A 49,075-nucleotide genomic window follows, 5' to 3' on the forward strand; every position below is an offset into this window, starting at 1 on the left:
CGTTCACATGCGGCTTCTTACGCTCGAACTTTTCCTTGGACATGCGTGCTAAACCCCGACAGGCTCAGGTGGTGGGTGGATGACTGCAGCGTTCCGGCGACCTCGTGGGAGGTGGTGCTCATGACTGGAATCGAACCAGCGACCTCTTCCTTACCAAGGAAGTGCTCTACCGACTGAGCTACATGAGCACGGTTCCGCGCCGCCGGGACTTCAATGGAGCGGGAGACGGGAATCGAACCCGCACCATCAGCTTGGAAGGCTGAGGTTCTACCATTGAACTACTCCCGCCCGACGCGGAGATGCAGCTGGTGGAGGGAGGTGGATTCGAACCACCGAAGGCGTAAGCCAGCAGATTTACAGTCTGCCCCCGTTGGCCGCTTGGGTATCCCTCCAACAAAGAAGCGGTATTCTCGCGGCACCGTTCATGCATGTCAACAGCGCGCCATGCGCCCGAGGGCGGCGCGCAACCTGCCGCTCCGCGCCCGGATGTGACACTGGACGGCGCGCACCCTCGCCCGCATTCCCCCGGTGCCGCGTGGCGCCGCCCGTCCCGGCAACCCGGCCCGCCCCCTTCGCGAACGTGATCGACGCCACAAAGCCTTGTAGGCCGGGCCGGACTGTAAACAAATTTGTGATAAATTTCCCAGTTTGTGTCGCCGGACACGTGCTGGCACGCCCCTCGCTCGTTCGTCAGCGGCACCGCGGTTTCCGTGCCGCACCCGGCCTTCGGCGACTTCCGGGGGAGTCTCGGGGTGGAATCGCAGTAGGGGACCGAAGGCAAGCATCAACCGCGCACCGCGTTTTTTCGGCTTCACATAACCAGACCAGAGGGTTCGACACCGCTATGAAGATCAAGACCGCTCTCATCGCCGCCGGCCTGGCGCTGGCGGGCATCGGCGTCCAGGCCCAGGCCGGCACCGACTCCGCCACCTTCAACGTCACCGCCACGGTGATCAACTCGTGCAAGGTGGTCGCGGCCAACAACATCGGGTTCGGCAACTACGACCCCGCCGGCGCCAACAACACCACGCCCCTGGACGCCTCCGGCTCCGTGCAGGTGCGCTGCACCAAGAACACCAATGCCGCGGTGACCCTGAACCAGGGCGCCAATCCCGCCACCGGCTCCACCTGCGCGTCGCCGTCGCGGCAGATGACCGACGGCGGCAGCAACCGCCTCGGCTATGCCATCTACAAGGACGCCGCCCGCAGCCAGCCGTGGGGCTGCGACGCCACCAACCAGGCCTCGTTCACCTCGACGGGCATCGCCTCGCCGATCACGCTGACCACCTATGGCCGCGTCGCGGCCGGCCAGGACGTGCCGGCTGGCAGCTACACCGACACCGTGTCCGTCACGGTCACGTTCTGACCGTCCGCACGCAGCGCGGCGGCCGCCGGCCGCCGCGCTCCCCTGGAGTCCAGCCATGTTTTCGCGCCTCGCCCGCAAGCTGATGGGACCTGCGGCCGCCGCGGCGCTCGGCCTCGGCGCGGCGGGCGCCGGCACGGCGACGGCGGCCAATTTCTCGATCAATCCGCTGCGGGTGGAACTGGACGGCAGGCATCCGGCGGAGATCCTGGCGTTGCACAACGACGGCGCCGCGCCGCTGCGCCTGCAGGTGGACACCACCCGCTGGACGATGGACGCCGCCGGCGCCTGGCAGACCGAGCCCACCGACGAACTGATCGCCACGCCGCTGCTGCTCGAGATCCCCGTCAACGGCAGCGCGCAGTTGCGCGTGGGCACGCTGACGCCGGTCACCGACGTCGAACGGGCCTACCGGTTGCTGATCAACGAACTGCCCGGGGAGGACGATGCCGGCGAAGGCCAGGTGCGCTTGCGCGTGCTGACCCGGGTCAGCCTGCCGGTGTTCGTCGAACCCGCGGGCGCCAAAGCCGCGCCGCGTCTCGCCGAGGCGCGCCTGGAACAGGGCCGGCTGCATCTCGCCCTGGCCAATGCGGGCAACCGCCGCCTCGACCCGCAGACCGCCGGCGTGTCCCTGCTGGACGCGCACGGCCGCACGCTGTTCAGCAAGGACATCGAGGCCGGCTACGTCCTGGCCGACCGCACCCTGCCCCTGCAGCTTGCGGTGCCCGCCGAGGCCTGTCGGCAGGCGCGGCGGGTCCGGCTGCGCCTCGCCGAGAGCGACGCGGCTGTCGAACATCCCGTCGCGGACGAACGCACGTGCGCCGCCGGCACGCCCTCGCCCTGAGCGCGCTGGCCCTGGCCGCCGCCCTCCGCGCGCACGCCCAGGACCAGCGGCTGCTGCTCGATCTGTGCATCAACGGGCGCTGCCTCGGCAGCAGCTTCGTCGTGCTGCGCGACGGCCACTACCTGATCGACGCCGACGCGCTGGCGCGCGCCGACATCCCCACCGGCAACGTCCCGGCAACGACGATCGCCGGCCACCGCTTCGTCGACATCGCCGCGCTGGTGCACGGCGCCCGCGCCAGCATGGACGCCGCGGGCACGCGGCTCGACCTGACCCTGCCGGCGGAGGCGTGGAGCGCCAAGCAGGTGGCGGTGAACCCGGCCGCGCGCCGCCTGCCGCCGGCTTCGGTGCCGAGCGTCTACGCGAACTACGCCGCCGACATCGGCAGCGCCGGTCGCAGCTCCCTGTTCCTCGACGGCGGCTGGAGCCGCGGCGTCGCCGTGCTGCGCAGCACGGCCACCTGGCTGCAGCACGGCGGCTGGAGCCGCGGCCTGACCCGTTACGAGTACGACGATCTCGACCACATGCGCCGCTGGACCGCGGGCGACCAATTCGCCTTCTCCGGCGACGGCCTCGGCGGCACCGCCCTGATCGGCGGCATCGGCGTCAGCCGCGCGTTCGATCTCGATCCCTACCTGATCACCTTCCCGCAGCCGACCATTTCCGGCGTGCTGCAGGCCCCCGGCACCATCGACGTCTACCAGAACGGCGTGCTGGTCGCCCAGCGGGCGGTCGGCGCCGGACCGTTCAGCCTGGCGAACCTCGGCCTCGGCCCGGGCAGCAACGACGTGCGCGTGGTGGTGCACGATCCGTTCGGCGGCACGCGCGAGCTGCAGCAGAGCTTCTACGGCGCCACCGCCGCGCTGGCGCCCGGCCTCAGCGAATACGCCTTCCAGCTCGGCGTCGAACGGCCCTCGCAGGACAGCGGCCGCTACGACAGCGGGCGCCCCGCCCTGCTGGCGCGCCAGCGCTGGGGCCTCAGCGACTGGCTGACCGCGGGCTACCGCATCGAGGCCGGCAGGCAACTCGTCAACGCCGGCCCCTCGGCCGACATCCGCCTGCCGGTCGGCTATCTGCACCTGGCGCTCGCCGCCAGCCGCGCCGACGGCGCGGAGGGTGCCGGCCAGGCGTACGCCTACGACTACGTCGGCCGCCGTTTCGGCTTCGCCGCCGGCGTGCAGCTCTACAGCCGCGACTACCGCCGGCTCGGCGACGACTTCGCCCTCGCGCGCGTGCGCAGCCAGCGCTATTTCAACGCCAGCTGGTCGCCGCTGGAACGCTTCACGCTGCAGGCCAGCATCGGCGACGTCGCCTTCGCCGACGGCACGCGCCAGCGCAGCGAGGGCCTCAGCGGTTCGCTGCGTCTCGGCTACGGCGCGACGCTGCTGCTGGCGCTGACCCGCTCGCGCACCGATCGCGATCCGGCCGACACGCAGGCCTTCGCCAACCTGGTGATCCCGCTCGGCCGCGGCAGCATCGGCGTCAACGCCGCGCACGACGATGCCGGCACCAGCTACGGCGTCTCCGCGCAACGCTCGCTGCCCAGCGACACCGGCTACGGCTACGCGCTCGACGCCAGCCACGGTCCGGACGGTCTCACCGGCCGCGCCGAACTGGACTACCAGAACGCCTACGCGCGCGTCGCCGCCATCGGCACCCGCTTCGCCGGTCGCAGCGACGGCGACCTGCTGGTGTCCGGCAGCCTGCTGGCGCTGGACGGACGCGTGTTCGCCGGGCGCCCGCTGGACGGCAGCTACGCGCTGGTCGAGGTGCCGGGCATGGCCGGCGTCGACATCACCCGCGAGAACCAGACGGTCGGCAGCACCGACCAGCGCGGCGACGTGCTGGTGCCGGGCCTGCTGCCCTACCAGGCCAACCGCATCGGCCTCGACCAGGCCGACGTGCCGGCGCAGTATGCGGTCGGCAGCACTGCCGCAACCGTCAGCGTGCCGCGCTTCGGCGGCACGGTGGTGCGCTTCGACGTGCATCCGCTGCAGGCGGTGCGCGGGCGGCTGCGGCTGCAGGACCAGGCGGTGCGCTACGGTACCCTGGAGATGGAAGTCGACGGCACCGTACTGCGCTCGCCGGTCGGCGCCGACGGCAGCTTCTACTTCGGCGACCTCGCCGCGGGCCGCTACGAGGCGCGGCTGCACCACGAAGGCGCCTACGCGCGCTGCGCGCTCGACGTACCGGCGTCGACGGCGCCGATCCGCAACCTGGGGGAGGTGACATGCACGCCCGAACCCGCTCCCTGAATCGCCCCTTGCGCTACGCCATCCTGGCGATGCTCGCGTTCGGCGCGCTGTTCGCCAGTCCGCTGCTGCGCGCCGCGCAGTGCAGCATCTCCACCAGCGGGCTGAGTTTCGGCGTCTACGACCCGCTGGCAGGCTACCCGAGCACCGCGCCGGTCACCGCCAACGGCGCCTTGCAGTTGGCATGCAGCTACACCAGCATCGGCGACCTGCTCGTCGGCATCCAGGCGCAGATAAGCCTGTCCACGGGCAGTTCGGGCAGTTATGCCGCGCGCACCCTGCGCCAGGGCGCCGAGTCGCTGCGCTACAACCTCTACGTCGATCCGGCTCTCACCACCGTGTTCGGCGACGGCAGCGGCGGCACGCAGCGCGTGGCCAAATGCTTCACCGGTTTCTTCAACAACTGCGGCGGCGACCCGGCGAACTCGCCGGTGAGCATTCCGGTCTACGGCGCCCTGCCCGGCAGCCAGGACGTCAGTCCAGGCGGCTACGCCGACAACATCGTGGTCACGGTGACGTTCTGAGGCGGGAACGGCCATGCCTGCCCGGCGCGAACGCAACGACATGTCCGCCCGCTCCGGCCGCGCCATGGCGCGATGCGGTACGCGCCTCGCCGGCGCGGCGGTCATCGCCTGCGCACTGCTGGCGATGCCGGCGCGCGGCGCGCAATGCAGTTTCTCCACCGCCGGCCTCGGCTTCGGCGTCTACGACCCGCTGGCGGCCGGCGCCGACACCGCCAACGGCACGTTGACGGTCACCTGCAGCGCGCGCACCGGCGGCGAGCGCCGCAACGGCTTCACCGCGACGCTGAGCCTCTCGATCGGCAGCAGCGGCAGCTATGCCGCGCGCACCCTGCGCGGCGGTGGCGACGTGCTGCGCTACAACCTTTACCTCGACGCCGCCTACACCACCGTGTTCGGCGACGGCAGCGCGGGCACGCTGCCGATGACGCTGTGCTACCGCGGCAGCCGTCGCGACCCCTGTGGAGGCGGCGGCCTGACCGCGGGCGTTGCCCACAGCATCACCGTGTACGGCAATCTGCCGCCGGCCCAGGACGTCGCGCCGGGCAGTTATGCCGACAATCTGGTCGCCACCCTGACGTTCTGAGCTTCCCTCGATCACGCCGTGACGGCCGGCTGACGGTATCCGGCGACCTCCGCCTCCATCGCCTTGCTGAGCCGGATCAGCCGCTGCGCGTAATCGGCCAGCCGGCGGTCATCGGCGTCGCGCGGCTCCCACCTCGGCACCGGCGTCGGCTTGCCGTCGGGGGCGTCCAGCGCGACGAACACGATCACGCAACTGGTGGCGAGGCGCTCGTCCTGCGCCTTGAGGTCGCGCGCCAGCACGTCCACCGCGAAGTGCATGCTGGAGGTGCCGGTGTGGATCAGTTTGCTGCGCACCGTCACCAGGTCGCCGATCAGGATCGGCTGCACGAACTGGATGCCGCCGACCGCCACCGTCACGCAGTAAGCGCCGCTCCAGGCCACCGCGCCTGCGTAGCCGGCCTGGTCGATCCACTTCATCACCATGCCGCCGTGCACCTTGCCGCCGAAATTGACGTCGGTGGGCTGGGCAAGGAAGCGGAAGGTGACCTCGCGCTGATGTCCGGGCATCGGTATCTCCCTGGTGATGGCGCGTCAGGCGCCGAGAAACGCCGCCAGGCGGGCGAACTGCGATTGCCAGTAGGCCTTCGCCGCGGCCATCGCTTCCGCGTCGGTCAGCTTGACGGTGTCGACGACCACCTGGCAGCGCGCCGGCCCCTTGTCGGTGAAACGGATGTCGAGCAGCGCGCCGTCCGGCCAGCGCGCGCGGATGTTCTTGCCGGGATTGACCTTGGTCACCTCGAGACCGGGCGCATCCAGCCAGCGGCGGCGCAGCGCATCGTCCGCCCAGGCCGCGAACGCGGCGAACGCCGGCGCGGCGAAGGTCTTCGCCGCCGTGGCCTGGAACTCGCCGCGGCTGTTCTGGTGCATCGCGCGCAGGCCGCGCGCGCGCTCGTAACCCACCGCCACCGTCTGCGTCCACCAGTCGTCCAGCGCGGGCATCAGCCGCTGCACGGCGGCGCGGATCTCGCCGTGCGCGGGCCGCCCGGCGGCGAGCGCAAGCCCGTCCATTTCGAGCAGGCGCAGCCATTCCTGCCAGCCATGGCCGGTGGCGGCGCGCACGGCGGCGTCGCCGCAGGGGAACTGCGCGGAAGTCTCGGCGAGTTCGAACGGCGGCGGCGGAACGGGCGGCGGCGCTCCGGCCGCCGCGCGCGGCGCGGTCGCGCGACGGGACGGTGACGCGGGTTTCGCGGCGGATCCGCGCGCGCGAGAGACGGCGCCCGCGCGCCGGACCGCCGCGGCGGGTTTCCTTGCCGTGCGTGCGGTCTTCGCCGGCACGCGCTTCGGCTTCGCCGCCGTTCGCGCCTCCGGCTTCTTGCCGGGCGAACGGCCGCGCGCGCCGGGCCGGGTCGCCGGCTTCCCGGCGGCGGTGCGTGCGGCCTTGCGCGCAGCGCGTGCCGGCGGCGCCAAGCGGCGCGCGCGTTTCGCCGCGCCGCCGGCCTTGCGTTCGGCCGCGGACCGGGAGGCCCGCGGCGTGCGCTGGGATGTCCGGGTCGCCATCGTCCGCCTCGCTGTCGCGCCGGGCGCAGTCTCCCGCCGCTCGCGAAGGCGGGTCAAGCCGCGCGCGTTCAGACGTTGAAGCGGAAGTGCAGGACGTCGCCTTCCTGCACCACGTAGTCCTTGCCTTCCAGGCGCAGGCGGCCCGCTTCCCTGGCGCCGGCCTCGCCCTTGTACTTGATGAAGTCGTCGTAGCCGATGGTTTCGGCGCGGATGAAGCCGCGCTCGAAGTCGGTGTGGATCACGCCCGCGGCCTGCGGCGCGGTCGCGCCCTTCTTCACCGTCCACGCGCGCACTTCCTTCTCGCCGGCGGTGAAGTAGGTCTGCAGGCCGAGCAGCTTGTAGGCGGCGCGGATCACGCGGTTCAGGCCCGGCTCCGAAAGGCCCATGTCGTGCAGGAAGGCGTCGCGGTCGGCGTCGTCGAGCTGCGCGAGTTCCTCCTCGATCGCCGCGCACACAGGCACCACCTCGGCGCCTTCCGCCGCGGCGCGCGCGCACACCCTGTCGAGGTGAGGATTGTCCGCGAAGCCGTCCTCGCGCACGTTGGCGATGTACATCAGCGGCTTCAGCGTCAGCAGGAACAGGTCGCGCACCAGCGCCTTCTCCTCGGCGTCGAGGCCGACGGCACGCGCCGGCTTGCCCGCATCGAGCGCGGCGGCGAGCTTCTGCAGCACCGGCCGCTTGGCCAGCGCCTCCTTGTCGTTGGCCTTGGCCGCGCGCTCGACGCGGTTCAGCGCCTTCTCCACCGACTCGAGGTCGGCCAGCGCCAGCTCGGTGTCGATGGTCTCGATGTCGGCGATCGGGTCGATCCTGCCGGCGACGTGCACGATGTCGGGATGCTCGAAGCAGCGCACTACGTGCGCGATCGCGTCCACCTCGCGGATGTGCGCCAGGAACTTGTTGCCGAGGCCCTCGCCCTTGGACGCGCCGGCGACCAGGCCGGCGATGTCGACGAACTCGACCGCGGTCGGCACCACCTTCGCAGGTTTGACGATCGCGGCCAGCGCGCCCAGACGCGGATCCGGCACCGGCACCACGCCGACATTCGGATCGATCGTGCAGAACGGAAAGTTGGCCGCGGCGATGCCCGCCTTGGTCAGCGCGTTGAACAGGGTCGACTTGCCGACGTTCGGCAGGCCGACGATGCCGCATTTGATGCCCATGGATGAACCTGGAAGTGGGAAATAGGAAGTAGGAAGCGGGGTCGGGACGGAAAGTCGGAGTTCCGGGAACAGGGCCGAGAGAACCGAAACCGGGATCCCCCATTCCCCACTCTCTACTCTCTACTCCCTACTGCCCACTCCCCGTATTCGCCGTATGCAACCGCTTCATCGCCTCGTTGAAGTCGCCCGCCACCGTAAGCGGCAGCACGTGCAGGCTGCGCGCGACCGCGTCGAGCATCGCCTCCTCGTCGGCGGCCGACGGCCGGCCCAGCACCCACGGCGTGACGCGGTCCTTGTGGCCGGGATGGCCGATGCCGAGGCGCAGGCGGTGAAACCTGCCGTGGCCGAGGTGGGCCATGATGTCGCGCAGGCCGTTCTGCCCGCCGTGGCCGCCGTCGAACTTGAGGCACGCAGTGCCCGGCGGCAGGTCGAGGTCGTCGTGCGCGACCAGGCACGCCTCGGGCTCGATCTTGTAGTAGCGCAGCGCGGACGCCACCGCGATGCCGCTCTTGTTCATGTAGGTGGCGGGCTTCAGCAGCCACACCGGCTCGCCGCCGACGCGCACCTTGCAGGTATCGGCGTGCAGCTTCGACTCGTGTCCCCAGCGCGCGTCCTCGCCGCTCGCCAGCGCGTCGACGAACCAGAAGCCGGCATTGTGCCGGGTGCGCAGGTGTTCGGCGCCGGGGTTGCCGAGGCCGACGATCAGCCGTATGCCCGCCATAGCGCTCCGCAAACGCGAAGCCGGTGACGCGCGCCGCGAGCGCGGCGCACGCCACCGGCCCGCGCAGGATTACTTCTTCTCTTCCTTGGCCGGGGCGGCGGCCGGAGCCGCGGCAGCCGCGGCGGCGGCCTCGCCCTCGGCGGCGGCCGGCGCTTCCTCGACTTCTTCCTTCATCGCGTGCGCGGTGACCACCGGATGATCGTGCTCCTTGCCGAGCTTCAGTTCCGGAATCTCCACGCCCTTCGGCAGCTTCAGCTCGGACAGGTGGATGATGTCGTCCTGCTTCAGGTCGGCCAGGTCGACCTCGATGTACTCCGGCAGGTCCTTCGGCAGGCAGGACACCTCGACTTCGGTCATGTTGTGCGAGATCACCACGCCCGAGGTCTTGTGCGCCGGCGACTTCTCCTGGTTCAGGAAGTGCAGCGGCACACGCAGGCGGATCGCCTCGTTCTCGTTGATGCGCTGGAAGTCGATGTGCAGCACCTGCAGCTTGTACGGATGCTTCTGCAGGTCGCGCACCAGCACCTTCTGCTTCTTGCCGTCGACCGCGAGGTCGAGGATCGAGGAGAAGAACCACTCGTTCTTGGCGGCCAGCAGCACGCTGTTGTGCTCGAGCTGGATGCTCTGCGGCGCGGCGCCGCCGCCGTACACCACCGCCGGCACCATGCCCGCGCGACGCAGGCGGCGGCTCGCACCTTTCCCCTCGTCCTTGCGGCCCTGGGCCGTGATTTCGTGAGTCGTAGCCATTTCAGTACAGCCTCTGTTGCATGATCCGCCTCGCGGCGGCCGGGTGACTCCCCCGCGACCAGGGGAGCCTGTGGGGGCGCGAACGCCCGTATCTCAATCCACGTACAGCGAACTCACCGATTCGCCGAAGGCGATGCGGCGGATCGTCTCCGCCAGCAGCTCGGCCACCGAGAGCTGGCGGATCTTGGCGCAGCCCTGCGCCTCGGCGCGCAGCGGGATGGTGTCGGTGACCACCAGTTCGTCCAGCTGCGAGCCGTTGATGTTCTGGATCGCCGGCCCCGACAGCACCGGATGGGTGCAGTAGGCGACCACCTTGCGCGCGCCGTTCTTCTTCAGCGCCGCGGCCGCCGCGCACAGCGTGCCGGCGGTGTCGACGATGTCGTCGACCAGCACGCAGGTCTTGCCCGCGACCTCGCCGATGATGTTCATCACCGTCGCCTCGTTCGGGCGCGGACGGCGCTTGTCGATGATGGCGAGGTCGGCATCGTCCAGGCGCTTGGCGATCGCGCGCGCGCGCACCACGCCGCCCACGTCGGGGCTGACCACGATCAGGTTGTCCATGCCCTGCGTGCGCCAGATGTCGGCCAGCAGCACCGGCGAGGCGTAGACGTTGTCGACCGGCAGGTCGAAGAAACCCTGGATCTGGTCGGCGTGGATGTCCACCGTCAGCACGCGGTCGGTGCCGGCGGCGCCGATCATGTTGGCCGCCACCTTGGCGGTGATCGGCACGCGCGCCGAGCGCGGACGGCGGTCCTGGCGCGCGTAGCCGAAGTACGGCAGCACCGCGGTCACCGTGGCGGCCGAGGCGCGCTTGAGCGCGTCCACCAGCACCAGCAGCTCCATCAGGTTGTCGGCGGTCGGCGCGCAGGTCGGCTGGATCACGAACACTTCCTGCCGGCGCACGTTCTCCTCGATCTCGACCTGCACCTCGCCGTCGGAGAAGCGCCCGACCAGGGCCTTGCCCAGCGGTATGCCGAGGCGGTGCGCGACGTTCTCCGCCAGTTTGCGGTGCGCATTGCCGGTGAACAGCATCAGACCCGCCGTATTCACACGCGTCCCCTCGTCGTGACGACCGCCAAAACCGCCCTGCCCAGAATCGCTCTTGCCCGCTCCATCAGCCCCCTCGCGTCGAGGGGCCGCCGCGGCCTCGCCGGGCCATGGCGGGACGCGGAGGCATGCGGCGGTAGCTCGAAGCCGCAAACGCTCATCGCTTCACCGCGAACCACAACCGATGGCTGGGGCGGCAGGACTCGAACCTGCGAATGCGGGAATCAAAATCCCGTGCCTTACCAGCTTGGCGACGCCCCAGCGCGAAACGTTGCGACCGCGGCGATCAGCGGCGAGACGTCCACGCCGCCGGCCACCCAGGCCGCGAATTCCGCGGGGCAGCGCCGCGCCACGGCCTCGGCTTCGGCGCGCGTGCCGGTCTCGAGAAAGACGCAGCCGCCGCTGCCGGAAAGCCGTGCCGGACCGAACCCGCCGAGCCAGTCCAGCGCCGCGGCCACCCGGGGGTAGCGCGCGCGCACGACCGGCTCGAAGGCGTTCTCCGTCGCCGCCCCGGAGAGAAAGCGCGAAATTGTCGCCGGCGCGGCATTGCGTGTCAATTCAGGCGCTTGGAACAGCGGCCCGGTGGGCACCTGCACGCCGGGGTCGAGCACGACGTAGGCGCGCGGCGGCAGTTCGAGCGGGGTCAGCCGCTCGCCGACGCCCTCGGCCCAGGCCGAGCGGCCGCGCACGAACACCGGCACGTCGGCGCCGAGGCGCAGACCCAGCGCGGCCAGCGCGTCCTCGCCGAGGCCGGTGCCCCACAGTTCGTTCAGCGCCACCAGCACCGTCGCCGCGTCCGAGCTGCCGCCGCCGAGGCCGCCGCCCATCGGGATGCGCTTGTCCAGCGCGATGTCGGCGCCGCGCGCGCTGCCGGCGACCTCTTTCAGCAGATGCGCGGCGCGCAGGCAGAGATCGGCCTCGGCGGGCACGCCGGGCAGCGCGTCGTGGCGCTCGATGCGGCCGTCCGCGCGCACGCGCAGGCGCAGCGTGTCGCCCCAGTCGAGCAGGCGGAACACGGTCTGCAGTTCGTGATAGCCGTCGGCGCGCCGGCCGACGATGCGCAGGAACAGATTGAGCTTGGCCGGCGCCGGCCAGGCGCTCCAGCCGTTCACGGCAACTGCCAGCGTTCGATCGCCACGCGCACGCGGTACGGCGCGCGCTCGGCGAACACCTTCTGCGGCAGCGGCGGCTGGCGGTCGGTGTACCAGTCGCGGTACTCCACCCTCCAGCCGTCCTGCTCGAGCGTGCTGGGCAGGCCGTCGGCGCCGAAGGCGAGTTCCGCCGGGCCTTGCGCGCGCAGGCCGCGCACCCACGCCGCCAGCTCGGCCAGCGGCACGTGCCAGCCGAGCTCGCGCGCCAGCAGGCGCTCGGCGTCGGCGTCGCGCAGCGGCTGCGTGTCCAGGCCTTCCAGCACGGCGCCGTCCGGACCGCCCTGCAGGCGGAAGCTCTTGCCGGTGACCGGCGCGCGCACGACGAAGGTGTACTCCGCGCCGTCCTGCATCCATTCGAGCGTGCCGCTGCCGCCGTCCTTGCCGTTGGAGACGACGATGCGCGCGGTCAGCGACCAGCGATCCAGCGGCGCCAGCGCGCGCTCGCGCGCGGCCTGCGCGGCGAGCAGTTCGGCGTCGCCGCCGCGGCGCACCGCCACCGGCGCGCAGGCGGCCAGCGCCAGCAGGATCAGCGCCGCCGGCAGGCGCCTCGCGCGAAGCGATGCGCGCATCACGGACGCAGCCGCTGCAGAGTGGCGTTCAGCGCGCGGTTCTTCGGGTCGAGCCTGTGCGCCTCGTCGAACACCTTGCGCGCCGCGCCCTTCTCGCCGCGCATCCACAGCACCTCGCCGTAGTGCGCGCCGACCTCGGGATCCTTGCGCGCCCCCCACGCCCTGGCGAGGTACTGCGCGGCCTGGTCGAGATGGCCCAGGCGGTATTGCAGCCAGCCCCAGGAGTCGATCAGCGCGGGCTCGTCCGGCTTCTTCGCCAGCGCCTGCTTCAGCAGGGCCTCGGCCTCGTCGAGCCGCTGGTTGCTGTCGGCCAGGGTGTAGCCGAGCGCGTTCATCGCGTCGACGTCGCCGGGCTTGAGCTCCAGCACGCGGCGCAGGTCGCGCACGGCCGCGGCGGTGCGTCCGCCCTCGGCGTAGGCCAGCGCGCGGCCGTACAGCAGGTCGGTGTCGTCGGGGAACAGCGCCAGCGCGCGGGTGTACACCTCCGCGGCCTGGTCGTTGGCGTCGGCGCGCGCGTACAGCTCGGCGTCCAGCGCATAGGCCTGGCGCTGGCGGGCCGGATCGCCGGCGTAGTCCTGTTGCAGCTCGCGGGCCAGCGCGTGGGCGTCGTCGCTGCGTCCGGCCTTGTCCAGCAGCACGGCGCTGCGCTGGGCGGCGTCGAAGGCGTGCTCGTCGTCGGGCGGCACCTGCTCGTACCACTTCAGCGCCTCGGCGTCGCGGCCGATCAGCTCGGCGATCTGGCCGAGCAGGTAGCGGCTGCTGTCGCGGACATCCGGCGGCGCTTTCTTCAGCTCGCCGTACAGGCGCGTCAGCGCGGGCTTGTCGTCGGCGCGCGCGGCGAAGGCGGCGCGTGCGGCGTAGGTGGTGGCGTCCTGCGGACCGGCCGCCAGCACGCGCGCGGCTTCCGCGTTCTCGCCCAGTTCGCCGAGCAGGCTGGCGTAGCCGAGGCGCAGCCGCGCGTCCTTGGGCGACTTCGCCAGCGCCTTGCCCCACAACGCCCTGGCGCCGGCCTTGTCGCCGGCCTGCAGCTTGAGTTGCGCGGCCCAGGCGTAGCTGGCGGCGCCGCCGAAGCGCTGCAGCGCGGCGTCGGCGATGCGCTGCGCGTAGGCGTGCCGGCCCAGCTTCTCGCCGAGTTCGCTCATCGCCACCCACAGGTTCTCGTCCTTGGGCGACAGGCGCTCGGGCGTGGCCACGGCCTCGAGCAGCGCGCCGGCCATGGCAGTGTCGCGCGCGCCGTTCAGCACGCGACCGAAGGCGCGCCAGCCGTCCTGGCCGGTGGCGGTCAGCGCGCGCAACTGGCGCTCGGCCTCCTCGCGGTTGCCCTGGTTGATCGCCAGTTGCGCGCGCGCCTGGGCGAGGCCCGCCGCGTCGGCGCCCAGCGCGGTCCAGCGCGCGAGGCCGCGGTTTGCGAGGTCGGCGTCGTTGACGGCGATCGCCAGGCCGACCGCGCGCTCGGCCACGCGCGGATCCCTGGACAGCGCCGCCGCGCGCGCGTAGGCCTGCGCCGCCTCCTTCAGATGGTTGCCGGCCAGCGCGAACTCGCCCGCCATCAATTGCGCGGCGAGATCGCGGTCGGCGGGCGTGGCCGGCACCTGCAGCGTCGCCAGCGGCTGCGCGGCGGCCGGGGCCTGCGCGGAGGACGGCCGCCGCGGCAATTGCGCGCAGCCGGCCAGCACCGCGAGCGTCAGTGCCGCGCCTGCTGCAAACTGCCGCAGTTGCTTGATATTGCGACGCCTGCTCCGCACAATTCGCCTCCGTCATCCCATGCCGGCGCGCCTTTCGCCGCGCGCCACGCCGCTGGCCTGCCGCGCACCGAGCGCAGGCCAAGCTTAGCCGATTGTCGCATCCACACCGCGCGCCATGCCGCTGATCGCCCTAGGGCTCAACCACCTCACCGCGCCGCTCGACCTGCGCGAACAGGTGGCGTTCGCGCCCGAGGACACGCCGGCGGCGCTGACCGATCTGGCCGGACTGCCGGGCGTGGAGGAAGCGCTGATCCTCTCCACCTGCAACCGCACCGAGCTGTACTGCTCGGTGGCGCCCGGCGCGGAACAGGCGCCGCTGGAATGGCTGCGCCGCCACCATCGCTTGACCGCGGCCCGGCTCGACGAGTTCCTCTATCGCCACGAGGAGGACGCGGCGGTGCGGCACATGTTCCGCGTCGCCACCGGGCTGGAGTCGATGGTGCTGGGCGAGCCGCAGATCCTCGGCCAGGTCAAGGACGCCTACCAGTCCGCGCGCGCCGCGCACACCCTGCGCGCGCCGATGGAGCGCCTGCTGCAACACACCTTCGCCGTCGCCAAGCGCGTGCGCACCGACACGCGCATCGGCGCGCACACCGTGTCGGTGGCGTTCACGGCGGTGCGTCTGGCCGAGCAGATGTTCACCGACCTCGGCGAAGCCTGCGTGCTGCTGATCGGCGCCGGCGAGACGATCGAACTGGCCGCGCGCCACCTGGTCGACCGCCACGTGCGCCGCCTGATCGTCGCCAACCGCACGCTGGAGAACGCGCAGGCGCTGGCCGCGCGCGTCGGCGGTTACGCCGTCGCGCTGGCCGACCTGGCGCAGCACCTCGCCGAGGCCGACATCGTGATCGCCTCCACCGCCAGCCGCGAGCCGGTGCTGAACCGCGCCACCGTCGAGCAGGCGATCCGCCAGCGCCGCCACCGGCCGATGTTCCTGGTCGACATCGCCGTGCCGCGCGACATCGAAGCCGGCGTCGCCGAACTGGACGACGTGTTCCTGTACACCATCGACGACCTGCGCCACGTGATCGACGAGAACCGCCGCTCGCGCGAGGCGGCCGCGCGCGAGGCGGAAACGATCATCGACCTGCAGGTCGAGCGCTACATGGCCTGGCGCCGCGCGCTGACGGTGAAGAATCCGCTGCTGGCGCTGCGCGGCAACGCCGAGGCGCAGCGCGACGAAGTGCTGGCGCGCGCCCGCGCCATGCTGGCCCACGGCCGCGCGCCGGACGAGGCGCTGGCCTTCCTTGCCAACACGCTGACCAACAAGCTGCTGCACGCGCCCAGCGCGCGCTTGCGCGAAGCCGCGCAAGCCGGCGACGTCGACCTGCTGCACGCGGCCGAGCGCCTGTACGGGCTGGACGAAGGCGGCGGCGACGGCACGTCCACGCCCTGACGCCCGCCGCATGACGCCCTCGATCCGTCGCAAGCTCGAACAGCTCGCCGAACGCCACCGGGAACTCGGCCTGCTGCTCGCCCAGCCGGACGTGCACGCCGACGGCGCGCGCTTCCGCGCGCTGTCGCGCGAGTACGCGCAGCTCGGCCCGCTCGCCGCCGCGCTGGCCGAACACGACGCCGCCGCGCGCAATCTCGCCGACAGCCGCGAGATGCTGAAAGATCCGGATTTCCGCGAGCTGGCGCAGGAAGACATCGCCCGCCTGGAGGCGCGCCTCGCCGAACTCGAACGCGAACTGCAACTGCTGCTGATCCCGAAGGATCCGCGCGACGAGGCCAACCTCTACCTCGAAGTGCGCGCCGGCACCGGCGGCGACGAGGCGGCGCTGTTCGCCGGCGACCTGTTCCGCATGTACGCGCGCTACGCCGAGCGCAAGCGCTGGTGCGTCGAGATCCTTTCCGCGCACGAGGGCGAGCACGGCGGCTACAAGGAAGTGATCGCGCGCGTCGAGGGCAAGGGCGCCTACTCGCGCCTGAAGTTCGAATCCGGCACGCACCGCGTGCAGCGCGTGCCGGCGACCGAATCGCAGGGCCGCATCCACACCTCGGCGGCGACGGTGGCGATCCTGCCGGAACTCGACGAGATCGAGGACGTCGAAGTGAAGGAGTCGGAGCTGAAGATCGACACCTTCCGCGCCTCCGGCGCCGGCGGCCAGCACGTCAACAAGACCGAATCGGCGATCCGCATCACCCACCTGCCGACCGGCATCGTCGTCGAGTGCCAGGACGAGCGCAGCCAGCACAAGAACCGCGCGCGGGCGATGGCGCTGCTGAAGGCGCGCCTGCTCGACGAGCAGCGCTCGAAGCAGGTCGCCGCGCAAACCGAGTCGCGCCGCCTGCAGGTCGGCTCCGGCGACCGCAGCCAGCGCATCCGCACCTACAACTTCCCGCAAGGGCGCGTCACCGACCACCGCATCAACCTGACGCTGTACCGCCTGCCGGAGATCGTCGACGGCGATCTCGACGAACTGATCGACGCGCTCGCGCGCGAACACCAGGCCGACCAGCTGCAAGCACTGACGGAGACCGCATGAGCCTCGTCATCGCCCGCGCCACCCTCGCCGACCTCGACGATCTCGCCGCGCTGTTCGACGGCTATCGCCAGTTCTATGGGCAGCCCGCCGACCCGGCGCGGGCGGCGGCGTTCCTGCGCGCGCGCATGCAGGCCGACGAATCGGCGATCTTCCTCGCCCGCGACGGCGGCAGCGCCGTCGGCTTCACCCAGCTCTACCCGGTGTGGAGTTCCGTGCGCACCGGCCGCGCCTGGCTGCTGAACGACCTCTACGTCGCCCCGCCGGCGCGCGGCCGCGGCGTCGCCCGCGCCCTGCTGGACGCCGCGCGCGAGCACGGCCGCGCCACCGGCGCGCGCTACCTGCAGCTCGAAACGGCGCGCGACAACCTGGTCGCGCAGCGCCTGTACGAAGCGCACGGCTGGCAGCGCGACGAGGCGATGTACACCTACCACCTCGCACTGTGACCCCGCTGGCGCGCGCGCGCCGCCTGCGCTAGCGTCGGGCCTCCGCCGCCACCGCCCCGAGGCGCATGGACCTCGCCGCCAGCCTGGACCGCATCGTCGCCCTGCTCGAACAGGGGCGCGCCGCCGATGCCGAGCACGCCGCGCGCATCGCGCGCATGCAGTTCCCCGCCGCCGCCGAAGCCGCGCGCCTGCACGGCGCGGCGCTGCTGCGCCTGGAACGGCCGGCGGAAGCGCGCGGCGCGTTCGAGTCGGCGATCGCGCTGGCGCCGCACGCGTTCGAGGCGCACGTCAACCTCGGCAGCGCCCTGCTCGCCTGCGGCGACGCCGAAGGCGCCGAGCGCGCGCTGCTGCACGCGCTGGCGCTGGCGCCCGGTCATCCGGCGGTGCTGAACGGGCTCGGCAACGCGCGCCGCGCGCGCGGCGACCTCGCCGGCGCGCGCGAAGCCTACGCCGCGGTGACGCGCGTCGCGCCGCACTACGCGCCGGCCTGGCTGAACCTGGCCGGCGTGGAACTCGACGAAGGCGCCGCCGCCGCGGCCGAAGCGCACGCGCGCCAGGCGCAGATGCTGGCGCCCGGCGCCGACGCCGCGCTGCTGCTCGGCCACGCGCTGGCCGCACAGGGCCGCATCGAGGAAGCCGAGGCCGTCTATGCCGCCGGCTGCGCGCGCGCGCCGCAGGATGCGCGGCTCGCCTACCAGGTCGGGCTGATGGCGGAAGAGCGCCGCGACCTCGCGCGCGCGGCCGCCGCGTACGAGCAAGTGCTGCGCATCGATCCCGATCACGGCCAGGCGCTCGGCCAGCTCGCCTTCGTCAAGCGCTCGCGCTGCGACTGGCAAGGACTGGACGCGCTGTCGCGGCGCCTGCGCGACCACGTCGCCGCCGGACGCCCCGGCGTCTCGCCGTTCGCCTTCCTCGCCGAAGACAGCACGCCCGCCGAGCAGCTCGCCTGCGCGCGCCTGCTGTCGCAGGGCGTCGAACGCGCGGCGGCCCCGCAGCGCGCGCGGCTGGGTTTCGCGCACGCGCGCCGCGCGCCCGGCGCGCCGCCGCGCGTCGGCTTCCTCGCCAACGGCTTCGGCGAGCACGCCACCGCCCTGCTGACCGCGGCGTTCTTCGAGCACCTGCGCGACACCGGCGTCGAGTTCCATCTGTTCGCCACCAGCCGCGACGACGGCGGCGCGCTGCGCCGGCGCCTGCGCGCCGCCGCGCATGCGCTGCACGAGGTCGCCGCGCTACCCGCCTTCGAGGTGGCGCGGCGCGTGCACGCCGCCGGCATCGAGATCCTGCTCGACCTCGACGGCTACTGCGGCGGCGGCATGCCCGGCGTGTTCGCGCTGCGTCCCGCGCCGCTGCAGGTGAACTGGCTGGCCTATCCGGGCACGATGGGCGCGGGCTTCATCGACTACGCGATCGCCGACCGCTGCGTGTTGCCGGACGCGTTGCGTCCGCACTTCTCCGAGGCGGTCGCGTACCTGCCACGCTGCTACCAGCCGTCCGATCCGACGCGCGCGGTGCCCGCGCCGCCGCCGCGCGCGCAGCTCGGCCTGCCGGACACCGGCATGGTGTACGTCTGCTTCAACAACGCCTTCAAGCTCAACCCGCGCAGCTTCGCGCGCATGTGCGCGGTGCTGCGCGCGGTGCCGGACGCGGCGCTGTGGCTGCTGTCCGGCGCCGACGGCGCCGACGACCGCCTGCGCGCGGCGGCGCGCGCGCAGGGCGTCGACCCGGCGCGGCTGGTGTTCGCCGCCAAGCGGCCGCACCTCGAGTATCTCGCGCTGTACCGCCACGCCGACCTGTTCCTCGACACCGAAACCTACAACGCGCACACCACCGCCTCCGACGCGATCTGGGCCGGCTGCCCGGTGCTGACGCGGCCGGGGGGGACGTTCGCCGCGCGCGTCGCCGCCAGCCTCAATCATCACCTCGGCCTGGATCGCCTGAACGCCGCCGGCGACGAGGCCTTCGTCGACACCGCCGTGCGCCTCGGCCGCGACGCCGCCGCGCGCGCCGCGCTGCGCGCCGAACTGGCCGAGCGCCGCGCGGCCAGCGGCCTGTTCAACATGGCCGCCTACGCGCGCGACTTCGCCACCCTGCTGCGCGCCATGGCCGAGCGCCGCCGCGCCGGCCTGCCGCCCGCCGACCTCGGCTGAGCCGCGCCCGCCGCACCCTCCGCGCGGCAAACCGCCCGCTTCCGCGCCCGTCCGCGACGCGCTAGGCTGCCGCGCATGAGCGCCCAAGCCGACTTCGTGCCGCTGAACCTGTGCGTGCTGACCGTCTCCGACACGCGCACGCCCGACACCGACGCCTCCGGCGACTTCCTCGTGCTCGCGCTGGGCGAAGCCGGCCACGCGCTGCACGACCGCGAGATCGTCAGGGACGACATCTACGCGATCCGCGCCATCGTCTCGCGCTGGATCGCCGATCCGAAGGCGCACGGCATCCTCGTCACCGGCGGCACCGGCTTCACCGGGCGCGATGCCACGCCCGAGGCGATCCGCCCGTTGCTGGACAAGGAAATGCCGGGCTTCGGCGAGATGTTCCGCGCGCTGTCGTTCGAGGAGATCGGCACCTCGACGATGCAGTCGCGCGCGTTCGCCGGCCTCGCCAACGGCACCTTCGTGTTCTGCCTGCCCGGCTCGACCTCGGCCTGCCGCACCGCCTGGGACAAGCTGCTGAAGGCGCAGCTCGACGCGCGCACCAAGCCGTGCAACCTCGCCGGCCTGATGCCGCGGCTCGGCGAGCGCTGAGGCCGGCGGGACGGCGCGCGCCGCCGCAACCGCATCCGGCGGAAGCCGCAGCGCGGCTCCCGCCCTACGCCGAGGCCGCCATGAAACGCGACGATTACCAGGATGTGCTGAAGGGGCTGCAGCGCGAGCTGGTGGCGATGCAGAACGCGCTGGTGCGCGACGGCCGCCGCCTGGTGGTCGTGTTCGAGGGCCGCGACGCCGCCGGCAAGGGCGGCGCGATCAAGGCGATCACCGAGAAGCTCAACACGCGCGGCTACCGCATCGCCGCGCTGCCGAAACCCGATGAGCGCGAACGCACGCAGTGGTATTTCCAGCGCTACGTCGCGCACCTGCCCGCCGCCGGCGAGCTCGTGCTGTTCGACCGCAGCTGGTACAACCGCGCCGGCGTCGAGCGCGTGATGGGCTACTGCAGCGACGCCGAATACCGGCGCTTCCTGCGCGAATGCCCGAAGTTCGAGCGCATGCTGGTCGACGATGGCATCCAGCTGCTGAAGTACTGGCTGGCGGTCGACCAGGCCGAGCAGGAGCAGCGCTTCGCCGAGCGCGCCGCCGATCCCGCCAAGCGCTGGAAGCTGTCGCCGATCGACCTGGTCGCGCGCGAGAAATACGCCGACTACGGCCGCGCCCGCGACCGCATGTTCGAAGCCACCCACACCGCCTGGGCGCCGTGGCACGTCGTCGACTTCAACGACCAGAAGCGCGGCCGCCTGAACCTGATCCGCCACCTGCTCGAGCAGGTGCCTCACGACGGCGCGGCGCAGCCTGCGGTGAAGCTGCCGCCGCTGAAGGGCAAGCCGAAGCGCGAGAAGCTCGAGGATGCGTCGCTGTGGGTGCGCGAGGCGTACTGAACGAACGTGGAAGGCCGAGCGATATGGGAACGCCGGGAATCAAGACCTGAACGGGCTTCTCCCGCGGATCGACGGACCAAGCCCTCCATCGCTCATGCGGATGCCGGATCGCGGTCGCCGCTCACGACCTACCACGTCCGCGACACGCTTAGCGTCCACGCATCGTCCACGGCGACGGCGCGTGCGGGGTAGCCGAAGCGGTAGTAGGCGCCGCCGCGGTTGGCGATGCGGCGGAGTTGCAGGTCGTAGGCGCCGAGCGTCAGACCGGCGCCCGCGCTGGCGTCGTAGCGATAGCGGCTGGGCGCCTCGCCGCCGTAGCGGCCGTTGCCGCCATTGCGGCGCAGCACGCCGAGGTGGCCGAGCAGGCGCAGCCGCGGCGACAGCGGCAAGCTGCCGTTGCCTTCGACATAGAGCACCGGCGGCCCCTCGCCGAAATAGCGATGCGCGTAGTGCAGGCGCAATCCGAGGCGCTCGCCGGCGAGTCCGGCGTAGGCTTCGGCGTAGTCGTAGCCGCGGTCGCCGGTGAAGGCCGCGTAGTCCGCGCCGACGTCCCAGCTCAGCCCGGGACGCAGGCGACGCGCGTAGCCGAGATAAGGCAGCAGCTGCAGTTGCGCCCGCATGCCGGCGTCTCCGGCCAGGCGGACGCCGGAGGCGAGCGTGCCGGCGTACACGCCGCCGGGGCCGGCCCAGTTCAGCGCGAGCTGCGCGGCCGGATCGCCGTCACTCAGCGAGACGCCGCGGTAGCGGTAATCGGACAGCAGCGCGAAGCTGCCCGACACCTGGGCAGAGGCAGCGCCGGCGCAGAACAGCGCGCAGAGTACGACCGCATTTCGCAACACCGGGGAATCTCATCGGCGCGGCATCCCGACCCCGGTTGCCGGCGCGCCGCAATCGCACGCGCAACGTCCGGCCGCCTGCACGACGGCCGCGCAGGCATCGATCGGCTTGGGCCGCTCGGAGCCCAAGCCTAGCGCAGTCCGCGCCGCCAGCGCATCGCGCAACTGGGTCGCGCTCATGCGCGGCCCGAGCTGGCGCAGCAGCGCGACCAGGCCGCTGACCTCGGCCGCGGCGAACGAGGAGCCGCTGACCAGGCCGAAGCCGCCGCCCGGCGTGGTCGTCGGGATGTCGCGCGACGGCGCCAGCCAGACGCGCGAACGGCCGCCGACCGGATCGCCGGCCACCGCCAGCACGCCGTCGAGCGAGGCCGGGAAACCGCCGCCGGGCGCGTGCGCGTCGGCCGCGCCGACGACGGTGACGCCGCGCGCCATGGCGGCGTCCAGCAGCCGCTCGAGCAGCACGTCCGGCGGCCCGGTCAGGCTGAGGTTGAGGACCTGCGCATGCTGCAGCAATGCGAACTGCAGCGCCTTCGCCAGGGTGAAGCTGCTGCAGGCGGCGGCGCCGTCCGCGCCGGGCAACTGCCAGCAGGCGCGCAGCGCCAGCAGCCGCGCGTCCGGCGCGATGCCGGCGATGCCGATGCCGTTGCCGGCGCGCGCGGCGATGATGCCGGCGACCTCGGTGCCGTGCGCCTCGGCGGGCACCGCGCCGTCGTCGACGAAGTTGCGCGCCTCGGCGATCTGGCCGCGCAGGTCGGGATGGGCGAGGTCCACGCCCGTGTCCAGTTGCGCGACGACGACGTCGCGGCCGGTGGCGACCGCGTGCAGCTCCGACAGCCGCCAGCGCGACGCCGCCGGCTGCAGCGGGTACAGCGGGTCGTCGTCGCCCAGCGTGCGGTAGACGTGCAGCGGCTGCGCCCAGGCGACGCGCGGGTCGGCCGACACTTGCCTGAGCAGCAGCGTGGCCGATGCGCCGGAAGGCAGCTCCATCAGCAGGCAGTCCACGCCCAGCGCCGGCATCGGCCATGCGTCGAGCAGGCGCAGCCCGTACTGGCGGGCGACGCGCTCGCCGAGGCGGCGCCGCGCCGTGTCGCCGCGCGCCATGTCGTAGCCGGCGGTGTAGCCGGCGTCGGGGCGGAAGTGCAGCGGCGGCGCATGCAGCATCACCAGGATCTGCTGCTGCGCCGCCTGCACCGGCGATGGCGCCGGCATGCCGCGCGGCTGCATCGTGGCGCAGCCGGCGACGGCCAGGCACAGCCACGGCAGCAGCGCGAAACGGCGCAGGTTCACTTGCCGCCGTCCGCGTTCAGGCGTTCGACCAGCACCACGCCGCGCGCGGCGCGCAACGCCTCGAGCGCGCCCGTCTCGTGGCCGTCGGGCACGTCCAGCACATAGGCGCCGGTCTCGGTCGGGCCGTCGACGATGCGCGCGCCGCTGGCGCGCAGCAGGCGCCGCATCGCGGCCTCGTCGAGGCCCGGATCGAACACCACCACCAGGTCGCCGGCCGCGCGCGGCGGCTTGTCGGCCGCGCCGAGGGTGCGGTAGAGCGCCGGCCGGCCCTGGAACGCCAGCGCGCCGGCCAGCGCGGCGACCGCGGCGAATTGCGCGGCGACCGCCCAACGCAGCCACGGCCGGCTGCCCTTCCAGCCGCGGCGCAGCTCGCCGAACAGCGGGCGGCGGCCGCCGCCGGGTTCGGCATCGAGGCGCTCGCGCAGGCGCTGCAACGCCGGGCCGGCGTCGGCCGCCGCCTCGGCGCCGGCGCAGGCGGCCTGCAGTTCGCGCTGCCATGTCAGCTCGCGCTGGCAGCGCGCGCACTCCGTCAGATGCTGCTCGATCCGCGCCAGCTCCTCGCCTTCCAGCGTGCCGTTGACGTACCACGGCAGCAGGCGTTCCGCCTCGAGGTGCGCGGCGCCCTCGAACCTGAGCACGCGTCCGCTCATATCGCGTCCTCCGCGTTGAGCGCGAGCAGCGTTTTCAGCTTGCGTCGCGCGTAGAACATGCGCGTCTTCACCGTGTCGACCGGGCAACCCATGATTTCCGCCACTTCGCGGCAGGCGTAGCCGTTGTAATAGGTCAGTTCGATCACCGCGCGCTGCTCCGCGGACAGCGCGCCCAGCGCCTGGCCGAGATGCGCGCGCCATTGCTCGCGCTGCAGCACGCTTTCCGGCTGCGCGTGCGCCGGCACCGCCTCGTCGCCGTCCGCCGGCGGCACCGCATCGTCGACGCGGCTGAGCGCCTTCAGCGCCTGCCGGTAGGCGATGGCGAAGATCCACGTCGACACCTTGGACACGCGGTCGTAGGTGTGCGCCCGCCGCCACACCACCATCATGGTGTCGTTCAGCACTTCCTCGACCAGCGGCAGCCGCCGCGTCATGCGCTCCAGGAAGCGCCGCAGCCGCGGGTAGTAGGCGCGGTAGAGCGCTTCGAAGGCGGCGCGGTCGGCGGCGGCGACGCGGGCGACCAGCGCCGCCTCGTCCGGCGGCGCCGGCCGGCGTCCGGCATCGGGCCTTGCGTCTCGGCTATCCGCTCGCGGCATGGGTCATGAGCCTTTCCCGACGTGGATACGCCGCCATGCGGGTCCGGTTCAATGCTCCGCCGCTCTTCCGTACGCGGCGGTATCGCGGGCGGGTGAACCGAATCCGCTTCCGCCTGGATGCACCCATGAGGAGTCGCGGCCGCTCGCAGCCGCGGCCCCGCGGCCGCCGTTCCGGCGCCCTTCCCTCTCTTTCGAGGATCCCTGTCATGAAAGTCCGTCCAGGCATCGCACGCAGCGTCTGCGCTTCCCTGACGATGGCGCTCGTACTCCTCGCCGCGCCCGCGGCACAGGCCGCCGGTGGCTTCTACCGGCAGCACAACCTGGTGTCCGACGGCTTCGTCGCCGCCGACCATGCCGACGGCAACCTGGTCAACGCCTGGGGGCTGGCGTTCAACCCCTTCGGCTTCGCCTGGGTTGCCGACAATGAGACCGGTCTGGCGACTTTGTATGACGGCGCCGGCAACCCGCAGTCGCTGGTGGTGCACATCCCCACCCCGACCGACGCCGGCGGCGGCAACCCCACCGGCATCGTCTTCAACGGCTCCAGCGGCTTCGTCGTCGGCAACGGCGCGGCATCCGGCCCCAGCCGCTTCCTCTTCGCCACCGAGGACGGCGTGATCGCCGGCTGGGCGCCGAACGTGGATGCGACCCACGCCATCCGCGCCGGCGGCGACTTCGCCCATGGCGCGGTCTACAAGGGCCTCGCGCTCAGCAGCGGCGGCAACGGCCAGTTGCTGTACGCCACCGACTTCTTCAACGCCAAGGTGGACGTGTTCGACAGCGCGTTCCATCGGGTCGCGCTGGCGCCGGGCGCGTTCACCGATCCCGGCATCCCGCACGGCTTCGCGCCGTTCGGCATTCAAGCGATCAACGGCGACATCTACGTGTCCTACGCCAAACAGGGGCCGGGCAAGGTCGACGAGGAGGACGGCCCCGGCCTCGGCTTCGTCGACGCCTACGACCCCAACGGCAAGCTGCTGCGCCGCGTGGCCACGCGCGGCCTGCTCGACGCGCCCTGGGGCATGACGGTGGCGCCGGCGGGTTTCGGCCCCTTCGGCGGACGCCTGCTGATCGGCAACTTCGGCGACGGCCTCATCCACGCCTACGACCTCGCCACCGACTTCCCGGTGGGCACGCTGCGCGGCGCCGACGGCCGGCCGATCCGCATCGACGGTCTGTGGGGCCTCGCTTTCGGCAGCGGCTTCAACGGCCAGCCGGTCGACACGCTGTTCTTCGCCGCCGGTCCCGACGACGAAGCGCACGGCCTGTACGGACGGCTGGACTTCGTGCCGGTCCGCCACGGTTCCGACCACGACTGATCGGCTTCGTCGCGGCGCCGGGCGGGCGCCCCATCCCATCCCCGGCCCGCCCGGCGTCGCGCCTTCAGCGCGTGTGGAAGCCGCGCAGCGCCTGCTCCGGCATCGGCTCGCGGCGCACCTCGGCGACGCGCGCCGCCGGCGGGCCTGCGTGCAGCCAGCGCTCCAGCGCTTCCAGCGCTTCCGCGCTGCCGCTGGCCAGCACTTCGACGCGGCCGTCCGCCAGATTGCGCGCGTGGCCGTTGACGCCGAGCTTCAGCGCCTGCTCGCGCGTGGAGGCGCGGAAGAACACGCCCTGCACGTGGCCGCTGACGAGAAAGCGCGCGCAGGGCATCTCAGCCCCCGCGCGCCTTCGCCGCGGCGATCGCCTTGTCGAGGTCGAGCGCGGTCACCGGGCCGACGAAGTGGTGGGCGATCGTGCCGTCCGGCGCGATCAGGTAGGTGGTCGGCAGGCCGCGCGGCGTCTCGAACGCCTTCGGCGGGTCGTACACGTCGACCTTGGCGATCGGGTAGTCGACCGGATGCTTCTTCAGGAACGCGGCGAGCTCCTTGGCGTCGATCTCGTCGTAGGCGAGGCCGATGGCGGCGACGTCCTTGCGGCCGGCGACGAACGCCGAGATGTCCGGCATCTCCTTCAGGCACGGCGAGCACCAGGTCGCCCAGAAATTGACGATCACCCACTTGCCGCGCTGCGCGGCGAGGTCGAAGGTCTTGCCGTCGGTGGTGGTGATGCTGAATTCGGGCCGCGCCGGCGCGCCGGCCGCGAACAGGGCCGAGGGCAGCAGGACCAGGGCGAACAGGATGGCGATGCGTTTCATGCGGACTCCTCGGGAAGTTCGTCGGCGGCCGGCGCGGGCATCGGGAACACGTCGCTCAGCCGCGTATGCAGATTGTCGCGCACGTCGGCGGCCAGTTCCTCGACCAGGTCGCGCAGCGGCGCCGGCAGGCCGGTGCCGAAGCGCGCCACCGCCTCGCGGTCCAGCGGCAGGCGGTAGCCGCCGCTCTCGTACAGTTCGGCCAGGGTGACGGTGTCGAGGCTGCGCGCCAGCACCCACTCGCCCAGCTCGGTGCGCTGGATCAGGCCGGCGCGCTGCAGGTCGCCGAGATAGCGCTGCAGCAGGTCGTCGGAGACGAATCGCTCGCTGTCGTGCAGCGCGCGGCTGTGCAGGCCGCGGCCGGCGCGCTGCGCGGCGACGAAATGTTTCAACACGTGCAGCAGGCCGAGGAATTCGCTGCCCGGCGGCATGCGGTCGGCGAGCGGGCGGTACTCGAACGCCGACAGCGACGCGGCCAGCGAGGCGCCCAGCAGCACGATCGCCCAACTGAGGTATACCCACACGAGGAAGATCGGCACCACCGCCAGCGCGCCGTAGATCTGCTGGTAGGACGGCACGCTGCGCACGTACAGCGCGAAGCCGGCCTTGGCGAATTCGAACAGCAGCGCGGCCACCAGCGCGCCGACGGCGGCGTGGCGCCAGCGCACGCTGCGGTTGGGGATCACCACGAACATGCCGAGCAGCGCCATCCAGGTGATCGCCGGCGGCAGCAGCTCGAGCGCATGCTGCCTCACCTGCGCGCCGCCTGCCGCCTGCTGCAACAGCGGCAACGCGAACAGGTAGGAAGTGACCGCGAGGCCCGTCACCAGCAGGATCGGCGTCAGCGTCAGCACGGCCCAGTAGACCAGGAAACGCGCCACGCCCTTGCGCCCGGCCGGCACGCGCCAGATGCGATTGAAACGGTCCTCGATGCTGCGCATCATCATCAGCGCACTGACCAGCAGGCCGACCACGCCGACCGCGGTGAGCTTGCTGGCCTTGCCGGCGAAGTCGAGCAGGTAGCGCTGCACCACGTCGCCGGCGGCCGGCACGAAATTGCGGAACACGAATGCCGACACGCTGTCGCGCCACTCGGCGAACACCGGGAACGCGGCGAGGATGCCGAACACCGCGGCGGTCAGCGGCACCAGCGCGAACAGCGTGGTGTAGGACAGCGCGCCGGCGGTCTCGAAGCACTTGTCGTCGACGAAACGCTGCCACAGGAAGTGCGCGAAGTGCAGCATGCGGTCGCGGTCGAAGCGCGCGCGCAGGTCGAGCTTGGGCTGCGGACGAGTCATGGGCGGACGCCGGCGGCCAGCGTGGCGGATGTCGCGAATGATACGCTGCGCGCCTCCGTGGCGGGCCGACCCGCCCCGCAACACGAAGGATCGACGATGGCCGACATCCTGGTGCTCTACTACAGCCGCGGCGGCCACACCGCGCAGCTCGCGCGCCTGGTGGCGCGCGGCGTCGAGGAAGTCGAGGGCATGCACGCGCGCCTGCGCCAGGTGCCGCCGGTGGCGCCGGTGACCGAGAGCGCGCAGCCGCCGGTGCCGGACGAAGGCGCGCCCTACGCGGCGCACGCCGACCTCGCCGAGTGCGCCGGCCTGATCCTCGGCAGCCCGACGCGCTTCGGCAACATGGCCGCGCCGCTGAAGCACTTCCTCGATTCCACCGGCGCCGAGTGGGCGTCAGGCACGCTGGCCGGCAAGCCGGCCGCGGCGTTCACCTCGACCAGCACCATGCACGGCGGCCAGGAGACCACCGTGCTGTCGATGCTGCTGCCGCTGCTGCACCACGGCATGCTGATCGTCGGCATCCCCTACACCGAGCCCGCGTTGAACGCGACGACGGGCGGCGGCTCGCCCTACGGCGCCGGCCACGTCGCCGGCACCGGCGGCGAGCGCCGCATCGGCGAGCACGAGCGCGAACTGGCGCGCGTGCTGGGCCGGCGCGTGGCGGAGGTCGCGCGGCGACTGGGGGCGCCGCGATGAACGCGCGCCGCCTCGGCTACGCCGCCTGGGCCGCGCTCGGCCTGCTGCAGATCCTGTGGCACGCGCTGCTGGCGCCGCCCGCGCGCACGTCGGTCGCGGCCGCGCTGCTGCTGGGCCTGCTGCCGCTGGCGCTGCCGCTGCTGGCGCTGCGGCGGCCGGCGCGCGCGCTGCTGTGGGCCGGCATCGTCAGCCTGTTCTATTTCAGCCACGGCGTCGCCGAGGCCTGGTCGGCGCCGGACGCCACGGTGCGCGCGCTGGCCGTCGCCGAGGCGGCGCTGGCCGCGCTGCTGGTCCTCAGCCTCGGCGCGGGCGCGCGCAAGCGGCGCAAACCCGCCGCCGTATAATCGCGGCTTCGCCGGCGATGGCGCGCTCTCGCCGGCGCTGCGCAGGCGCCGCCGCCATGAGCTTCGTCCAGTCCGCCCCGGAACTCGGCAACCAGTACCGCGACGACCGCGTGCTGCGCAGCTATCTGGCGCGGACGCTGCCGGCGGCGCTGCGCGAGACGATCGAACCGGATCTCGAGCTGCTGGGCCAGCACGCCGCGGACGCGTGGAACGAACGCACGCACAGGCCGCGCAGCGAACCCGTGTTCACGCCGTGGGACGCCTGGGGCAACCGCGTCGACCGCATCGCCCTGACGCCGGCATGGCAGGAGGGACCGGGCATCGCCACCCGCCACGGCCTGATCGCCGCCGGCCACGACGAGGCGACGGGCGAGCACGCGCGCGTGCACCAGTTCGCGCTGGTCTACCTCTATCACGTCGCCAGCGAGTTCTACACCTGTCCGCTGGCGATGACCGACGGCGCCGCCACCGCGCTGAAGGCCTCGGGCAACGCCGCGCTGATCGCGCGCGCCGTGCCGCGCTTCCTCAGCCGCGATGCGGCGACGTTCTGGCTGTCCGGGCAGTGGATGACCGAGACCGCCGGCGGCTCCGACGTCGGCCGCAGCGAGACCGAGGCGCGCCGCGGCGCCGACGGCCAGTGGCGGCTGTACGGCCGCAAGTGGTTCACCTCGGCGGTGGTCGGCGAGGCCGCGCTGACGCTGGCGCGGCCCGAGGGCGTCGGCAGTGGCGGCTCCGCGCTGGCGATGTTCTATCTGGAGACGCACGACGCCGAGGGCCGCTGGCAGGGCGTGCGCATCGACCGCCTGAAGGACAAGCTCGGCACGCGCGAGCTGCCCACCGCGGAGATCCACCTCGACGGCGCGCTGGCCACGCCGGTCGGCGAGCTGCGCAACGGCGTGCGCATGATCGCGCCGGTGCTGAACATCACGCGCTTGTGGAACGCGGTGTGCTCGCTGGCGACGATGCGCCGCTGCCTGGCGCTGGCGCGCGACTACGCGCACCGCCGCAGCGCGTTCGGCCGCACGCTGCTGGAACAGCCGCTGCACGTCGACACCCTGGCCGGCATGCAGGCCGAGTTCGAGGCCGCGTTCCATCTTTCCTTCCACGTCGCCGAACTGCTCGGCCGCGCGCAGGCCGGCGTCGCCTCTGCCGGCGAACGGGCGCTGCTGCGCCTGCTGACGCCGCTGGCCAAGCTGTGGACGGGCAAGCTGGCGGTGAAGATCGCCAGCGAGACGCTGGAGGCGTTCGGCGGCATGGGCTATCTCGAAGACACCGGCCTGCCGCAGCTGCTGCGCGACGCGCAGGTGTATCCGATCTGGGAAGGCACCACCAACGTGCTGGCGCTGGACGCGCTGCGCGTGCTGGAAGGCGGCGGCCTCGCGCCGTGGCGGCACGCCCTGGATGCGCTGCTCGATGCGACCGGCGCCGACCACGCCGCGATCCGCGCCGACGCCGACGCCGCCGAAGCCTGGCTGCGCGGCTGCGCCGACGACCGCCTGGCGCTGGAAGCCGGCGCGCGCGGGTTGGCGCTGACGCTGACGCGCTGCTTCGCCGCCGCGCTGCTGGCGCGGCATGCGGCGTGGGCGCTGTCGGTGCAGGCCGACCGCCGTCCGCATGCGGCGCTGCAGCGCTTCCTCGCCCACGGCCTGCAGCACCTGCGGCGCCACGACATCGACGACGCGGCCACGCTCGCCAACGATTTCCACCCTTGACGCGGCCGCGGCCGCATCCGCACGGAAACCCTCCATGCAGCATCTGACCATCGTCACCACCGGCGGCACCATCGACAAGATCTACTTCGACGCCAAGTCCGACTACCAGATCGGCGCGCCGCAGATCGGCGAGATCCTCTCGCAGCTCGGCGTCGCCTTCCGCTTCGAGGTGGTGTCGATCCTGCGCAAGGACAGCCTGGAGATGAGCGACGACGACCGCCAGCTGATCCGCCGCACCATCGAGGCGCAGCCGCACCGCCACGTGCTGGTCACGCACGGCACCGACACCATGGTCGAGACCGCGCGCACGCTGCTCGGCATTCCCGGCAAGGTGATCGTGCTGACCGGCGCGCTCAACCCCGCGCGCTTCCAGGGCTCGGATGCGGTGTTCAACATCGGCTGCGCGGTCGGCGCCGTGCAGACCCTGCCGGACGGCGTCTACATCGCCATGAACGGCCGCGTCTGGGACCCGCTGCGCGTGCGCAAGAACCGCGGCGAGAACCGCTTCGAGGAAGCCTGAACGGGCGCGGCGTCCGTGCTCAGGACGCCGCCGCCAGCCGCGGCCGCTCGAACGGGCAGACGAAGCCGGCGCAGCTCGCGAACAGCGCCGTCATCCAGTCGATGAACACCTGCACGCGCGCCGACAGGTGGCGGCGCTGCGGGTAGACGATCCATACCGGCGGGCCGGCGGCGATCACGTCCGGCAGCACCAGGCGCAGCTCGCCGCGCTGCAGGTAGCTGTTGGCCAGGTAGTCGCCGGTCTGGATCAGGCCCAGCCCCATCACGCCCGCCTGCAGCACCGCCTCGGCGTCGTTGATGGTCAGCCTGGCGTCGACGTCGACGTTCACGCGCCCGTCCGGCGTGTCGAACATCCACGCCAGCGGCCGCCCGTTCGGTTGCTTGGTGTAGCCGATGCAGGAGTGTCCGTCGAGGTCGTCGATCGACGCCGGCACGCCGTGGCGCTGCAGGTAGCCGGGTGCCGCGCAGGTCAGCACGCGCATCTCGCCGATGCGGCGGGCGATCAGCGAGGAGTCGGCGAGGTCGCCGACGCGGATCGCGCAGTCGGCGCCGGTCTCGATCAGGTCGGTCGGACGATCGCTCATCAGCAATTCGAGGCGGATGTCCGGATAGCGGGTGCGGAAATCGGGCAGGTGCGGCATCAGGCAGGCGCGCCCCACCGCGACCGAGGTGGCGACGCGCAGCCGCCCTTCCGGCCTGCGCCGCGCGCCGCCGATCGCCTCGGTGGCCTCGTTGAGGTCGGCGAGGATGTCGCGGCAGCGCTCGTAGAAGGCCGCGCCCTCGTCGGTCGTGCGCAGCGCGCGCGTGGTGCGCGACAGCAGACGCACGCCGAGCTGCGCCTCCAGCCGCGCGATCGCCCGGCTGACGCCGGACGCGGTCATGCCGAGCTGCGGCGCCGCCGCCGCGAAGCTCTTCGCTTCCACCACACGCGTGAACACCACGATCGCGGACAGGTCTTCCATGGCGCGTTCCCCGAATGGATTGATGACTGGCGGTCAGGATTGACTTGCGTCAAGGCGGGGTTTTTTCAAGGGAACCCGGCCCTAGCTCTCCCGGCCCGCGGCGACCGTGCCCGCAGCCTTGACTCGCGAGCCGGGTCCGGGGTGCAAGCTCCGCATCCCGTCGGAGCGGCCACGCGGTCGCGCCGCCGCATTCCGGTTGGGAGAGACCATGATGAGCAAGACCCGTTGGGCGCTGGCCGCGGCCATCGCCGTCGCCCTGGTTGGCGCCAAGTTCGCTCTCGGCAACGCCACGTCCGCGCCCGCCCCGGTCGCCGCCGCTCCGGAGGTGACCACGGCCGAGGTGCTGGTGCGGCCGCTGCGCAACACCGCCGATTTCACCGGCCGCCTGCAGGCGGTCGACACCGTGCAGGTGCGGCCGCACGTCGGCGGCTACCTCGAATCGGTGCACTTCAAGGAAGGCGCGCTGGTGAAGCGGGGCCAGTTGCTGTTCCAGATCGACCCGCGTCCGTACAAGGCCGAGGTGGACCGCCTCGCCGCCGGCCTGGCGCAGGCCAGGGCCGAGCTGGCGCTGGCCGAGGCGAACGCCGCGCGCGGCCGCCGCCTGCTCGAGATGCGCGCGATCTCGCGGGAGGAGGCCGACCGCCTGCAGACGGCCGCCGAGAGCGCGCGCGCGCAGGTCGCGTCCACCGCCGCCTCGCTGCAGGCGGCGCGCCTCGACCTCGACTTCACCCAGGTGCGCGCGCCGATCGACGGCCGTGTCAGCAACGCGCAGGTCACGCCGGGCAACCTGGTCGGCAGCGCCGACGTGCTGACCAGCGTGGTCAGCGTCGATCCGGTGTATGTCTACTTCGACGTCGACGAGCAGAACTACCTCAAGCTGCTGGCCGACGGCGCCGCGCCGGCGCAGGGCGGCTCGCTGGACGCCGCCGTGGCGATGGGCCTGGCCGACGAGGACGGCTACCCGCACCGCGGGCGACTGGATTTCGTCGACAACCAGCTGCGCGCCGGCGCCGGCACGATCCGCCTGCGCGCGCTGTTCGACAACAAGGACGGCCGCTACACGCCCGGCATGTTCGCGCGCCTGCAGTTGGAGAGCGGCGCCGCGCGTCCGACCGTGCTGATCGACGACCGTGCCGTCGGCACCGACCTCGGCAACCAGTTCGTCTACGCGGTCGGCAAGGACGGCACCGTCGAGTACCGCAAGATCACCACCGGCCCGCTGTTCCACGGCCTGCGCACGGTCACTTCCGGTCTCGCCGCCGGCGACGTGATCGTGGTCAACGGCCTGCAGCGCGTGCGACCCGGCGTGCAGGTGGCCGCGCGGAAGGTGGCGATGGAGGCGCGCCTCGACGACCGCGACCGCGCGCTGGTACGCGGCGGCGGCGCGGACGACGGCGCCGGCGGGCGCGTCGCCGCGCGCGGCCGCACCGGCGGCGGCCGCGACGACGGCTAGCGCGGCGCGCGGTCGACACGCAAGCACCGAAGTCCCCTCTCCCGCCGGGAGCGGGGCAGACCCCTGCTGGCAAGGTCCACGCATGAACATCGCCCAATTCTTCGTCGAACGGCCGATCCTGGCCGCCGTGTTGTCGCTGCTGATCGTGATCGCCGGCGCGATCGCGCTGCCGACGCTGCCGATCAGCGAATACCCGGAAGTGGTGCCGCCCACCGTGGTGGTGCGCGCCACCTACCCCGGCGCCAACCCCAAGGTGATCGCGGAAACCGTGGCCACGCCGCTGGAAACCGCCATCAACGGCGTCGAGGGCATGCTGTATTCCTCCTCGCAATCGACCAGCGACGGCCAGATGACGCTGACCGTCACCTTCGCGCTCGGCACCGACCTCGACAACGCGCAGGTGCAGGTGCAGAACCGCGTCGCGCAGGCGCTGCCGAAGCTGCCGCAGGAAGTGCAGCGGCTCGGCGTGACCACGCAGAAGAGCTCGCCCGACCTGACCATGGTCGTGCATCTCGTCTCGCCCGACCGCCGCTACGACATGTTGTATCTGTCGAACTATGCGCGGCTGCGGGTCAAGGACCAGTTGGCGCGGCTCGACGGCGTCGGCGACGTGCAGATCTTCGGCGCCGGCGAGTACAGCATGCGCGTGTGGCTGGATCCGGAGAAGCTCGCCGCGCGCGACCTCACCACCGGCGACGTGGTCAACGCGATCCGCGAGCAGAACGTCGAAGTCGCGGCCAGCGCGCTGAACGCGCCGCCGACGCGCAGCGACGCCAGCTTCCAGCTCAACATCAACACCCGCGGCCGCCTGGTCAGCGAGGACGACTTCCGCAACATCATCGTGCGCACCGACGCGGACGGCGCCGTGGTGCACCTGCGCGACATCGCCCGCGTCGAGCTGGGCGCCGACCAGTACGCGCTGCGCAGCCTGCTCGACAACCAGCCGGCGGTGGCGATACCGATCTTCGCGCGGCCGGGCTCCAACGCCATCCGCATCTCCGACCAAGTGCGCGCCGCCATGGCGCAGCTGAAGAAGGATTTCCCGCAGGGGCTCGATTACCGCATCGTCTACGACCCCACCGTGTTCGTGCGCGACTCGATCAAGGCGGTGGTGCACACGCTGTTCGAGGCGATCGTGCTGGTGGTGCTGGTGGTGATCCTGTTCCTGCAGACCTGGCGCGCCTCGGTGATCCCGCTGGTGGCGGTGCCGGTGTCGCTGATCGGCAGCTTCGCGGTGATGAAGCTGGCCGGCTTCAGCCTGAACGCGCTGTCGCTGTTCGGGCTGGTGCTGGCGATCGGCATCGTCGTCGACGACGCGATCGTGGTGGTGGAGAACGTCGAGCGCAACATCGCGCTGGGCCTGAAGCCGAAGGAGGCCACGCGGCGGGCGATGCGTGAGGTCACCGGACCGATCGTCGCCACCGCGCTGGTGCTGTGCGCGGTGTTCGTGCCGACCGCGTTCATCAGCGGCCTGACCGGGCAGTTCTACCGGCAGTTCGCGCTGACCATCGCCATCTCGACGATCATCTCGGCGTTCAACTCGCTGACCCTCAGCCCGGCGCTGTCGGCGGTGCTGCTGCAGGAGCACGGCGCGCCGAAGGACCGCCTGAGCGTGGCGATCGAGCGCCTGTTCGGCTGGGTGTTCCGCCCGTTCAACCGCTTCTTCGAAGCGAGCGCGCAGCGCTACGTCGGCGGCGTGCGCCGCATCCTGCGCGCGTCGACGATCTCGCTGCTCGTGTACGCCGGCCTGCTCGGCCTGACCTGGCTCGGCTTCGCCCACGTGCCGACCGGCTTCGTGCCGCAGCAGGACAAGCAGTACCTGGTGTCGTTCGCGCAACTGCCGGATGCGGCGACGCTCGACCGTACCGAGGACGTGATCCGGCGCATGTCGGAGATCGCGCTCGAGCAGCCCGGCGTGGAAGGCGCGGTGGCGTTTCCCGGCCTGTCGATCAACGGCTTCACCAACAGCACCAACGCCGGCATCGTGTTCGTCAAGCTGAAACCGTTCGAGGAGCGGCGCAGCGCGGAGCTGTCCGCCAACGCGATCGCCGGCGTGCTGAACCGGAAGTTCGCCGGCATCCAGGACGCCTTCGTGGCGATCTTCCCGCCACCGCCGGTGCAGGGCCTCGGCACGATCGGCGGCTTCCGCGCGCAGATCGAGGACCGCGGCGGCGCCGGCTTCGCCGAGCTCTACAAGCAGACGCAGGACCTGATCAAGGCCGGCTCGCAGACGCCGGGCCTGGCCGGCCTGTTCTCCAGCTTCCAGGTGAACGTGCCGCAGGTCGACGCGGACATCGACCGCGAGAGGGCCAAGGCCGAGGGCGTCGACCTGGACGACGTGTTCCAGACCATGCAGGCCTACCTCGGCTCGCTGTACGTCAACGACTTCAACCGTTTCGGTCGCACCTACCAGGTGAACGTCTCCGCCGAGCCGCGCTTCCGCCGCGACCTCGAGGACATCACCACGCTGAAGACGCGCAACGCGCAGGGCCGGCTGATCCCGCTCGGCTCGTTCGTCACCGTGCGCATGAGCGCCGGCCCGGACCGCGTGATGCACTACAACGGCTATCCCACCGCGGAGATCAACGGCGGCCCGGCGCCCGGCTACAGCTCCGGCCAGGCGCAGGCGCTGATGGAGAAGCTGGCCGCCGAGCACCTGCCGAACGGCATGGCGTTCGAGTGGACCGAGCTGACCTACCAGCAGATCCTCGCCGGCAATACGGCGGTGCTGGCGTTCCCGCTGTGCGTGCTGCTGGTGTTCCTGGTGCTGGCCGCGCTGTACGAGAGCTGGTCGCTGCCGCTGGCGGTGATCCTGATCGTGCCGATGGGCCTCTTGTCGGCAATCGCCGGCGTGTGGCTGTCCGGCGGCGACAACAACATCTTCACGCAGATCGGCCTGATCGTGCTGGTCGGCCTCGCCTGCAAGAACGCCATCCTGATCGTCGAGTTCGCGCGCGAGCGCCAGCACGAGGGCATGGATCGCACGCGGGCGGTGCTGGAGGCGGCACGGCTGCGCCTGCGCCCGATCCTGATGACCTCGATCGCGTTCGTGATGGGCGTGGTGCCGCTGGTGCTCTCGCACGGCGCCGGCGCGGAGATGCGCCACGCCATGGGCGTGGCGGTGTTCGCCGGCATGCTCGGCGTCACCTTCTTCGGCCTGCTGCTGACGCCGGTGTTCTACGCCACGATCCGCGCCCTGGTCGAGCGCCGCGCAGCGCGGCGCGCGGCCGCCTCCCGCGGACCTGCCGCGACCGGCAGCGCTTGAGGAAAAAAAGCCCGGCCCTTTCGGGCCGGGCCGCTTGGCCGACAGTGGGGGGCACCGGCGAGCCGGGAGCAACGCTTGCCGCGGCGCGGGACCGCCCTGCGCGGCCCCGCGTCGCGGACGCTTACTGCACGGTCAGGGTGATGTCGTCGAGCACGAACGAGGTCTGCAGCGAGGTGTCCTCGGTGCCGGTGAACTTGATCACCACGGTCTGGCCGATGTACGCGGCCAGGCTGTTGCTGTGCACCGCGTAGCCGCTGTTGTGGTTGAGGTTGGAATAGGTCGCCAGCGTCTTCAGCAGCGTGCCGGAAGTGCTGTAGACCCGCACGTACAGCTTGTCGTAGGCGGTCGATGTGGTGGTCTCGCTGGTGTCGACGTGCAGGTAGTACTGCAGCGTCGCCGAGGTCTTGCCGGCGGGGATGGTCACGGTCTGCGACACCGTGTCGGTGTGCGTGCTGCCGTAGCCGTCCAGCCAGGCGAACCACGAACCGTTGTGCGCGGTCTCGCCCGAGCAGCTGCTGTTGCTGCACAGCGTGCCCGCGCTCATCGACCACGGCGAAGCCGAACCCGTTTCGAAGCCGGTGTTGCCCAGCAGTTGCGAGGAACTGCTGCCGACCGTCACCGACTGCGTCTTGGTGTTGGTCGCGCCGCCGTTGTCGGTCACCGTCAGCGAGACGGTGTAGGTGCCGGCCGCGGCGTAGGTGTGGCTCGGATTGGTCGCCGTCGAGGTGGCGCCGTCGCCGAAGTTCCAGGAGCGCGAGGCGATGGTGCCGTCGCTGTCGGTGGAACTGTCGGTGAAGTTGACGGTCAGCCCGTTGGCGACGTAGCTGAAGTTCGCCACCGGCGGCACGTTGCCGCCGCCACCGCCGATGTCGTTGATCGCGCTGCTCAGGATGATGCTGCCGCGGCCGCTGGCAAGGTCGTAGCCGGGGCCGGCGGTCTCGCCGCCGTTGTTGCCGGAGGTGACGTCGTGGAAGTCCGACGCCGGCAGCTGGTACAGCAGCGGTCCGGCGAAGCCGACGCCGGTGCCCTTCACCGCGATCACGCGCGCCCACATGCCGGCGAAGATCGGCGCGGCCAGGCTGGTGCCGCCGATCTGCTGGGTGGCGCCGTTGACGATCACCTCGGCGCCGGAGCTCGGGCTGGCGTCGAAGGCGACGTCGGCGACGCCGCGATGGGTGCCCGACCACAGCGTCTGCCAGCTCGGCTTCGGCTCGAACGTGCTCTCGCTGCCGCCGGTGGCGCCGTTGCCGATGCTGAGGTCGTTCCACACCACCTCGCTGTTCCAGGTGGTGGTGGAGGCGTCCAGCTTGGTGCCGGCCACCGCGACCACGTACTGCGAGGCCGCCGGCCAGCTCGGCGTGGTGCCGCCGGTGCCGCACTCGTCGGCGCCGGAGTCGCCGGTCGAGATGGAGAAGGTCTGGCCCTGCGCGACCGCCTGCTGGAACGCCTGGTCCTGCGCCGCCGCCGAGCCGTCGCTCTGCGCGTCGGTTTCGCACTCGCCCAGCGAGACGTTGATGATCTTGGCCTCGTTGCGCGACACGATGGTGTTGATGTCGGCGGTGAGGTCGGCGTTCGACAGCGTGGGGATGTTGTAGAAGATCAGCTTGCCGACCTGGCCGCCGCCCATGCCGACGATGTCCTGGCTGTCCAGGTTCCACTCGCCGACGCCGCTGGTGTCGCTGCTGGTGCCGTTGGTGTTGACGGTCTGCGTGGTCACCGTCGGCAGGCCGTTGTTCGACGTGAACGTGTTCAGGTCGGCGATGGTCTGCGTCAGGCTGCCTTGGGTGACGATGCCGACGGTCACGCCCGCCGCGGTCGGCACGCCGGTGCCGCCGTAGATCGACGAGAACTCGGTCGGGTTGTGGCCGGTGATCGCCTGCGGCGTCAGGCCGTCCGGCTGCAGCATCCGCGCGAAGGTGTGCGCGCGGTGCACGTCCTGCAGGCCGATCACCGACAGCACGCTGTCCTGCAGCGCCGCCGGGATGTGCGCGTCGGACGTGTTCGCATAGGTATCGCGGCCGTCCTTGGCGCGCACGCGCGCGAAGGTGGTGCGGAATGCCGCCTGCACCACGTCGGCGGTCGCGTCGCCGGACACCAGCATGTTGTTCGGCGCGATCGTCACGTTGCTGAAGCCGGACCGCTTGAGGTAGTCGGCCACGGCCTGGGCCTGGCCGGCGGTCGGCGCGTGGCGCTGCATGAACTGCGCCTGCGTCATGAAGCGTTGCGCCATCGGCGCGAGGCCCTGGTGGGCGGCGGCGATGAAACTCTTCAGCTCGTTCTGGTTGCGCAGCTTCAGCGCGACCTCGATGTGCATCGGCTGCGAGAACGGCAGCGCGCCGACGTAGGCGTCGCCCTTGTGCAGGGCGAAGGCGTGCGCGACGACGGGCGAAGTGTCGCTGGCGGCCTGCGTGTTGATCGAACCCTGATCCTGCGCGGTTGCCGTGGCGGCCGCGCCCGCAGCCGCGACGCCCAGGATGGCGGCGGCGAGCACGCCGAGTCTGTGCTTTGATGACATTGCAATTCCCCTCCGGATGATCGAATGCGGCCGCGTCCGCGGCCGGACCGCCTTCCCTGGTGCCCGCGTGCTTCCGCGCCCTCCGGGCCTGCGCCCGATTGCGATGGCGATGTCTGCGAGGCGGCGCGCCTGCGGCGATGCCGTTGCGGGACTGCCTGCACCCCCCGATGCAGGCGCGGTGAAACTACATGCGCGGGCGACGCCGTGCATTAAGAAAGATTCTTACGGCGAAATGCGCGCATCGAAAGTTTCCCGCAAGCATTTCGTGCTTGCGCGATGCCGCCCCGCGGACGAAAAAAAAACCCGGCCCTCGCGGGCCGGGCGGCTCGAAACGGGCGGCGGGGGGCGCCGCCCGCCGGGCTCAGAACTGCAGCGACCAGCCGTCGATGTAGCCGGTGTCGCCGCGATAGACGTCGGTGACCTTCGGCTTCCAGGTGCCGCTGGCCGGCGACGAGGATGCGTTCAACGTAGGTCGCGTGCACGCCGGCCGCGCCGTCGGAGCCGTCGGCGTTCTTCAGCCGCGCGCTGGCGCCGTTCGGCGCGATCAGATCGATCTGCAGGTCGCCGCGATAGCTGTGCACGATGTCGACGGTGACCTTCAGCGCCGACGGCGCGTCGCCGGAGAGCCGGTGACGCCGATCGAGCTGGTCGCGCTGCTGCGGTCGGGGATGCGCCCCCGTCCGCAGGATGCGGCGAGACTAGCAATGCGCACGCGGCGCCGCATTAGGAAAATTTCCGAGTACGCGCGCGCACGGCCTAGGAAAAATTCCTAGCCGAGCCGCGAACGCATCGAAAGGGGAACCGGCGCTGTCCGTCCGCATCTCTTCGGCGCGCGGGCGGCGCCGGCGACGCCCGCGTGGAACGGATCAGGGCAACCCTAGAGCATGCCGGTCTCGAGTTTCGCCGCGTCCGACATCATCGACTGCGTCCACGGCGGGTCGAACACCAGATCGATGTCGGCTTCGGCGACCGTCGGGATCATCTCGATCTTGGTGCGCGCGTCGTCGACCAGGATGTCGCCCATGCCGCAGCCGGGCGCGGTCAGCGTCAGCTTGACGTAGACGCGGCGGCGGCCGTCGTCCATGCGCTCGAGGCTGACGTCGTAGACCAGACCGAGATCGACCACGTTGATCGGGATCTCCGGATCGAAACAGGTGCGCAACTGCGCCCACACCAGCTTCTCGACGTCCTCGTCGCCGGCGTTCTCCGGCAGCGCGAGCGGCGCCGGCTTGTCCTTGCCGAGCGCGTCGGCGTCGTCGCCGGCGATGCGGAACAGGTTGCCGTCGACGTACACGGTGAAGCTGCCGCCCAGCGCCTGCGTGATGTAGCCGATCTGGCCGGCCGGAAGCACGACGCGCTCGCCCTGCGGCACCATCACCGCCGGACAGTCGCGCTGCAGGGTGAAGGGCTCGCTGCTGAGACTGAAACCGCTCATGAAATCCTCGCGTGGCGGGCGCCGGAGAACGGCGGGCGCATCCGCAGACCCGACATATTATGCCCGCTGCGGCGGACCATCCCGACGCAAATCAGGGCTGCGGCGGCGGAACTCAAGCGCCGCCGCCTTGAGGCGCGCGCCGCAACGGCTATCATGCGGCCTTTTCGCGCCGCAGAAAGTTCCGCATGCCGTATCCGCGCCCGTCCTGGCCGTTGTCCGTCTTCGGCACGCTGCTGTTCGCCTCGGCGCTGGGCGCGCTGTGGGCGCTGGCCGGACTGTGGAGCGGCCGCGCGCTGCAACCGGCGCCGCTGGCGGTGGCGGTCGCCATGGCCGGCGGCCTGCGCTGGCTGGGCTGCCCGGCCGGCGCGCGCACCGCGCTGCTGGCGGCGGCGGGCACGCTGCTCGCCGCCGGCTACGCGCAGTGCCTGTTCGCGATCAACCGCGTGGCGGCGGCGATGGGCCTGTCCTTCCTCGAAACGCTACGCCGCATCGGCGCCGGCATGACCGCGGCGGTGGCGCGCGCCCCGCTGGACGGCACCGACGTCGCCTTCATGCTCGCCGGCGCGGCGTTGGCGGCGCTGCTTGCCTGGCGCCGCATGCGCTGAGCGATCAACCCATTTCGTCGAGGCAGCGCCCGAACAGACGCATCGCCGTGTCCAGCTCGGCGGCGGAAAGCCCGGCGTAGCCGAGCAGCAGGCCCTGCCGGGGCGGCGGCTGCAGATAGTGCGGCGCGATCGGATACAGACCGAGCTCGTAACGGCGCGCCAGCGCGATCAGCGCGTCCAGCCGCTCGGGCGTGTAGCCGCGCAGCCACGCCACCAGGTGCATGCCGGCGTGGCCCTCCTCGACATCGACGCGATGGCCGGCGTACCTGCGCAGCCCCTGCAGCATGGCGGCGCGGCGAGCCTTCAGCGTCTTCGTCGCGCGCCGCAGGTGGCGCTCGAAGCTGCCTTCGGCGATGAATTTCGCCAGCGCCATCTGCTCGATCGCGGGCGAACCGAAGTCGGCCAGGTACTTGGCGATGATGAAGTCCTCGCGCAGCGCCGGCGGCAGCACCATGTAGCCCAGCCGCAGCGCGCCGAACAGCGCCTTGGAGAAAGTGCCGACGTAGATCACGCGCTCGCCGCCGTCGAGCTCGCGCAGCGCCGCCAGCGGATGCACGTCGTAGCGGAACTCGCTGTCGTAGTCGTCCTCGAGGATCCAGCTGCCCTGTGCGTCGGCGTAGCGCAACAGTTCCAGCCGGCGCGGCAGCGACAGCACGGTGCCGCCTGGAAACTGGTGCGAAGGCGTCACATAGATCAGCTTCGGCGCTTCCTGCGGCAGCTCAGCGCAGACCAGCCCCTCGCGGTCGGTGCGCACCGGCACCAGCCGGGCGCCGTGCGCCGCGAACGCCTGCCGCGCGCCGAAGTAGTGCGGCTGCTCGATCACCACCGGATCGCCTTCGTCCAGCAGCACGCGCGTGCACAACGCGAAGGCCTGCTGGGTGCCGTTGATGATCAGCACGTCGTCCGGCTGCGCACGCACGCCGCGCCGGCGCGCCAGGTAATCGCACACCGCCTCGCGCAGCGCGGGCAGCCCCTGCGCGGGCGGCGACTCGAGGCCGGTGTACGCCGCGGCGCGGGCCAGCTCGCGGCCCCACGCGCTGCTGAGCGCGGGGTTGGTCACCGGATCGCCGTACTGCAGGTTGTAGCGCAGTCCCTGGTGGATGCGCGCCACGCCGCGGACGTGCACGCGGCGCGCGCGCTCGATGTAGCGCGACTGCGCCTCGGCGCGCTGCGGCGGCCGGCGCGGCGGCCGCCGCGTTTCCAGCGCGGCGACGTAACTGCCGGAGCCGACGCGGCTGTCGAGGTAACCTTCCGCGCGCAACTGCTCGTAGGCGGCCAGCACCGTGTTGCGCGACACCCCCAGCTCGTCGGCCAGCGCGCGCGTCGCCGGCAGGCGCGCGCCCGCGGCCAGACGGCCGTCGAGGATCGCCGCCTTGAGCGCACGCACGAGTTGGCCGTAGTGCGGCCCCTGGCCATCGAGCTCGAGATACACGCGGCGCCCCCGGGACTGGCTCCGTGCAGCGAAAGAGATGCCTGCCGCCAATTTCTGGCACGCGTCGCGGCCGGTCAAGTGATGGGCGTCATCCCGCGCCGCGATGCGGCCAACAACTGCGGCAACCGCGGCGCGCCGGCAGCGTTTCGCTGCGGCAAGATCGCGCCGCGGCACACGACGACGGAGGAACGCTCGGATGGACATGACGAACCCTGCCGCCGCGCGGCGATCCGGCTCTGCAGCGCGCGCGATCGTCGCCGGCGGCCTCGCGCTGGGCGCGGCGGACATCATCTTCGCGATGAGCTACTGGTACGCGAAAGCAGGCGTGCCGCCATTCCGCATCTTCCAGTCGGTCGCCTCCGGCCTGCTCGGCCGCGCCGCCTTCGCCGGCGGCATGGCCTCGACCGCGCTGGGCGCGCTGGCGCATTTCGCCATCGCCACGGCGATGGTCGCCGTCTACTACCTGGCGGCGCGCCGCCTTGCCGCGCTGGTGCAGCGCCCGTGGCGCTACGGCGCGGCGTACGGCCTGATGCTGTACGTGGTGATGAACTACATCGTCGTGCCGCTGTCGGCGGCGCCGCGCGGCAAGCCCGATCCGGCGTGGGAACTGAGCAGCGTCGTCGCCCACGTGGCCTGGGGTCTGCTGTGCGCCGCGTTCGCGCGCATGGCGGTGCGCGCCGGCGCGCGCGCCGAGTGAACGCGCGCGCCGCCCGGCTTCAGTGCCCGCCGTCCAGCGCCTTCAGCGCCGCCACCAGTTCGGCCGCGGCGGCCTGGCCGTCGCCGTAGAGCATGCGCGTGTTGTCGGCGTAGAACAGCGCGTTCTCGATGCCGGCGAAGCCGGTGCCCTTGCCGCGCTTGATCACGATGACGTTCTTCGCGCTGGCGACGTCGAGGATCGGCATGCCGTAGATCGGCGAGGTCGGATCGGTCTTCGCCACCGGATTGACCACGTCGTTGGCGCCGATCACCAGCGCCACGTCGGTGGCCGGGAACTCCGGGTTGATGTCGTCCATGTCGGCGATCAGGTCGTAGGGCACGCCGGCTTCGGCGAGCAACACGTTCATGTGCCCGGGCATGCGCCCGGCGACCGGATGGATGGCGAAGCGCACCTTCACGCCGCGCTCGATCAGCAGCCTGGCGAACTCCCAGATCTTGTGCTGCGCCTGCGCCACCGCCATGCCGTAGCCCGGCACGATGGCGACGCGCTCGGCGTAGGCCATCATCACCGCGGCGTCGGCGGCCTCGACCGGCTTCTGCGCGCCGGTGATCGCCTGCGCCTCGCCCCGGGCCGCGCCGAAGTTGCCGAACAGCACGTTGGCCAGCGAGCGGTTCATCGCCTTGGCCATCAACTGGGTGAGCAGCGTGCCGGCCGCGCCCACCACCATGCCGGCGATGATCATCGCCTCGTTCTGCAGCACGAAGCCTTCGAACGCCACCGCGAGACCGGTGAAGGCGTTGTACATCGAGATCACCACCGGCATGTCGGCGCCGCCGATCGGCAGCGTCATCATCACGCCGAAGGCCAGCGCCAGCGCGAAGAACGCGATCACCACGCCGACCTCGAGCCGGCCCGCGACCAGCGCCGCGCCGGCCGCCAGCGCCGCCAGGAACACCAGCGCGTTGACGAAGCGCTGGCCGGCGAACACGAAGCGCCGGTCCATCCACCCCTGCAGCTTGGCGAAGGCGATCAGCGAGCCGGAGAACGACACCGCGCCGATCAGCGCGCCGACCACGCCCAGCACCAGCTGCGTGGTGGACGCCGCCTCGCCGGCACCGAACTTCAGCAGCTCGCCGGCGCCGATCGCCGCCGCCGAGCCGCCGCCCATGCCGTTGTACAGGGCGACCATCTGCGGCATCGCCGTCATCGCCACGCGCTTGCCGGAGATCCACGCCGCCAGCGTGCCGAGCGCGATCGCCGCGGCGATCAGCGGCAGGTTGTGCATGCCGGGCAGGAAGAACGTCGCCAGCGTCGCCACCAGCATGCCGGCGCCGGCCCAGACGATGCCGCCGCGCGCGGTGCGCGGCGAGCTCATGCGCTTCAGGCCGAGGATGAACAGCAGCGCGGCGAGGAAATAGCTGGCCTTGACCAGGGTCGGCAGGAAGGCGGCCATCACTTGCCCTCCGCCTTCTTGCTGGACTTGAACATCTCCAGCATGCGCTCGGTCACCACGTAACCGCCGGCGGCGTTGCCCGCGCCCAGCAGCACGCCGAGGAAGCCGATCGCCGTCTCCAGCGGCGTCTGCGCATGGCCCAGCGCCACCATCGCGCCGACCAGCACGATGCCGTGAACGAAATTCGAACCGGACATCAGCGGCGTATGGAGGATCACCGGCACCCGCGAGATGATCTCGTAGCCCGTGAAAGCCGCCAGCATGAAGATGTACAGCGCGAGGAAACCGTCGATCATGGGATACCCCTGCCGGATGGACGACGCGCCGCCCGCGCGCGGCGACCGCAGCCCCCTGCCGCGCGCGAACGCCCGCCCATCATACGGGGCCGCGTCAACCGAAGCGACGGTCGTGCGTTTCACCATGCCCGGGAAGAGCGAGGAACGCCGCATGTCCGCCCGCACCGCCGCGCACCGCGCCGCCGCATGCCGATGAACGGGACCGCCGAGGCGTTCGACGTCGTCCTGGACGCGCCGCCGGCGCGGCCGCAGGCGACGACGCTGGAAGGTTTCCTCGCCGGCGTGGAGCGGCGCGCCTACCGCGTCGCCGAGATCGCGCTCGGCCACCGCGAGGACGCGCTGGACGCGGTGCAGGACGCCATGCTGCGGCTGGTGCGCAGCTACGCCGGCAAGCCGGCCGGGGAGTGGGCGCCGCTGTTCTGGGGCATCCTGCGCCGGCGCATCACCGACCTGCAGCGGCGGCGCAAGGTGCGCTCGGTCGTGATCGGCTGGCTGCACGGACGCGAGGACGCCGACGGCGAGGAAGCGCCGGCCTGGGAACCGCCGGATCTGGCGCCCGATCCGGGCCGGCGCCTGCTCGACCAGCAGGCCTACGCGGCGATGGCCGCCGCCGTGCGCCGGCTGCCGCGGCGCCAGCAGCAGGCCTTCATGCTGCGCATGCTAGAGGGCCTCGACGTCGCCGCCGCGGCCCGCGCCATGGGCTGCTCGGAGGGCAGCGTCAAGACGCACCTTTCGCGCGCGCTGGAAGCGCTGCGCACGCAGTTGGAGGAATGGCGATGAACATGCACGCCGACGATCCCGAGAAGCGCTACCGCCACCTGTTCGACCGCGCCTGCGCCGGCCTCGACGCCGCCACCGCGGCGCGCCTGCGCGGCGCGCGCGTGCGCGCCCTGCAGGCGCGGCACCCGCGCGCGGCCGTCCGTCTGCTGATACCTGCCGGCGCGCTGGCGGCGGCCCTGCTCGCCGTCGGCGTCGTCTGGCAGCGCGCCGCGCCGCCGGCGCGAACGCCCGCCCCCGCACACGCCGTCGCCCTCGACGGCGACGGCGACGTCCTGCTCGAGGCCGATGCCGAGCAGATCGACATGGCGCGCGATCTCGACTTCTACGCCTGGCTGGCCGACCAGCCGCAGGAGCAGCAGCGATGAAGGCCGCTTCCACCCTGCGCGCGCTCGGCCTCGCCGCGGCGCTGACGGCCGCAGGCCTCGGCGCGCACGCTCCGGCGCAGGCCGCGGGCGCGGCGCCGCCGGCCGCGGCCGCGCAGCCCGCGCCGGTGCCGTGGAACAGCCTCGATGCGCGGCAACGCGACATGCTGGCGCCGCTGCAATCGCAATGGCAGCAGATCTCGCCGGAGATCCAGCAGCGCCTGTTGCAGCGCGCGCAGCGCTGGAACTCGCTGTCGCCCGAGCGCCGACAGCACATCCGCGAGCGCCTGCAGCGCTGGGCGGCGATGACGCCGCAGCAGCGCGAAGAGCTGCGCCGCCATATCCAGGCATTCCGCAGCATGAGCCCCGAGCAGCGCCACAAGCTGCGCGCCGCCTACGCGATGTTCCAGTCGCTGCCGCCGCAGCAGCGCGAGGCGCTGCGCGAACGCTGGCGGCAGATGACGCCGGAGCAGCGCCGGCAATGGCTGCGCGACGCGCGGCCGCGCGACGGCGATGTGCGCGACCGCGACGCGGATCGCGGTCCGGATCCCGACGCCGACTGAACCGCTCAGGCGCGGAAACGCACCTCGCCGCCGTGCGCGAGGCAGGTCTTGGCGACCAGCTCGTCGGCGAAGTCCGGCGCCAGCGCACCGTCCTTGACCAGCAGCTCGAGGAAATTGGCGAGGTTGCGCGCGTACATCTCGCTGGCCGACAGCGGCGCGCCGGCCGGCAGGTTCAATGGGCCCAGCACCTCGACGCCGCCGATGCGCACGCGCTCGCCGGGCCGCGTGCCTTCGCAGTTGCCGCCGCCCTCGGCGGCGAGGTCGACGACCACCGCGCCGGCCTTCATGCCGGCCAGCATCGCCGCGCTGATGATCTTCGGCGCCGGCCGGCCGGGCACCGCCGCCGTGGTGACGATCACGTCGACGTTCTTCAGGTGGTCGGCCAGCGCCTGCTGCTGGGCGGCGCGCTCCGCCGCGGTCAGCTCGCGCGCGTAGCCGCCGCTGCCGGCGGCGCTGACGCCGAGATCGAGGAACTTCGCGCCCAGCGATTCGACCTGCTCGCGCGTCTCCGGGCGCACGTCGTAGCCTTCCACCTGCGCGCCGAGGCGGCGCGCGGTGGCGATGGCCTGCAGACCGGCCACGCCGGCGCCGATCACCAGCACGCGCGCCGGGCGGATGGTGCCGGCGGCGGTGGTCAGCATCGGGAAGAACTTGGGCGCGGCCTCGGCGGCGATCAGCATCGCGCGATAGCCGGCCACCGCGGCCTGCGAGCTCAGCACGTCCATCGCCTGCGCGCGCGTGGTGCGCGGCAACAGTTCCAGCGCGAAGGCCGACAGCCCGCGCGCGGCGTACTGCGCGACGCGCTCGCCGGCGCCGTAGGGCCGCAGCTGGCCGATCAGCGCCGCGCCGGCGCGCAGTTGCGCCGCGTGCGCCGCGGACGGCTGCACCGCCAGCAGTGCGTCGGCGCGCGCCAGCACGCTGCCGGCATCGCCCCATTCGACGTCGCCGTAGGCCGCGTCGGGAAAGCCCGCCGCCTCGCCCAGGCCGCGCTCCAGCAGCACGCCCAGACCTTTGCCGCGCAGCTTCCTGGCGATCTCGGGGGTGATGGCGACGCGCCGCTCCCCGGCGCTGGTTTCGCGGACGGCGGCGACGGTGATCGGCATGGTGACCTCCCCGGACATGGCGCGCATCGTAGCCGATCCCCCGGCCGCGCTGGAAAGACGCCCCGCCGGTCCGTCGATCGCGGAAAGCGCGAGGCGGCGCTCGCCCGGCCCGCTGCTAAACTCGCGGCATGACCCTGCCCCCGCCCTCCGACGTGCTGTTCCGCCGCCGCTCGGTGCCGACGCGCCTGCTCGGCGCGCCCGGCCCTTCCGCCGACGAACTCGCACTGCTGTTCGCGGCCGCGATCCGCGTGCCCGACCACACCGCGCTCGCGCCGTGGCGGCTGATCACGCTGCAGGGCGACGCCAAGCTGCGTTTCGGCGAACGCGTCGCGGCGATGGCGGTCGAGAAGAACCCGGCGCTGCCGGAGGACAAGCGCGCCAAGGACCGCCTGCGCTACACCTACGCGCCGCTGGTGGTGGTCGTGGTCGCGCGCCTGCAGGACAACCCCAAGGTGCCGCAGCAGGAGCAGCTGCTCTCCGCCGGCTGCGTCGCCTACAACCTGCTGCTGGGCGCGCAGGCGCTCGGCTACGGCGCGCAGTGGATCACCGGCTGGGCCGCCTACGACCGCGACGTCGCCGCCCTGCTCGGCCTCGCCGCGGACGAGCGCGTGATCGGCTTCGTGCACATCGGCACGCCGCAGGGCGAGGTGCCGGAGCGCAAGCGGCCGGCGCTGGCCGGGATCGTCTCCGCCTGGAACGGCTGACCATGCGCCCGACCGCGCACCTGGTCGACGCCAGCCTGTACGTGTTCCGCGCCTGGCATGCCGTGCCCGACGAGTTCTTCGACGCCGACGGCCATCCGGTCAACGCCGTCTACGGCTTCACCCGCTTCCTGCTCGACCTGATCGAGCGCGCGCGGCCGACGCATGCCGCCGCCGCGTTCGACATCGCGCTGACCAGCTCGTTCCGCAACGCCATCTATCCCGCCTACAAGGCCAACCGCGAGCCGGCGCCGCCGGACCTCGAGCGGCAGTTCCTCTATTGCCGCGAAGTCGCCGCGGCGCTCGGCCTCGCCGTGCTCGCCGACGCCGCCTACGAGGCCGACGACCTGATCGGCAGCGCGCTGCACGGGCTGCGCGCGCACGGCTTCCGCGGCGTGATCGTCTCCGCCGACAAGGATTTCGGCCAGCTGATCGGCGCCGACGACGAGCAGTGGGACTTCGCCCGCGGCCAGCGCTGGGGCGCCGGCGGCGTGCTGGAGCGCATGGGCGTGCGGCCCGAGCAGGTCGCCGATTTCCTCGCCCTCACCGGCGACGCCATCGACAACATCCCCGGCGTGCCCGGCATCGGCGCCAAGACCGCGGCGGCGCTGCTGGCGCACTTCGGCGATCTGGAGTCGGTGCTGGCGCGCGTCGACGAGATTCCGTTCCTGCGCCTGCGCGGCGCGGCCGCCGCCGC

Annotated in this window: 50 protein-coding genes, 4 tRNA genes and 1 pseudogene; 26 read left to right on the forward strand and 29 right to left on the reverse strand. The window is 72.2% G+C overall.

What is annotated here, in order from left to right; translation table 11 throughout:
- Positions 1-112 precede the first annotated feature (112 nt).
- The 3 genes from MBSD_RS10480 to MBSD_RS10490 all read right to left on the reverse strand — a co-directional run bounded on the left by MBSD_RS10480 (position 113) and on the right by MBSD_RS10490 (position 392).
- Positions 113-188: transfer RNA gene (locus tag MBSD_RS10480), tRNA-Thr, on the reverse strand.
- A 26-nt stretch (positions 189-214) separates the two neighbouring features.
- Positions 215-288: transfer RNA gene (locus MBSD_RS10485), tRNA-Gly, on the reverse strand.
- An 18-nt stretch (positions 289-306) separates the two neighbouring features.
- Positions 307-392: transfer RNA gene (locus tag MBSD_RS10490), tRNA-Tyr, on the reverse strand.
- A gap of 452 nt (positions 393-844) precedes the next feature.
- On the opposite strand from MBSD_RS10490, the gene MBSD_RS15480 reads away from it, so the two are divergent.
- From MBSD_RS15480 to MBSD_RS10515, 5 genes are read left to right on the forward strand one after another with little or no spacing between them, the layout of a single operon-like run.
- Positions 845-1,366: a Csu type fimbrial protein gene (locus tag MBSD_RS15480; RefSeq protein WP_062537280.1), complete on the forward strand. Its 522-nt coding sequence runs from the start codon at positions 845-847 to the stop codon at positions 1,364-1,366.
- 55 nt (positions 1,367-1,421) lie between these two features.
- Positions 1,422-2,207 (forward strand): fimbrial biogenesis chaperone, encoded by a 786-nt coding sequence (locus MBSD_RS10500; RefSeq protein ID WP_062537281.1) that lies wholly within the window; start codon positions 1,422-1,424, stop codon positions 2,205-2,207.
- A complete protein-coding gene (locus MBSD_RS10505; protein ID WP_062537282.1) occupies positions 2,180-4,462 on the forward strand; it encodes a fimbria/pilus outer membrane usher protein in 2,283 nt (760 codons plus the stop codon). Before MBSD_RS10500 ends, MBSD_RS10505 begins: the two co-directional genes overlap by 28 nt.
- Positions 4,463-4,470: 8 nt before the next feature.
- Positions 4,471-4,983 (forward strand): Csu type fimbrial protein, encoded by a 513-nt coding sequence (locus MBSD_RS10510; RefSeq protein WP_062537283.1) that lies wholly within the window; start codon positions 4,471-4,473, stop codon positions 4,981-4,983.
- A gap of 40 nt (positions 4,984-5,023) precedes the next feature.
- Positions 5,024-5,566, forward strand: coding sequence for a Csu type fimbrial protein (locus MBSD_RS10515; RefSeq protein WP_187300641.1), 543 nt, complete (start codon positions 5,024-5,026; stop codon positions 5,564-5,566).
- Positions 5,567-5,577: 11 nt separating this feature from the next.
- Here the strand turns inward: MBSD_RS10515 and MBSD_RS10520 are convergent, their stop codons facing one another.
- Both MBSD_RS10520 and MBSD_RS15180 read right to left on the reverse strand, forming a co-directional pair.
- Entirely contained in the window at positions 5,578-6,072 is a 495-nt protein-coding gene (locus tag MBSD_RS10520) for an acyl-CoA thioesterase (protein ID WP_062537285.1), read from the reverse strand.
- A gap of 24 nt (positions 6,073-6,096) precedes the next feature.
- Complete coding sequence (locus MBSD_RS15180; protein ID WP_148667865.1) at positions 6,097-6,624, reverse strand: hypothetical protein; 528 nt, start codon at positions 6,622-6,624, stop codon at positions 6,097-6,099.
- Here MBSD_RS15180 and MBSD_RS15185 point away from each other — a divergent pair.
- Positions 6,611-7,141 carry a hypothetical protein gene (locus tag MBSD_RS15185; protein ID WP_148667866.1) on the forward strand — a complete coding sequence of 177 codons (531 nt, stop codon included), beginning with the start codon at positions 6,611-6,613 and terminating at the stop codon, positions 7,139-7,141. The two genes, MBSD_RS15180 and MBSD_RS15185, sit on opposite strands and share 14 nt — an antisense overlap.
- Here the strand turns inward: MBSD_RS15185 and ychF are convergent.
- From ychF to MBSD_RS10560, 8 genes are all read right to left on the reverse strand, one after another.
- On the reverse strand, positions 7,131-8,222 hold the full coding sequence (gene ychF / locus MBSD_RS10530; RefSeq protein WP_062537287.1) for a redox-regulated ATPase YchF: 1,092 nt from the start codon (positions 8,220-8,222) through the stop codon (positions 7,131-7,133). The genes MBSD_RS15185 and ychF overlap by 11 nt on opposite strands.
- A gap of 127 nt (positions 8,223-8,349) precedes the next feature.
- The gene (pth, locus tag MBSD_RS10535) at positions 8,350-8,943 is read right to left on the reverse strand and encodes an aminoacyl-tRNA hydrolase (RefSeq protein WP_062537288.1); all 594 of its coding nucleotides are present in this window, start codon (positions 8,941-8,943) and stop codon (positions 8,350-8,352) included.
- Positions 8,944-9,012: 69 nt separating this feature from the next.
- Positions 9,013-9,690, reverse strand: coding sequence for a 50S ribosomal protein L25/general stress protein Ctc (locus MBSD_RS10540; protein WP_062537289.1), 678 nt, complete (start codon positions 9,688-9,690; stop codon positions 9,013-9,015).
- Positions 9,691-9,783: 93 nt separating this feature from the next.
- The gene (locus tag MBSD_RS10545; RefSeq protein WP_062537290.1) at positions 9,784-10,722 is read right to left on the reverse strand and encodes a ribose-phosphate diphosphokinase; all 939 of its coding nucleotides are present in this window, start codon (positions 10,720-10,722) and stop codon (positions 9,784-9,786) included.
- 200 nt (positions 10,723-10,922) lie between these two features.
- Positions 10,923-10,998, reverse strand: a tRNA-Gln gene (locus MBSD_RS10550).
- Positions 10,977-11,849, reverse strand: coding sequence for a 4-(cytidine 5'-diphospho)-2-C-methyl-D-erythritol kinase (ispE, locus tag MBSD_RS10555; RefSeq protein WP_237071790.1), 873 nt, complete (start codon positions 11,847-11,849; stop codon positions 10,977-10,979). The genes MBSD_RS10550 and ispE overlap by 22 nt, the downstream gene beginning before the upstream one ends.
- Entirely contained in the window at positions 11,846-12,457 is a 612-nt protein-coding gene (lolB, locus tag MBSD_RS15785; RefSeq protein WP_062537291.1) for a lipoprotein insertase outer membrane protein LolB, read from the reverse strand. The genes ispE and lolB overlap by 4 nt, the downstream gene beginning before the upstream one ends.
- Complete coding sequence (locus MBSD_RS10560) at positions 12,457-14,202, reverse strand: tetratricopeptide repeat protein (RefSeq protein ID WP_237071791.1); 1,746 nt, start codon at positions 14,200-14,202, stop codon at positions 12,457-12,459. The genes lolB and MBSD_RS10560 overlap by 1 nt, the downstream gene beginning before the upstream one ends.
- Positions 14,203-14,317: 115 nt before the next feature.
- Here MBSD_RS10560 and hemA point away from each other — a divergent pair, with 115 nt between their 5' ends.
- From hemA to ppk2, 6 genes are all read left to right on the forward strand, one after another.
- Complete coding sequence (gene hemA / locus MBSD_RS10565; protein WP_062537292.1) at positions 14,318-15,598, forward strand: glutamyl-tRNA reductase; 1,281 nt, start codon at positions 14,318-14,320, stop codon at positions 15,596-15,598.
- A gap of 10 nt (positions 15,599-15,608) precedes the next feature.
- Entirely contained in the window at positions 15,609-16,691 is a 1,083-nt protein-coding gene (gene prfA / locus MBSD_RS10570) for a peptide chain release factor 1 (protein WP_062537293.1), read from the forward strand.
- Positions 16,688-17,134 carry a GNAT family N-acetyltransferase gene (locus MBSD_RS10575; protein ID WP_062537294.1) on the forward strand — a complete coding sequence of 149 codons (447 nt, stop codon included), beginning with the start codon at positions 16,688-16,690 and terminating at the stop codon, positions 17,132-17,134. Before prfA ends, MBSD_RS10575 begins: the two co-directional genes overlap by 4 nt.
- Positions 17,135-17,199: 65 nt before the next feature.
- Positions 17,200-19,281 carry an O-linked N-acetylglucosamine transferase, SPINDLY family protein gene (locus MBSD_RS10580; RefSeq protein ID WP_082306610.1) on the forward strand — a complete coding sequence of 694 codons (2,082 nt, stop codon included), beginning with the start codon at positions 17,200-17,202 and terminating at the stop codon, positions 19,279-19,281.
- A 75-nt stretch (positions 19,282-19,356) separates the two neighbouring features.
- Entirely contained in the window at positions 19,357-19,878 is a 522-nt protein-coding gene (gene moaB / locus MBSD_RS10585; protein ID WP_062537295.1) for a molybdenum cofactor biosynthesis protein B, read from the forward strand.
- Positions 19,879-19,958: 80 nt separating this feature from the next.
- Positions 19,959-20,726 carry a polyphosphate kinase 2 gene (gene ppk2, locus MBSD_RS10590; protein ID WP_062537296.1) on the forward strand — a complete coding sequence of 256 codons (768 nt, stop codon included), beginning with the start codon at positions 19,959-19,961 and terminating at the stop codon, positions 20,724-20,726.
- Between the two features lie 128 nt (positions 20,727-20,854).
- Here ppk2 and MBSD_RS10595 read toward each other — a convergent pair whose 3' ends face one another.
- From MBSD_RS10595 to MBSD_RS10610, 4 genes are read right to left on the reverse strand one after another with little or no spacing between them, the layout of a single operon-like run.
- Positions 20,855-21,565, reverse strand: coding sequence for a TorF family putative porin (locus MBSD_RS10595; protein ID WP_082306611.1), 711 nt, complete (start codon positions 21,563-21,565; stop codon positions 20,855-20,857).
- 9 nt (positions 21,566-21,574) lie between these two features.
- Positions 21,575-22,849, reverse strand: coding sequence for a S8 family peptidase (locus MBSD_RS10600; protein ID WP_114693254.1), 1,275 nt, complete (start codon positions 22,847-22,849; stop codon positions 21,575-21,577).
- Positions 22,846-23,499 carry a zf-HC2 domain-containing protein gene (locus MBSD_RS10605; RefSeq protein ID WP_062537298.1) on the reverse strand — a complete coding sequence of 218 codons (654 nt, stop codon included), beginning with the start codon at positions 23,497-23,499 and terminating at the stop codon, positions 22,846-22,848. The genes MBSD_RS10600 and MBSD_RS10605 overlap by 4 nt, the downstream gene beginning before the upstream one ends.
- A complete protein-coding gene (locus tag MBSD_RS10610) occupies positions 23,496-24,095 on the reverse strand; it encodes an RNA polymerase sigma factor (RefSeq protein ID WP_062537299.1) in 600 nt (199 codons plus the stop codon). The genes MBSD_RS10605 and MBSD_RS10610 overlap by 4 nt, the downstream gene beginning before the upstream one ends.
- Positions 24,096-24,301: 206 nt before the next feature.
- Between MBSD_RS10610 and MBSD_RS10615 the strand changes: the two genes are divergently transcribed.
- A complete protein-coding gene (locus MBSD_RS10615; protein WP_062537300.1) occupies positions 24,302-25,414 on the forward strand; it encodes a TIGR03118 family protein in 1,113 nt (370 codons plus the stop codon).
- A gap of 64 nt (positions 25,415-25,478) precedes the next feature.
- On the opposite strand, the gene MBSD_RS10620 is transcribed toward MBSD_RS10615, so the two are convergent.
- From MBSD_RS10620 to MBSD_RS10630, 3 genes are read right to left on the reverse strand one after another with little or no spacing between them, the layout of a single operon-like run.
- The gene (locus MBSD_RS10620) at positions 25,479-25,745 is read right to left on the reverse strand and encodes an acylphosphatase (RefSeq protein ID WP_062537301.1); all 267 of its coding nucleotides are present in this window, start codon (positions 25,743-25,745) and stop codon (positions 25,479-25,481) included.
- 1 nt (position 25,746) lies between these two features.
- Complete coding sequence (locus tag MBSD_RS10625) at positions 25,747-26,229, reverse strand: TlpA family protein disulfide reductase (protein WP_062537302.1); 483 nt, start codon at positions 26,227-26,229, stop codon at positions 25,747-25,749.
- On the reverse strand, positions 26,226-27,524 hold the full coding sequence (locus MBSD_RS10630; protein ID WP_062537303.1) for a virulence factor BrkB family protein: 1,299 nt from the start codon (positions 27,522-27,524) through the stop codon (positions 26,226-26,228). The genes MBSD_RS10625 and MBSD_RS10630 overlap by 4 nt, the downstream gene beginning before the upstream one ends.
- A 96-nt stretch (positions 27,525-27,620) precedes the next feature.
- On the opposite strand from MBSD_RS10630, the gene wrbA reads away from it, so the two are divergent.
- From wrbA to MBSD_RS10650, 4 genes are read left to right on the forward strand one after another with little or no spacing between them, the layout of a single operon-like run.
- Positions 27,621-28,220, forward strand: coding sequence for an NAD(P)H:quinone oxidoreductase (gene wrbA, locus MBSD_RS10635; protein WP_062537304.1), 600 nt, complete (start codon positions 27,621-27,623; stop codon positions 28,218-28,220).
- On the forward strand, positions 28,217-28,564 hold the full coding sequence (locus MBSD_RS10640) for a DUF2069 domain-containing protein (protein ID WP_062537305.1): 348 nt from the start codon (positions 28,217-28,219) through the stop codon (positions 28,562-28,564). Before wrbA ends, MBSD_RS10640 begins: the two co-directional genes overlap by 4 nt.
- 56 nt (positions 28,565-28,620) lie before the next feature.
- Positions 28,621-30,276 (forward strand): acyl-CoA dehydrogenase family protein, encoded by a 1,656-nt coding sequence (locus MBSD_RS10645; RefSeq protein WP_062537321.1) that lies wholly within the window; start codon positions 28,621-28,623, stop codon positions 30,274-30,276.
- Positions 30,277-30,310: 34 nt separating this feature from the next.
- Positions 30,311-30,796 (forward strand): asparaginase domain-containing protein, encoded by a 486-nt coding sequence (locus tag MBSD_RS10650; RefSeq protein ID WP_062537306.1) that lies wholly within the window; start codon positions 30,311-30,313, stop codon positions 30,794-30,796.
- 19 nt (positions 30,797-30,815) lie between these two features.
- Here the strand turns inward: MBSD_RS10650 and MBSD_RS10655 are convergent, their stop codons facing one another.
- On the reverse strand, positions 30,816-31,757 hold the full coding sequence (locus MBSD_RS10655) for a LysR family transcriptional regulator (protein ID WP_082306612.1): 942 nt from the start codon (positions 31,755-31,757) through the stop codon (positions 30,816-30,818).
- A 211-nt stretch (positions 31,758-31,968) separates the two neighbouring features.
- On the opposite strand from MBSD_RS10655, the gene MBSD_RS10660 reads away from it, so the two are divergent.
- On the forward strand, positions 31,969-33,210 hold the full coding sequence (locus tag MBSD_RS10660; RefSeq protein WP_062537322.1) for an efflux RND transporter periplasmic adaptor subunit: 1,242 nt from the start codon (positions 31,969-31,971) through the stop codon (positions 33,208-33,210).
- A gap of 82 nt (positions 33,211-33,292) precedes the next feature.
- Complete coding sequence (locus MBSD_RS10665) at positions 33,293-36,475, forward strand: efflux RND transporter permease subunit (protein ID WP_062537307.1); 3,183 nt, start codon at positions 33,293-33,295, stop codon at positions 36,473-36,475.
- 121 nt (positions 36,476-36,596) lie between these two features.
- On the opposite strand, the gene MBSD_RS10670 is transcribed toward MBSD_RS10665, so the two are convergent.
- The 4 genes and pseudogenes from MBSD_RS10670 to sufT all read right to left on the reverse strand — a co-directional run bounded on the left by MBSD_RS10670 (position 36,597) and on the right by sufT (position 40,425).
- Complete coding sequence (locus MBSD_RS10670; RefSeq protein WP_082306613.1) at positions 36,597-38,990, reverse strand: protease pro-enzyme activation domain-containing protein; 2,394 nt, start codon at positions 38,988-38,990, stop codon at positions 36,597-36,599.
- Positions 38,991-39,351: 361 nt separating this feature from the next.
- Positions 39,352-39,456, reverse strand: coding sequence for a proprotein convertase P-domain-containing protein (locus tag MBSD_RS15895; protein WP_201797484.1), 105 nt, complete (start codon positions 39,454-39,456; stop codon positions 39,352-39,354).
- 28 nt (positions 39,457-39,484) lie between these two features.
- Positions 39,485-39,679: pseudogene (locus MBSD_RS15965) on the reverse strand (proprotein convertase P-domain-containing protein); the annotation flags it as partial.
- A gap of 188 nt (positions 39,680-39,867) precedes the next feature.
- Positions 39,868-40,425: a putative Fe-S cluster assembly protein SufT gene (gene sufT, locus MBSD_RS10680; protein WP_062537308.1), complete on the reverse strand. Its 558-nt coding sequence runs from the start codon at positions 40,423-40,425 to the stop codon at positions 39,868-39,870.
- Between the two features lie 185 nt (positions 40,426-40,610).
- Between sufT and MBSD_RS10685 the strand changes: the two genes are divergently transcribed.
- Positions 40,611-41,030: a hypothetical protein gene (locus MBSD_RS10685; RefSeq protein ID WP_062537309.1), complete on the forward strand. Its 420-nt coding sequence runs from the start codon at positions 40,611-40,613 to the stop codon at positions 41,028-41,030.
- Between the two features lie 4 nt (positions 41,031-41,034).
- Here MBSD_RS10685 and pdxR read toward each other — a convergent pair whose 3' ends face one another.
- The gene (pdxR, locus tag MBSD_RS10690) at positions 41,035-42,462 is read right to left on the reverse strand and encodes a MocR-like pyridoxine biosynthesis transcription factor PdxR (RefSeq protein ID WP_062537310.1); all 1,428 of its coding nucleotides are present in this window, start codon (positions 42,460-42,462) and stop codon (positions 41,035-41,037) included.
- Between the two features lie 196 nt (positions 42,463-42,658).
- On the opposite strand from pdxR, the gene MBSD_RS10695 reads away from it, so the two are divergent.
- On the forward strand, positions 42,659-43,159 hold the full coding sequence (locus MBSD_RS10695) for a hypothetical protein (protein ID WP_062537311.1): 501 nt from the start codon (positions 42,659-42,661) through the stop codon (positions 43,157-43,159).
- Between the two features lie 19 nt (positions 43,160-43,178).
- Here the strand turns inward: MBSD_RS10695 and MBSD_RS10700 are convergent, their stop codons facing one another.
- Complete coding sequence (locus MBSD_RS10700; protein WP_062537312.1) at positions 43,179-44,573, reverse strand: NAD(P)(+) transhydrogenase (Re/Si-specific) subunit beta; 1,395 nt, start codon at positions 44,571-44,573, stop codon at positions 43,179-43,181.
- Positions 44,573-44,869 carry an NAD(P) transhydrogenase subunit alpha part 2 gene (locus MBSD_RS10705; protein WP_062537313.1) on the reverse strand — a complete coding sequence of 99 codons (297 nt, stop codon included), beginning with the start codon at positions 44,867-44,869 and terminating at the stop codon, positions 44,573-44,575. Before MBSD_RS10705 ends, MBSD_RS10700 begins: the two co-directional genes overlap by 1 nt.
- Positions 44,870-45,061: 192 nt before the next feature.
- On the opposite strand from MBSD_RS10705, the gene MBSD_RS15795 reads away from it, so the two are divergent.
- The 3 genes from MBSD_RS15795 to MBSD_RS10720 are packed head-to-tail and all read left to right on the forward strand — an operon-like array spanning position 45,062 to position 46,574.
- The gene (locus tag MBSD_RS15795; protein WP_082306617.1) at positions 45,062-45,649 is read left to right on the forward strand and encodes an RNA polymerase sigma factor; all 588 of its coding nucleotides are present in this window, start codon (positions 45,062-45,064) and stop codon (positions 45,647-45,649) included.
- Entirely contained in the window at positions 45,646-46,014 is a 369-nt protein-coding gene (locus MBSD_RS10715) for a hypothetical protein (protein ID WP_062537314.1), read from the forward strand. The genes MBSD_RS15795 and MBSD_RS10715 overlap by 4 nt, the downstream gene beginning before the upstream one ends.
- Positions 46,011-46,574: a DUF3106 domain-containing protein gene (locus tag MBSD_RS10720; RefSeq protein WP_062537315.1), complete on the forward strand. Its 564-nt coding sequence runs from the start codon at positions 46,011-46,013 to the stop codon at positions 46,572-46,574. The genes MBSD_RS10715 and MBSD_RS10720 overlap by 4 nt, the downstream gene beginning before the upstream one ends.
- 5 nt (positions 46,575-46,579) lie before the next feature.
- On the opposite strand, the gene MBSD_RS10725 is transcribed toward MBSD_RS10720, so the two are convergent.
- A complete protein-coding gene (locus tag MBSD_RS10725; protein ID WP_062537324.1) occupies positions 46,580-47,677 on the reverse strand; it encodes an NAD(P) transhydrogenase subunit alpha in 1,098 nt (365 codons plus the stop codon).
- Between the two features lie 128 nt (positions 47,678-47,805).
- Here MBSD_RS10725 and MBSD_RS10730 point away from each other — a divergent pair, with 128 nt between their 5' ends.
- Both MBSD_RS10730 and MBSD_RS10735 read left to right on the forward strand, forming a co-directional pair.
- Positions 47,806-48,381 (forward strand): nitroreductase family protein, encoded by a 576-nt coding sequence (locus MBSD_RS10730; RefSeq protein WP_062537316.1) that lies wholly within the window; start codon positions 47,806-47,808, stop codon positions 48,379-48,381.
- Positions 48,382-48,383: 2 nt separating this feature from the next.
- Positions 48,384-49,075 (forward strand): 5'-3' exonuclease (locus MBSD_RS10735; protein WP_062537317.1); only part of this gene is annotated, 692 nt, incomplete at its 3' end.

The sequence above is a fragment of the Mizugakiibacter sediminis genome (assembly GCF_000953855.2).
Taxonomy (GTDB): Bacteria; Pseudomonadota; Gammaproteobacteria; order Xanthomonadales; family Rhodanobacteraceae; genus Mizugakiibacter; species Mizugakiibacter sediminis.

Excerpts from the sequence above, each read along its gene's own strand:
- hemA (WP_062537292.1), top strand. The coding sequence starts at position 14,318 with ATGCCGCTGATCGCCCTAGGGCTCAACCACCTCACCGCGCCGCTCGAC.
- pth (WP_062537288.1), bottom strand. The coding sequence starts at position 8,943 with ATGGCGGGCATACGGCTGATCGTCGGCCTCGGCAACCCCGGCGCCGAA.
- ppk2 (WP_062537296.1), top strand. The coding sequence starts at position 19,959 with ATGAAACGCGACGATTACCAGGATGTGCTGAAGGGGCTGCAGCGCGAG.
- MBSD_RS10610 (WP_062537299.1), bottom strand. The coding sequence starts at position 24,095 with ATGCCGCGAGCGGATAGCCGAGACGCAAGGCCCGATGCCGGACGCCGG.
- MBSD_RS10605 (WP_062537298.1), bottom strand. The coding sequence starts at position 23,499 with ATGAGCGGACGCGTGCTCAGGTTCGAGGGCGCCGCGCACCTCGAGGCG.
- MBSD_RS10705 (WP_062537313.1), bottom strand. The coding sequence starts at position 44,869 with ATGATCGACGGTTTCCTCGCGCTGTACATCTTCATGCTGGCGGCTTTC.
- wrbA (WP_062537304.1), top strand. The coding sequence starts at position 27,621 with ATGGCCGACATCCTGGTGCTCTACTACAGCCGCGGCGGCCACACCGCG.
- MBSD_RS10665 (WP_062537307.1), top strand. The coding sequence starts at position 33,293 with ATGAACATCGCCCAATTCTTCGTCGAACGGCCGATCCTGGCCGCCGTG.
- MBSD_RS10580 (WP_082306610.1), top strand. The coding sequence starts at position 17,200 with ATGGACCTCGCCGCCAGCCTGGACCGCATCGTCGCCCTGCTCGAACAG.
- MBSD_RS10670 (WP_082306613.1), bottom strand. The coding sequence starts at position 38,990 with ATGTCATCAAAGCACAGACTCGGCGTGCTCGCCGCCGCCATCCTGGGC.
- ychF (WP_062537287.1), bottom strand. The coding sequence starts at position 8,222 with ATGGGCATCAAATGCGGCATCGTCGGCCTGCCGAACGTCGGCAAGTCG.
- MBSD_RS10725 (WP_062537324.1), bottom strand. The coding sequence starts at position 47,677 with ATGCCGATCACCGTCGCCGCCGTCCGCGAAACCAGCGCCGGGGAGCGG.
- MBSD_RS10695 (WP_062537311.1), top strand. The coding sequence starts at position 42,659 with ATGGACATGACGAACCCTGCCGCCGCGCGGCGATCCGGCTCTGCAGCG.
- MBSD_RS10630 (WP_062537303.1), bottom strand. The coding sequence starts at position 27,524 with ATGACTCGTCCGCAGCCCAAGCTCGACCTGCGCGCGCGCTTCGACCGC.
- MBSD_RS10650 (WP_062537306.1), top strand. The coding sequence starts at position 30,311 with ATGCAGCATCTGACCATCGTCACCACCGGCGGCACCATCGACAAGATC.
- MBSD_RS10620 (WP_062537301.1), bottom strand. The coding sequence starts at position 25,745 with ATGCCCTGCGCGCGCTTTCTCGTCAGCGGCCACGTGCAGGGCGTGTTC.
- MBSD_RS15795 (WP_082306617.1), top strand. The coding sequence starts at position 45,062 with ATGAACGGGACCGCCGAGGCGTTCGACGTCGTCCTGGACGCGCCGCCG.
- MBSD_RS10655 (WP_082306612.1), bottom strand. The coding sequence starts at position 31,757 with ATGGAAGACCTGTCCGCGATCGTGGTGTTCACGCGTGTGGTGGAAGCG.
- MBSD_RS10515 (WP_187300641.1), top strand. The coding sequence starts at position 5,024 with ATGTCCGCCCGCTCCGGCCGCGCCATGGCGCGATGCGGTACGCGCCTC.
- MBSD_RS10645 (WP_062537321.1), top strand. The coding sequence starts at position 28,621 with ATGAGCTTCGTCCAGTCCGCCCCGGAACTCGGCAACCAGTACCGCGAC.
- prfA (WP_062537293.1), top strand. The coding sequence starts at position 15,609 with ATGACGCCCTCGATCCGTCGCAAGCTCGAACAGCTCGCCGAACGCCAC.
- sufT (WP_062537308.1), bottom strand. The coding sequence starts at position 40,425 with ATGAGCGGTTTCAGTCTCAGCAGCGAGCCCTTCACCCTGCAGCGCGAC.
- MBSD_RS15480 (WP_062537280.1), top strand. The coding sequence starts at position 845 with ATGAAGATCAAGACCGCTCTCATCGCCGCCGGCCTGGCGCTGGCGGGC.
- MBSD_RS10730 (WP_062537316.1), top strand. The coding sequence starts at position 47,806 with ATGACCCTGCCCCCGCCCTCCGACGTGCTGTTCCGCCGCCGCTCGGTG.
- MBSD_RS10540 (WP_062537289.1), bottom strand. The coding sequence starts at position 9,690 with ATGGCTACGACTCACGAAATCACGGCCCAGGGCCGCAAGGACGAGGGG.
- MBSD_RS10640 (WP_062537305.1), top strand. The coding sequence starts at position 28,217 with ATGAACGCGCGCCGCCTCGGCTACGCCGCCTGGGCCGCGCTCGGCCTG.
- moaB (WP_062537295.1), top strand. The coding sequence starts at position 19,357 with ATGAGCGCCCAAGCCGACTTCGTGCCGCTGAACCTGTGCGTGCTGACC.
- MBSD_RS10720 (WP_062537315.1), top strand. The coding sequence starts at position 46,011 with ATGAAGGCCGCTTCCACCCTGCGCGCGCTCGGCCTCGCCGCGGCGCTG.
- MBSD_RS10700 (WP_062537312.1), bottom strand. The coding sequence starts at position 44,573 with ATGGCCGCCTTCCTGCCGACCCTGGTCAAGGCCAGCTATTTCCTCGCC.
- MBSD_RS10625 (WP_062537302.1), bottom strand. The coding sequence starts at position 26,229 with ATGAAACGCATCGCCATCCTGTTCGCCCTGGTCCTGCTGCCCTCGGCC.
- MBSD_RS10685 (WP_062537309.1), top strand. The coding sequence starts at position 40,611 with ATGCCGTATCCGCGCCCGTCCTGGCCGTTGTCCGTCTTCGGCACGCTG.
- lolB (WP_062537291.1), bottom strand. The coding sequence starts at position 12,457 with ATGCGCGCATCGCTTCGCGCGAGGCGCCTGCCGGCGGCGCTGATCCTG.
- MBSD_RS10615 (WP_062537300.1), top strand. The coding sequence starts at position 24,302 with ATGAAAGTCCGTCCAGGCATCGCACGCAGCGTCTGCGCTTCCCTGACG.
- MBSD_RS10500 (WP_062537281.1), top strand. The coding sequence starts at position 1,422 with ATGTTTTCGCGCCTCGCCCGCAAGCTGATGGGACCTGCGGCCGCCGCG.
- MBSD_RS10575 (WP_062537294.1), top strand. The coding sequence starts at position 16,688 with ATGAGCCTCGTCATCGCCCGCGCCACCCTCGCCGACCTCGACGATCTC.
- MBSD_RS10715 (WP_062537314.1), top strand. The coding sequence starts at position 45,646 with ATGAACATGCACGCCGACGATCCCGAGAAGCGCTACCGCCACCTGTTC.
- MBSD_RS10660 (WP_062537322.1), top strand. The coding sequence starts at position 31,969 with ATGAGCAAGACCCGTTGGGCGCTGGCCGCGGCCATCGCCGTCGCCCTG.
- MBSD_RS10545 (WP_062537290.1), bottom strand. The coding sequence starts at position 10,722 with ATGCTGTTCACCGGCAATGCGCACCGCAAACTGGCGGAGAACGTCGCG.
- MBSD_RS10520 (WP_062537285.1), bottom strand. The coding sequence starts at position 6,072 with ATGCCCGGACATCAGCGCGAGGTCACCTTCCGCTTCCTTGCCCAGCCC.